The sequence below is a fragment of the Gordonia aichiensis NBRC 108223 genome, assembly GCF_000332975.1.
Lineage (GTDB): Bacteria > Actinomycetota > Actinomycetes > Mycobacteriales > Mycobacteriaceae > Gordonia > Gordonia aichiensis.
In genome coordinates this window covers 1-57,671 of record NZ_BANR01000003.1, presented here as the reverse complement: position 1 = coordinate 57,671, position 57,671 = coordinate 1, and the positions used below count along the sequence as shown (strand labels likewise).

56 protein-coding genes (1 of these 56 running past the window's edge) are annotated in these 57,671 nt (G+C 64.7%); 24 read left to right on the top strand and 32 right to left on the bottom strand.

Annotated features, from left to right (window positions below; genetic code table 11):
* Both GOACH_RS01790 and GOACH_RS01785 read right to left on the bottom strand, forming a co-directional pair.
* On the bottom strand, positions 1-1,399 hold the 5' portion of the coding sequence (locus tag GOACH_RS01790; protein WP_040517459.1) for an alpha/beta hydrolase. The gene continues 491 nt to the left of window position 1, outside the view; the window shows 1,399 of its 1,890 coding nt (coding positions 1-1,399); its start codon is at positions 1,397-1,399; the stop codon falls past the left edge of the window.
* Positions 1,400-1,495: 96 nt separating this feature from the next.
* Positions 1,496-2,536, bottom strand: coding sequence for a glycosyltransferase family 4 protein (locus tag GOACH_RS01785; RefSeq protein WP_169330845.1), 1,041 nt, complete (start codon positions 2,534-2,536; stop codon positions 1,496-1,498).
* A gap of 196 nt (positions 2,537-2,732) precedes the next feature.
* Between GOACH_RS01785 and GOACH_RS23080 the strand changes: the two genes are divergently transcribed.
* Complete coding sequence (locus GOACH_RS23080; protein WP_005169549.1) at positions 2,733-3,926, top strand: WecB/TagA/CpsF family glycosyltransferase; 1,194 nt, start codon at positions 2,733-2,735, stop codon at positions 3,924-3,926.
* A 91-nt stretch (positions 3,927-4,017) separates the two neighbouring features.
* On the opposite strand, the gene GOACH_RS01775 is transcribed toward GOACH_RS23080, so the two are convergent.
* On the bottom strand, positions 4,018-4,620 hold the full coding sequence (locus GOACH_RS01775) for a serine O-acetyltransferase (RefSeq protein WP_005169546.1): 603 nt from the start codon (positions 4,618-4,620) through the stop codon (positions 4,018-4,020).
* 525 nt (positions 4,621-5,145) lie between these two features.
* Here GOACH_RS01775 and GOACH_RS01770 point away from each other — a divergent pair.
* Positions 5,146-5,970 carry a lipase family protein gene (locus GOACH_RS01770; protein ID WP_217999507.1) on the top strand — a complete coding sequence of 275 codons (825 nt, stop codon included), beginning with the start codon at positions 5,146-5,148 and terminating at the stop codon, positions 5,968-5,970.
* Between the two features lie 91 nt (positions 5,971-6,061).
* On the opposite strand, the gene GOACH_RS01765 is transcribed toward GOACH_RS01770, so the two are convergent.
* The 3 genes from GOACH_RS01765 to GOACH_RS23245 all read right to left on the bottom strand — a co-directional run bounded on the left by GOACH_RS01765 (position 6,062) and on the right by GOACH_RS23245 (position 10,029).
* Positions 6,062-7,036: an amino acid--[acyl-carrier-protein] ligase gene (locus GOACH_RS01765; RefSeq protein ID WP_005169541.1), complete on the bottom strand. Its 975-nt coding sequence runs from the start codon at positions 7,034-7,036 to the stop codon at positions 6,062-6,064.
* Positions 7,037-7,042: 6 nt separating this feature from the next.
* Entirely contained in the window at positions 7,043-8,185 is a 1,143-nt protein-coding gene (locus GOACH_RS01760; protein ID WP_005169537.1) for an acyl-CoA dehydrogenase family protein, read from the bottom strand.
* 242 nt (positions 8,186-8,427) lie between these two features.
* Positions 8,428-10,029 carry a carbohydrate-binding domain-containing protein gene (locus GOACH_RS23245; RefSeq protein ID WP_373279069.1) on the bottom strand — a complete coding sequence of 534 codons (1,602 nt, stop codon included), beginning with the start codon at positions 10,027-10,029 and terminating at the stop codon, positions 8,428-8,430.
* 1,005 nt (positions 10,030-11,034) lie between these two features.
* On the opposite strand from GOACH_RS23245, the gene GOACH_RS01745 reads away from it, so the two are divergent.
* Positions 11,035-11,409, top strand: a complete 375-nt coding sequence (locus GOACH_RS01745; RefSeq protein ID WP_005169533.1) for a histone-like nucleoid-structuring protein Lsr2 — start codon at positions 11,035-11,037, stop codon at positions 11,407-11,409.
* 22 nt (positions 11,410-11,431) lie between these two features.
* Here GOACH_RS01745 and GOACH_RS01740 read toward each other — a convergent pair whose 3' ends face one another.
* A complete protein-coding gene (locus GOACH_RS01740; RefSeq protein WP_083859001.1) occupies positions 11,432-11,827 on the bottom strand; it encodes a hypothetical protein in 396 nt (131 codons plus the stop codon).
* Positions 11,828-12,011: 184 nt separating this feature from the next.
* Entirely contained in the window at positions 12,012-12,674 is a 663-nt protein-coding gene (locus GOACH_RS01735; RefSeq protein ID WP_245551790.1) for a hypothetical protein, read from the bottom strand.
* Positions 12,675-12,858: 184 nt separating this feature from the next.
* On the opposite strand from GOACH_RS01735, the gene GOACH_RS23925 reads away from it, so the two are divergent.
* The 12 genes from GOACH_RS23925 (at position 12,859) to GOACH_RS01685 (ending at position 23,468) form a co-directional block, all read left to right on the top strand.
* A complete protein-coding gene (locus GOACH_RS23925; RefSeq protein WP_169330844.1) occupies positions 12,859-13,002 on the top strand; it encodes a hypothetical protein in 144 nt (47 codons plus the stop codon).
* Entirely contained in the window at positions 12,999-13,133 is a 135-nt protein-coding gene (locus GOACH_RS24465) for a hypothetical protein (RefSeq protein WP_281168870.1), read from the top strand. The genes GOACH_RS23925 and GOACH_RS24465 overlap by 4 nt, the downstream gene beginning before the upstream one ends.
* 34 nt (positions 13,134-13,167) lie before the next feature.
* Positions 13,168-13,896 (top strand): isopenicillin N synthase family dioxygenase, encoded by a 729-nt coding sequence (locus tag GOACH_RS01730; RefSeq protein WP_005169523.1) that lies wholly within the window; start codon positions 13,168-13,170, stop codon positions 13,894-13,896.
* 730 nt (positions 13,897-14,626) lie between these two features.
* Positions 14,627-15,757: an HNH endonuclease signature motif containing protein gene (locus GOACH_RS01725; RefSeq protein WP_245551789.1), complete on the top strand. Its 1,131-nt coding sequence runs from the start codon at positions 14,627-14,629 to the stop codon at positions 15,755-15,757.
* A gap of 351 nt (positions 15,758-16,108) precedes the next feature.
* On the top strand, positions 16,109-16,891 hold the full coding sequence (locus GOACH_RS01720; RefSeq protein ID WP_005169518.1) for a hypothetical protein: 783 nt from the start codon (positions 16,109-16,111) through the stop codon (positions 16,889-16,891).
* A gap of 174 nt (positions 16,892-17,065) precedes the next feature.
* The gene (locus GOACH_RS01715; RefSeq protein ID WP_245551788.1) at positions 17,066-17,665 is read left to right on the top strand and encodes a thymidine kinase; all 600 of its coding nucleotides are present in this window, start codon (positions 17,066-17,068) and stop codon (positions 17,663-17,665) included.
* A 103-nt stretch (positions 17,666-17,768) separates the two neighbouring features.
* Complete coding sequence (locus tag GOACH_RS01710; RefSeq protein ID WP_005169516.1) at positions 17,769-18,425, top strand: response regulator; 657 nt, start codon at positions 17,769-17,771, stop codon at positions 18,423-18,425.
* On the top strand, positions 18,392-19,597 hold the full coding sequence (locus tag GOACH_RS01705; RefSeq protein ID WP_005169512.1) for a sensor histidine kinase: 1,206 nt from the start codon (positions 18,392-18,394) through the stop codon (positions 19,595-19,597). Before GOACH_RS01710 ends, GOACH_RS01705 begins: the two co-directional genes overlap by 34 nt.
* Positions 19,579-20,610: a DUF8320 family protein gene (locus GOACH_RS01700; protein WP_005169509.1), complete on the top strand. Its 1,032-nt coding sequence runs from the start codon at positions 19,579-19,581 to the stop codon at positions 20,608-20,610. Before GOACH_RS01705 ends, GOACH_RS01700 begins: the two co-directional genes overlap by 19 nt.
* 111 nt (positions 20,611-20,721) lie before the next feature.
* Positions 20,722-21,111 (top strand): DUF5313 family protein, encoded by a 390-nt coding sequence (locus GOACH_RS01695; protein ID WP_005169506.1) that lies wholly within the window; start codon positions 20,722-20,724, stop codon positions 21,109-21,111.
* Positions 21,112-21,216: 105 nt separating this feature from the next.
* Positions 21,217-22,086, top strand: coding sequence for a 1,4-dihydroxy-2-naphthoate polyprenyltransferase (locus GOACH_RS01690; protein WP_005169501.1), 870 nt, complete (start codon positions 21,217-21,219; stop codon positions 22,084-22,086).
* Positions 22,087-22,316: 230 nt separating this feature from the next.
* Entirely contained in the window at positions 22,317-23,468 is a 1,152-nt protein-coding gene (locus tag GOACH_RS01685) for an alkane 1-monooxygenase (RefSeq protein WP_005169496.1), read from the top strand.
* A 52-nt stretch (positions 23,469-23,520) separates the two neighbouring features.
* On the opposite strand, the gene GOACH_RS01680 is transcribed toward GOACH_RS01685, so the two are convergent.
* From GOACH_RS01680 to GOACH_RS01650, 7 genes are all read right to left on the bottom strand, one after another.
* Positions 23,521-24,390 carry a Clp protease N-terminal domain-containing protein gene (locus GOACH_RS01680; RefSeq protein ID WP_005169493.1) on the bottom strand — a complete coding sequence of 290 codons (870 nt, stop codon included), beginning with the start codon at positions 24,388-24,390 and terminating at the stop codon, positions 23,521-23,523.
* A gap of 38 nt (positions 24,391-24,428) precedes the next feature.
* Positions 24,429-24,659, bottom strand: a complete 231-nt coding sequence (locus GOACH_RS01675) for a hypothetical protein (RefSeq protein ID WP_040517456.1) — start codon at positions 24,657-24,659, stop codon at positions 24,429-24,431.
* A gap of 61 nt (positions 24,660-24,720) precedes the next feature.
* The gene (locus GOACH_RS01670; protein WP_005169488.1) at positions 24,721-27,240 is read right to left on the bottom strand and encodes an FtsX-like permease family protein; all 2,520 of its coding nucleotides are present in this window, start codon (positions 27,238-27,240) and stop codon (positions 24,721-24,723) included.
* Positions 27,237-27,953: an ABC transporter ATP-binding protein gene (locus tag GOACH_RS01665; protein ID WP_005169485.1), complete on the bottom strand. Its 717-nt coding sequence runs from the start codon at positions 27,951-27,953 to the stop codon at positions 27,237-27,239. Before GOACH_RS01665 ends, GOACH_RS01670 begins: the two co-directional genes overlap by 4 nt.
* A 101-nt stretch (positions 27,954-28,054) precedes the next feature.
* Positions 28,055-28,429, bottom strand: a complete 375-nt coding sequence (acpS, locus tag GOACH_RS01660; protein ID WP_005169483.1) for a holo-ACP synthase — start codon at positions 28,427-28,429, stop codon at positions 28,055-28,057.
* An 81-nt stretch (positions 28,430-28,510) separates the two neighbouring features.
* Entirely contained in the window at positions 28,511-29,659 is a 1,149-nt protein-coding gene (gene cds1, locus GOACH_RS01655) for an L-cysteine desulfhydrase Cds1 (RefSeq protein WP_005169482.1), read from the bottom strand.
* Complete coding sequence (locus GOACH_RS01650; protein WP_373279067.1) at positions 29,656-30,018, bottom strand: DUF4229 domain-containing protein; 363 nt, start codon at positions 30,016-30,018, stop codon at positions 29,656-29,658. Before GOACH_RS01650 ends, cds1 begins: the two co-directional genes overlap by 4 nt.
* 160 nt (positions 30,019-30,178) lie before the next feature.
* Here GOACH_RS01650 and GOACH_RS01645 point away from each other — a divergent pair, with 160 nt between their 5' ends.
* From GOACH_RS01645 to GOACH_RS01635, 3 genes are all read left to right on the top strand, one after another.
* On the top strand, positions 30,179-30,400 hold the full coding sequence (locus tag GOACH_RS01645) for a BldC family transcriptional regulator (RefSeq protein WP_007237419.1): 222 nt from the start codon (positions 30,179-30,181) through the stop codon (positions 30,398-30,400).
* Positions 30,401-30,470: 70 nt separating this feature from the next.
* A complete protein-coding gene (locus GOACH_RS01640) occupies positions 30,471-30,680 on the top strand; it encodes a hypothetical protein (protein WP_005169473.1) in 210 nt (69 codons plus the stop codon).
* A 123-nt stretch (positions 30,681-30,803) separates the two neighbouring features.
* Positions 30,804-31,271: a helix-turn-helix domain-containing protein gene (locus GOACH_RS01635; protein WP_005169469.1), complete on the top strand. Its 468-nt coding sequence runs from the start codon at positions 30,804-30,806 to the stop codon at positions 31,269-31,271.
* Positions 31,272-31,280: 9 nt separating this feature from the next.
* On the opposite strand, the gene ccsB is transcribed toward GOACH_RS01635, so the two are convergent.
* The 9 genes from ccsB to GOACH_RS01590 form a co-directional block, all read right to left on the bottom strand.
* Positions 31,281-32,288: a c-type cytochrome biogenesis protein CcsB gene (gene ccsB / locus GOACH_RS01630; protein ID WP_005169467.1), complete on the bottom strand. Its 1,008-nt coding sequence runs from the start codon at positions 32,286-32,288 to the stop codon at positions 31,281-31,283.
* A gap of 76 nt (positions 32,289-32,364) precedes the next feature.
* A complete protein-coding gene (gene resB, locus GOACH_RS01625) occupies positions 32,365-34,023 on the bottom strand; it encodes a cytochrome c biogenesis protein ResB (RefSeq protein WP_005169465.1) in 1,659 nt (552 codons plus the stop codon).
* Positions 34,024-34,057: 34 nt separating this feature from the next.
* Positions 34,058-34,837 (bottom strand): cytochrome c biogenesis CcdA family protein, encoded by a 780-nt coding sequence (locus GOACH_RS01620; RefSeq protein WP_005169464.1) that lies wholly within the window; start codon positions 34,835-34,837, stop codon positions 34,058-34,060.
* 5 nt (positions 34,838-34,842) lie between these two features.
* Positions 34,843-35,448 carry a TlpA disulfide reductase family protein gene (locus GOACH_RS01615; protein ID WP_005169461.1) on the bottom strand — a complete coding sequence of 202 codons (606 nt, stop codon included), beginning with the start codon at positions 35,446-35,448 and terminating at the stop codon, positions 34,843-34,845.
* A 14-nt stretch (positions 35,449-35,462) separates the two neighbouring features.
* Positions 35,463-36,089 (bottom strand): histidine phosphatase family protein, encoded by a 627-nt coding sequence (locus GOACH_RS01610; RefSeq protein WP_005169459.1) that lies wholly within the window; start codon positions 36,087-36,089, stop codon positions 35,463-35,465.
* Positions 36,089-37,423 carry a glutamate-1-semialdehyde 2,1-aminomutase gene (gene hemL, locus GOACH_RS01605; RefSeq protein WP_040517603.1) on the bottom strand — a complete coding sequence of 445 codons (1,335 nt, stop codon included), beginning with the start codon at positions 37,421-37,423 and terminating at the stop codon, positions 36,089-36,091. Before hemL ends, GOACH_RS01610 begins: the two co-directional genes overlap by 1 nt.
* Before the next feature lie 350 nt (positions 37,424-37,773).
* Complete coding sequence (locus GOACH_RS01600; RefSeq protein ID WP_005169453.1) at positions 37,774-38,583, bottom strand: type IV toxin-antitoxin system AbiEi family antitoxin domain-containing protein; 810 nt, start codon at positions 38,581-38,583, stop codon at positions 37,774-37,776.
* 188 nt (positions 38,584-38,771) lie between these two features.
* Positions 38,772-39,722, bottom strand: a complete 951-nt coding sequence (locus GOACH_RS01595) for an SGNH/GDSL hydrolase family protein (protein ID WP_005169451.1) — start codon at positions 39,720-39,722, stop codon at positions 38,772-38,774.
* A complete protein-coding gene (locus tag GOACH_RS01590; RefSeq protein WP_005169449.1) occupies positions 39,719-41,221 on the bottom strand; it encodes a PucR family transcriptional regulator in 1,503 nt (500 codons plus the stop codon). The genes GOACH_RS01595 and GOACH_RS01590 overlap by 4 nt, the downstream gene beginning before the upstream one ends.
* Positions 41,222-41,325: 104 nt before the next feature.
* Between GOACH_RS01590 and gabT the strand changes: the two genes are divergently transcribed.
* Genes gabT through GOACH_RS01575 form a run of 3 tightly spaced genes read left to right on the top strand, consistent with a single transcriptional unit; the run spans position 41,326 to position 46,145 of the window.
* The gene (gabT, locus tag GOACH_RS01585) at positions 41,326-42,705 is read left to right on the top strand and encodes a 4-aminobutyrate--2-oxoglutarate transaminase (protein WP_005169446.1); all 1,380 of its coding nucleotides are present in this window, start codon (positions 41,326-41,328) and stop codon (positions 42,703-42,705) included.
* A gap of 46 nt (positions 42,706-42,751) precedes the next feature.
* Entirely contained in the window at positions 42,752-44,698 is a 1,947-nt protein-coding gene (locus GOACH_RS01580; protein ID WP_005169442.1) for a primary-amine oxidase, read from the top strand.
* The gene (locus GOACH_RS01575; RefSeq protein WP_005169438.1) at positions 44,676-46,145 is read left to right on the top strand and encodes an NAD-dependent succinate-semialdehyde dehydrogenase; all 1,470 of its coding nucleotides are present in this window, start codon (positions 44,676-44,678) and stop codon (positions 46,143-46,145) included. The genes GOACH_RS01580 and GOACH_RS01575 overlap by 23 nt, the downstream gene beginning before the upstream one ends.
* Before the next feature lie 116 nt (positions 46,146-46,261).
* Here the strand turns inward: GOACH_RS01575 and GOACH_RS01570 are convergent, their stop codons facing one another.
* Positions 46,262-46,885, bottom strand: a complete 624-nt coding sequence (locus GOACH_RS01570) for a TetR/AcrR family transcriptional regulator (RefSeq protein ID WP_005169437.1) — start codon at positions 46,883-46,885, stop codon at positions 46,262-46,264.
* 137 nt (positions 46,886-47,022) lie between these two features.
* Here GOACH_RS01570 and GOACH_RS01565 point away from each other — a divergent pair, with 137 nt between their 5' ends.
* The gene (locus tag GOACH_RS01565) at positions 47,023-48,003 is read left to right on the top strand and encodes an oxygenase MpaB family protein (protein ID WP_005169435.1); all 981 of its coding nucleotides are present in this window, start codon (positions 47,023-47,025) and stop codon (positions 48,001-48,003) included.
* Between the two features lie 96 nt (positions 48,004-48,099).
* Here GOACH_RS01565 and GOACH_RS01560 read toward each other — a convergent pair whose 3' ends face one another.
* The 3 genes from GOACH_RS01560 to GOACH_RS01550 all read right to left on the bottom strand — a co-directional run bounded on the left by GOACH_RS01560 (position 48,100) and on the right by GOACH_RS01550 (position 50,593).
* A complete protein-coding gene (locus tag GOACH_RS01560; RefSeq protein WP_005169434.1) occupies positions 48,100-49,263 on the bottom strand; it encodes an acyl-CoA dehydrogenase in 1,164 nt (387 codons plus the stop codon).
* A gap of 106 nt (positions 49,264-49,369) precedes the next feature.
* Complete coding sequence (locus GOACH_RS01555; RefSeq protein WP_005169433.1) at positions 49,370-49,897, bottom strand: DUF6328 family protein; 528 nt, start codon at positions 49,895-49,897, stop codon at positions 49,370-49,372.
* Positions 49,898-49,915: 18 nt separating this feature from the next.
* Positions 49,916-50,593 carry a TetR/AcrR family transcriptional regulator gene (locus GOACH_RS01550; RefSeq protein WP_005169432.1) on the bottom strand — a complete coding sequence of 226 codons (678 nt, stop codon included), beginning with the start codon at positions 50,591-50,593 and terminating at the stop codon, positions 49,916-49,918.
* Between the two features lie 142 nt (positions 50,594-50,735).
* Between GOACH_RS01550 and GOACH_RS01545 the strand changes: the two genes are divergently transcribed.
* A complete protein-coding gene (locus GOACH_RS01545) occupies positions 50,736-51,317 on the top strand; it encodes a hypothetical protein (RefSeq protein WP_005169431.1) in 582 nt (193 codons plus the stop codon).
* 3 nt (positions 51,318-51,320) lie between these two features.
* Here GOACH_RS01545 and GOACH_RS01540 read toward each other — a convergent pair whose 3' ends face one another.
* Positions 51,321-53,015 carry an AMP-binding protein gene (locus GOACH_RS01540; RefSeq protein ID WP_040517602.1) on the bottom strand — a complete coding sequence of 565 codons (1,695 nt, stop codon included), beginning with the start codon at positions 53,013-53,015 and terminating at the stop codon, positions 51,321-51,323.
* A gap of 156 nt (positions 53,016-53,171) precedes the next feature.
* Here GOACH_RS01540 and GOACH_RS01535 point away from each other — a divergent pair, with 156 nt between their 5' ends.
* Positions 53,172-55,229, top strand: coding sequence for an acyl-CoA dehydrogenase family protein (locus GOACH_RS01535; protein WP_005169429.1), 2,058 nt, complete (start codon positions 53,172-53,174; stop codon positions 55,227-55,229).
* 12 nt (positions 55,230-55,241) lie between these two features.
* Here GOACH_RS01535 and mce1N read toward each other — a convergent pair whose 3' ends face one another.
* Genes mce1N through GOACH_RS01520 form a run of 3 tightly spaced genes read right to left on the bottom strand, consistent with a single transcriptional unit; the run spans position 55,242 to position 57,521 of the window.
* Positions 55,242-55,955: a transport-regulating membrane protein Mce1N gene (mce1N, locus tag GOACH_RS01530; protein ID WP_005169428.1), complete on the bottom strand. Its 714-nt coding sequence runs from the start codon at positions 55,953-55,955 to the stop codon at positions 55,242-55,244.
* A complete protein-coding gene (locus tag GOACH_RS01525) occupies positions 55,952-56,563 on the bottom strand; it encodes a hypothetical protein (protein ID WP_005169427.1) in 612 nt (203 codons plus the stop codon). Before GOACH_RS01525 ends, mce1N begins: the two co-directional genes overlap by 4 nt.
* Positions 56,550-57,521, bottom strand: a complete 972-nt coding sequence (locus GOACH_RS01520; RefSeq protein ID WP_005169425.1) for a DUF998 domain-containing protein — start codon at positions 57,519-57,521, stop codon at positions 56,550-56,552. Before GOACH_RS01520 ends, GOACH_RS01525 begins: the two co-directional genes overlap by 14 nt.
* Positions 57,522-57,671: the final 150 nt, after the last annotated feature.

Sequence of the window (57,671 nt, the reverse complement as noted above, 5' to 3'; positions counted from 1 at the left end):
GCCGCAGCCGCCACATCAACGGATTGACCATCACCACAGCCGAGTGGGTCTCGGGATGTCGCGCGGCATGGCGAATAGCGGCGTGGGTCGCGACCCACGCGCCGACGCATATGCCGGTGTGCACCACCGTGCTCGACGGCGGGAGGTCATCGAGCACCGGCAGGATCGCCGCTGCACCTTCGACGAACTCGGGCGCATACAGGGCTATCTCCGCGTCATCGACCGACGGATCGCCCGATTCACCGACGCCGAGACGATCGAATCTGATTGCGCGGCCACCCACCGCTGCTACGGCTTCGGCAGCTTCCCACCACAGCCGGGATGGCCCCGAACGGACATACTGCCCCAGTGAATAGCTCACCATCACCTGGGTCGCGGTCTCGTGCCGCCCCTCGAGTGCCGTGTCCCAGTAAAGTTCTCCTGTTCCCGGCACGCTACGTACGCGCGTTTCGATTCCACGACCGTCGGCCGTGCGGGCGATCACCGCGCGCACCTCGTCGTCGGTCGAGGGTACGTCGACGGACCCCAACTGTGTTCCGCAGGATTCGTCGACCCAGTCCGTGAGGAGGTCGAGATCGACTGTCGGGAACTCGAGGTACCCCGGATGCGTGGGTTCGACGAAATAGTCCGGAGCGCGTGTCTGGACCACCTCAACCCCTGCATCAGCCATCGCCCGTCCGACACGGCCTGCAGTGTCGGTTTCCCTGAGCATCACCAGTGTTCGCCGGGGAGCCCGCGTCGCGATCAGTTTCGGGTCGATCACCATGACACCGAGCGCTGCGGCTGCGGTCGAGTGCATCGAGTGCCCTGCAACGTGGACTCGTTCCGGATCCTCGTCGTCGACGCGGTCGGGCCGGGGACCGGGCACCACACCGTTGTCTTCGGACACCATGTTGTAGAGCACGGACTTGGACCGGACCAGCGCGCGGCCCTTGGAAACCGGATCCCAGAACACCGCGAAATCCAGTTCCGACAGCGTATCCGGCAGTTGAGAAAGGAAGAGCGCGCCCGCCCGGAGGCCGATAGCGCCGACGTGTGGGGCACCGAGTACGCGAAGGTGATCGACTGCCACTTCGACGCTACGCAGCCACTCCTCCGCAGCACGGGGGTCTGTCTGACTCCCCCACGACTCCCCCGTGTGCCGGTAGTCAATGCGCAACACTGCGATGCGTCGTTCGGCGAGACGGGCGGCCGCCAAACGGAGCGCACGCGTCGTCTCCGCCTGTTCCTTGCCAAGTGGCGGGCACACCAGAACTGCCGCCCGCACCCGCCGGTCAGCGGGCGCACTGAGCACCGCGAAGATCGGCTTCTCGGTCCCGATGAATACGGGCCGGTGAACTACGTTGTTCGTTCTTGGCGACGTACGCACCTCGACAATGCTCGACGAAAGCTGTTCCACCCCTGCACTCCGTTTCGATTCTCATCCCGCTGCGCTAGTTCTGCGCCGCGGTCCCCACCTGTTGTTGCTCCGCCCAGAAATCCGGATCGGCCATCCCTACCGCCCGGACCGGCTCACCAGTTCGCTCCATGTCCGCCGCAGGCTCTCCTCCCACATAGACCGCGACATTGATCGTGCGGTCGACTGAGCGCCGCTGGCAAGCTTTCGACGTTCAGCTCCGTCATCGACGAGCCGTTCGATTGCCTCTGCGAGTGCCCCCACTTTCCCCGGTTCTACCAGGATTCCGTTCTCGCCGTCGTTGATCACCTCTGGAATGGCACCGACCGGCGATGTAATCGGGGCCAGGCCTGCAGCCATGGCCTCCAAGAGTGCCATCGGAAGCCCTTCGTCGTGACTTGGAAGCAGAAAGACCGACGCCGTCGCGAGCAATGCGTCACGTTCCTCGGGGCCCAGCCAATCACGTACCTCGACGCGAGCGCCTTGCCGTGTCAGCGCATCAGCTTTCGCCCGCACCTCCGCGACGTCTCCGTCGCCCGCCAGTACGATTGCGAGACGTCCACGGACCGCGTTGGGCAGCTGCGCAACCGCATCGAGGATGTCGTAGGTCCCTTTCCGTTGACCGAGTCTGCCCAGCGCGACAGCGACCACCATCACATCCCCGGGATCTAGATCGCTTTCATTGCCGAAGGTTTCACGCACGTCCGGCGCGGGGTTGTAGAGCACCGACACACGATCAGCACTCAAGCCGAGTGACCGGGTGTATCCCTGTCCGATACCTGCACCCAGAACGAGCCAGCGGTCGGCGACCAGACTATGGCGAACCCACCACGCCATCATCGGCGAGAGTGATTCGAACCACTCCGCGAAGTTGTATGAATGCGCATGGATCACCGTCGGGATACCTCGTCGGCGAGCGACGAAGAGCGGCAGACTTTTTCGCAGCACGCTCCCGCCGTGCGAGAGGTGAACGTGCACCACGTCGACCCTTCCTCGGACGGCCAGCAGTGCCGCTCGGACCATCCCCGCAGCTCCCGACAGCCAGCGCACCGCAAGCCGACGGTCGTCGAACGTGGATACGTATCGGATCTCGGTGCGGCTTTTGTCGAACTCGAGAATCTGGGCCGACACGGTGGCCATGCCGCCGCGACTGTGCGGACTCGACGGCGCTGGTCCCACCATCAAGATGCGCAAAGGAACCTGAGAAGTCACCACGTAATCATGCCCACAATATTCAGATCTGCAAATCCTCGTATGAATCACGTACAGTGACTCTCGGCCCTCGCTGCACTCTGGGGGCTACGGAGGGGTCCGTTTCTCTACGTGGGGGGAGCACATGCCTGGGGGGCCTGATTTTTCCATGTCTGCTGTCTTCGGATTGCCATTCGACGATGCAACAATGGCCGACGTCTTGCACTACATCGATGCCTCCGTGCGCACACGGAAGCCTAGATACATCACCACCGCAAATCTCGATTTCGCGACACAGGCGGCGAGCGACGTCGAGCTGCAACGGATCATCTACGACGCCGATCTGAATCTCTGTGACGGCGTCCCACTGATGTGGGCATCAAAAGGGATGCCGAGACCGATCCAAGAACGAATCGCCGGTGCCGACCTCGTGCCCGAACTTCTCTCACACTCTTCCACAAACGGCTACCGGGTCTTCATTCTCGGCGCAGCCGAGGAGGTTCTCACGCGTGCCCTACAGCGTGCACGCCGCGATAATCCAGATCTACTGATCAGTGGCTATTCACCGCCTCCTGCCGATCTCGACAGCCTCGACAACGAGACAATTCATCGTCGTATTCTCGCTGCGCATCCGGATATCCTGCTCGTCGCAATGGGCTGCCCGAAACAGGAGAAATGGATCTCCCGCAACCATCAGGCGTTGGGTGTGCCGATCAGCATCGGCGTGGGGGCAAGCATCGACTTCCTGGCGGGCGAAACGCGTCGCGCACCGGAGTGGATGCAGAGGGTTGGTGCAGAATGGGTGTTCCGCCTGACCCAGGACCCGCGGAGACTGGGCGGGCGCTATGCCCGTGATCTGCGGTTCTACGGACGGGCGATGATCAAGGCCGCGGGGACGCGCTTCGCGACGACTGCCACCGCTCGCAACGCACCACTTCGTGCCACTGTTCATCCCGCAGGCACCGATGCGGTCACACTGACCTGGTCTGGCTCGTTCGACGGCGAGCATATCGGTAACAGCAAGCTTCTAATGCCCCGATTGGACGGGGTACGTGAGGTGTTCGTCGACTGCCGTCGAGTCACCCATATGGACTCCGCTGGAGTAGGCGAGCTGATCAAGGTGCTACGCGAAAGCCGCAGGATGGGTGTGTCATTCGCCGTCAGGGAGCCGAGCGCAGCGGCCAAGCGCGCGATCACAGAGGCTGGGCTCGATCGTCTCGTGGTCCAACAGCATCCGTTCGACTCGGTCGTCTACGAGAGCTGCCGCCTTCTTTCGTCACCTGATTCTTCGCACGCTGGCGGTGGCACGAGCGCAGTTGCCGCGCACGAACGGACATGACGACGAGCATCGAACATGCGTCGGGCTCGGAAGCGCACCACCATGGTGTGCTACCGAGCCCGATTTGTCACCGGAGTGTGCGCTACTCGGGTCAGTCCTGCACCCTGTCGGCTAGCCCACGACGGAGCTCAACAGCCTTGGGTCCCACCACGATCGACCCAGGCGCCACATCGGTCACGACGGTCGCGTTGGCACCGACCACGGCGTCGTCCCCAATGGTGACTGGTCCGAGGACCATCGCTCCGGCACCAACGACAACACGATTACCGATGGTGGGTTTACCTTTCGGCGTATTGCCAATGGTGACCTGCTGGTTGATCCAGCAGTCATCGCCGATTCGCTCGGCGTCAACTCCAGTGGCGAATCCGTGTTGGATGAACAGACCATCGCCAATCTGCTCAGCGACCAAGAATAAGTTCACTCTCCCTGGCCAGAATCGGCGACACATCAGCCGAGCTGGAAACGACAGGAATCTGAGTCGATAGTGCACCAGCGTTCTGAATTCTGGGAATCGTGCGATCAGGTGCGCGAACGACTCGAACGTGGACGCATTCTCGAGGTGACCGAGCGCCGAGCAAGTCACCCACCGACGCGTCTCACGAGAGATCTTCTCTTCCATGCCACATTTCTTCACTATCAGCCACAAGGGAAGAGCGTAGATCGCACAAAGCCACTTAGGAGGTCCATAATCCACACGTCATGGTTACCACACTCGCCACCAGAACACATCCGTGACTCCCTAGGCTTCTCGCGGCCGAGAAGTAGGCGGGATCACTGATGAAAAAATACACCGTTCGAATGACAATCTGTATCGTGGATAGACGTGCGCTTACCTAGTTTTTCACGCTCATTACTGTCTGCTACGACAGGACTTCTGACCATCGGCCTCCTGTTGTGCGCGTGTTCGTTTGGGACGACGAGGCCCGAAGAATCTGCACCACTGGCCACTCCGGTCCAGAAAGCACACCAAGCACCAGGCAGTATCGTCAACGTTCGACATGCTGTTGCGGGAAGCCTTGGCGAGACAGAACTGACCACGTATCGCTCGACCGACGGGGCCACTGGCGCACAGACAGAGGTGTCTGCGGCCCTGTTCGTGCCCAAGGGCTCACCGCCCCAGGGTGGGTGGCCTGTGGTCGCCGTCGCTCACGGCACCACCGGTGTTGTCCCCAATTGCGGACCCACCTACGCCCCTTCCTCACTAGGGACTGCCGGACCCGTGGCCGAACTCCTCGCGCGTGGTTACGCGGTCACGGTGACCGACTACCAAGGCCTCGGCATTGCCGCGGAGAACAGCGGCGCGACGATCGAGCATCCCGCGCACCCATATCTCGAACCACGCTCGGCGGCATATGATCTTGCCGACTCGGTACGCGCGCTCCGAAATCTGCATCCCGGTCAGATCAGCACCAGGTGGGCGGCCGCGGGGCACTCACAAGGTGGTCAGGCGTCGTGGGCGGCAACGGAACTGGCTGCAAGCTATGCGCCGGAACTGCAGCTCGTCGCAGCTCTGGCGATGGCACCCGCGGTCAATCTGACTCAGATCGCCGGTATCGGGAACGGGACGAGCGTTCCCGCCGACCGTGCGTGGATCATGCCCGATCTGATCACCGGTTTGTCGGTGTCCAATCCCAAGCTCGACCGGTGGGACTTCCTCCGTGGACAGGTCCGCGAACAGCTCGACACCCTGCTCACCTGCGATCCTGCTCAGGCGCAACGACAAGAACAGGCCGAGAAGGCGATCAATCCCGCCGATGTCGCACCTGCGGACTCGGCTGCGATGGCAGCGCTCACACAGACTCTGACTGCATACACTCTGCCGCAACGCGGCTCGCGCGTCCCCTTGTACGTGATGCAGGGAACCAGCGACAAGGTCGTGCCGGAGTCGTCGACCACTGCCGCAGTCAAAGGTGCGTGCAAATTGGGGGCACCGGTGAGCTTCCACAAGTTGCCGGGCCGTGACCACAACATCGGCGACGACATGAGCGGGTACCTCTGGCTGGACAAGATGATGCATGGTGGCAGCCCAGACTCGACGTGCTGAGGCCGTGACCTGCTGATGTGAAAACGCGCCGACCCATGAGCGGGGTCGGCGCGTTTGTCTAACGGCAGAGCTAGCGAATCAGCGAAGACCGTCAGAGTGCAAGGCGCGCACGTACTTCCGACGGCCACTCAGACACATCGAGGCCGTGCGTCGACAGCAGTGCCAAAGCAATTCGTTCCATTCCGAAGCCGACGCACGCACTGTGCGCGTATTCGCCGTCCGGCGTCGTGATCGCGAAGTTCTCACCGAAGTGTTCGCGGTGGCAATTACACGACACCACAGCTGTACCGTCGTCAAGGTCGCCGTAGATGCGTACCACCAGCTCGGTCTTCAGATTCTCCTGGAGTTGGTTGCTGGCCAACATCTTTCCGGCCCTGCCGAAGAACGGGTCGTTGGCGGGCACCGCCTCTGCGTCGAGACCAATGGATTCGAGCACCGACATCGCGCGGCCAATCCATCCGTCCCGATGAGCTTCGGCCCCCTCCGCGTTACCGACGTAGACGAACTCGTGCATCCGGAACGCTTGCATGCGAGCGGGATCGATGGCGGGTTCGTGCCGGAAGCAGTAGCCGTACACGTCGGCTCGAATCCCGTTGTCCGGAACGGTGTCTCCCAGAGTGGAGTAGAGAGGATGACAGGCAGCCGATACCAGCATGGTGCCTGCAGAAGCGAGGTGCCCGTCCCAGGGATGCCCGGCCTCGCGGTCGGCGAGGAGCGCGCGATGTTCCTTGTTTCCGCCGGTAAATGTGGAGATCGCACCGGTCAGATTGGGAAATGACGCAATGTAGTCTGTCTTCTCGAAGGACGCCCGCGGGAACACCGGTGGGAAGCGGAATCGTTGGAGTCCGTCCGCGGCGTGGGCTGCACCACCTGCCGAACGGGCGAGACTGTCGATCCCCTCAATGATGTCCTCGAAAACTCCGCCCCTGCCGTAGAGTCCGTCGATCCCGGTGGGGACAAGAAGACCACCGTCGATGAGACGATCACGGAAATCTGCTCGAGCCACATCGAGCTCCGACGGCTCCACGGTGTCGCTGACGTTGCGAAGTTCCACGATGTTGTTCATCTGCGATCAACCCCTGTAGGCGGGAACAAGTTGTGCGTTGTTGGCACGGATACGTTCGTTGGACACCATCAGCTGCGGTCCGAAACAGTCACGCACGAGTCGCCCCATCGACGCCTTGTGGTCCTCACGGTAGGCATTGATACCGATCAATGCGAGGACACCGGTGACCACCTCGACTACCAGCGTCGATGCGCGCAGCTTTACGTTGTTCATCGCGATGGCGAATCCGACGGTCGGTTCCTCCTGGTCGCTCGAGAGGAAGTCCTCGTAACGGCTCAACGCGTCGGATACGAGCGCCTCGAATTCTTGATGGACTACCAGCAGATCCGCCAGACGCGCGGCCAGCGGAGTCGTCCCCGGCGACTTGCGCGCCGACGCCCTGACCTGCGCGCGAGCCTTGGCGAGCGCGGCATCGGCCATACCCAGCCACACCGACGCCCAGAGAATGTGCGACGACGGAAGCATCGTGTGCGCTGAGATCATCGCGTAGTCGACCGGCAGGATGTTGGCCACCGAGGTCTCGGTACGCAACATGTAGCCGGGGCTGCAGGTTCCTCGGAACCCGAGCGTGTCCCAGGTCGACGTCTGTTCGAGAACCGTGGTGCTCGCCGGGCACACGACAAGCACCTGATCGCTCGGCGGGCTGTCGGGAGTGCGACGTGCTGTAGTGAAGATGTAGTCGGCGTTCGCGCCATACGAGATCACCGGGGCGTTCTTCTCGAGGCGAACGGTGTCGCCGTCGACCTCGACAGCACAGGTCGACGAGCGCACGTCGCCGCCGGTGGTGATCTCGGTCGTTGCCGACGCCAGGAGCGCCTCGGACGAGGCGATCTCGCGGGCGAGGTCTGCCGTCTGTCCAGTCGCTCCGTGGAAGGTCAGGCTCAGTGCCTGAATGTGGTGCATTGCGAACACCATTCCCGCGGAGCTGCACGCCGCACCGATCGCCCGGGCCATCGCGGAGAGGTCGGTGATCGAGGCTCCGCCGCCGCCCACTTCCAACGGCAATGAGACGGACAGAAGTTTGTTTGCTCGCATCATGTCCACCGCCTCGCCCGGGAACCGAGCTTCGCGGTCCACCTCGTCAGCAGCGCCTGCCGCGGCTTTCACCACTGCGGATACAGCCGAATCGTCGCCAAAACCGGATACCATGATCCCCCTCGTGTGAAGTCGTAGGGCGGAACCCTCCCAGAACCGCCCAGGACGCGCCGACTCGCGAAAGAACCGACACGACCCGATCAGTATCGCAGCATTCCGAATCGCTTTCAAATTCCCGGTTCGAGAAACTGAACACTGCAGGCGGTCAGGGCGCCGGCGTCTCTCACTGTTGTGATCTAGTCAGACGACATGACGAGGTAGTCGGCGTCGCAGGTGAAGACCACCTTCGAGCTGAGTTATTGCTGCTGCGCGCAGGTGGTGTCCGACGAGCGATCAAGCTGGACGTCGACCGAGCTCATGGTCGGCTCGAGAAACTGCATTTTGGAAATCAACGCTTTCGGCAGACCAGACAACTGCGTCGGATACGTGCTGCCGTCGATCGGATTCTCTGCGTACAAAGAAAAAGAGTCCGAACTATCCGCATTGAATGCACCGTAAGTTTGCAGCGCCCTGGCCACCATGGTCTGGAACGGCGTCAGGCCGAGGGTACTGACGTCGAGGGTCGGATCGAGCCGAATCCGCACGCCCTGCGGTGGTCCACCTCTCCGTGTCCCATCGGTTCTGGTACCCGGATACTCGAAGCGATCGCCCCCGTCTGGGATCGCGAAACGCAACGCGTGGTTGATCTCGCCTCGCTGGACATCTCGTGGCGTGATCAGCCCCGCGGCACGCGAAAACTCCCCGCCGGCATGCGACGGCCCCGCGGTGTGCCCGCCCGAGCCTGTGTACGCGTGATACGACGCCGACGCTATGGCAGTCATCGATGCGGGGTTGAAGGCTTGGAAGTCATACATACATCCGTTCGACTGGTCGATCACCATGAAAGACGAGTCACTATCCGGGCTAGGGCGGTACGTAGGCAGATAAGGCACGGAGATCGTTTTGTTGGAGTTCGTGATTCGGATAGGGATAGAACGCACAGAAGCATCGGCCTTGTAAATCGGGAATGACCACACCGACGAGTTCATGGAGATCTCGGAGATGGCTCCATTGTTGACAAGCGAGGACACCCATGCCGAGCTGTTCGAATCGACGGTTGCTCCGCTGGGAATCACGTTGTTCCAAAACGAATTCTGCGCAAAGTACCTCCCGTCGGCGGTCTGGGCGTTCAGCGCCGTCTGCGCCACGGAGAAAAACTCACGTGCTACACCGCCGGCATCCACGATCCGCACGCGGACAACATGCTCACCCGCAGACACTTGCCGCACCTGCTCGAATCGCCCCCACGTGCTGGCGTTCGGCTCGTCGATCACCTTCGCGCCGTCGAGCCACACCTGGACGCCAACATCCCCTGTGTCTGCTGCGAACACGTAATCGCCGGTCACGGGGAAGGACAGAACACCGTAGTAGTCGATTCCGAAGTTGTCGGGGTTGACGCCGGGCACAGGCGATCCCGTCCAGCTGCCGCCCACACTGGCCTCGCATCTCGTGACAATGGGCGCCCCGGTGAAGCTGGTGTTGTTGAAGTAACTAGCGCTGTACTCGTTACGCGTGCAGCCCGTTGCCGACGGCGGCGTGGTGGGCGTCGTTGGCGTGGTGGGCGTCGTTGGCGTGGTGGGCGTCGTCGGCGTCGTCGGCGTCGTCGGCGTCGTCGGCGTCGTCGGCGTCGTCGGCGTCGTCGGCGTCGTCGGCGTGGTGGATGGTGGCGATCCGGCTTGGACCGCGGTGATCGTGTCCACCCCGAGATTGCGGTCGCAGACGAATTGGAAGTCGTTGATGAACTCAACCGCGATCACGTGTTGTCCTGCTGGCAGGTTTCCCGAGACGGTGTAGTTGGTCCACGCCGTAGCGGTCACGTTCGCACTCCAGACTGGTACGCCATCGACAAGGACTCGCATTCCGGGACTACCGAAGCATTGAGATCCTTTCGCGCGCAACACTATTCCCGACAACGCAGGCGTTGCACCACGGAATGTCACCCGACTGCCAGCAGTGGCGAGCACGACAGCCCGTCCAGCTGATGCCGTCGAGTCGGCGACGGTGTACGCGGTTCCTGAAGTGGACAGCGATTCGGCTTCCACACCGGCCGCGTGGGCCTGCGGGGCGCGCGCAACACTACAGGCGATGACGGCCACCACGACAGTAAGGGTCGTGAAGAGTATTCGAAAGCGCACGTACGAGCTTCTTCTCGAGACCGGCCGCGTCGACCACGGCGTGTGCCTGAATGCCACGCTAGTCCTTTCACTTCAGTCCCACCCTTAACTTAGAACACTATGGCCACATCGCTTCCTACGAAGAGTCGCGCGGTAACAGGCTGATGACAATTAAGGCTCCGCTAAGCCATACCGTCGGTACTGACGTACCAATCCGTGGATCTGAGATGCGCAGTCAGCGGTCGCGTCACTCGATGCCGACGCCCACCGGCTGGCGACGAACCAACCGTCTCCATCGACGACCTTGGGGGCCGAATGAGGTCGATCACGCCACTGGTCTGGTCGAATGGCCGGCACATCGACTCCCACTGACCAAGAATTTTCGATTTGGTGTCAGGCTTCTTCGCTCCGCCGTGATGGCGTCGAGATCGCACGTGAACGCGATTCAGCGCGTCCGATGACGCAAAGTCCTCTCCACCGAGCGGGCGGCGTGGCTGTTACGCCACACGGTGTTCGTGGGTCGGACACAACACCGGATCGGCGGGCGCCAGAATAGGCGGCATCAAATAGTATGCTGTGGAACCTATTATGTCGCAGCTACTCTCACCGAGAACACCGACCACTAACGGGTGCACATCATGTCGGTCGAGCGCCTCACGCCTGTTCCATATACGACGGGAATCGCTCACCATAGATCGAGAAGCGCGTGCATCGTCCGTTCGGATAGATGTCATACGTTAACCTCGACACATGGCAACCATCCGCTCAGTCGCTTTTGTTGATGATCTAGACGGTCGGGAGATTGATCTCGACGACGTCCACACCGTTTTGTGGTCCTGGCTTGGCGTGGAATATCAGCTCGATATTTCGAGCGCCAACTTGGACAAGGTCGAGAACGGTCGCGTTACTGTGGCAAAGCTTCTCGAAGCGTCGACACGAGTGGGGGGCCGCAAACAGTCGACCGCTCCACGCGTTTCTAAACGCGCTGCGGCTGCGGCGTCACCCAAGGGCGGCACCGCCAGCACCGGCGATATTCGTGAGTGGGCGATCGAAGAGGGGTACGAGGTGGGTCCCCGCGGTCGCCTTCCAAAAGAAATCATCGAAGCATACGAAGCCGCTCACTGATCTCGCGCAGCTCGAGACGTCTTCAGATTCCTGAACACGAGCTCCCGAGGTCCAGACGTCGTCCGACGTCGGCGTCGTGCAGCTTCCACGGAGAATCTCCTTGCCTTGCTGCAAGCACGAATCGCCCCTCGACGACCGGGCTCCAATGGAAAATCGCAACATGCCTGCGCGGCATCACGTCGAACGTGAATCGCAGCAGTTTCCCGTCGACAAGTCGTGTCGGTTGACGCACGGAGAAGGTCACGAGGTCGTCGTTGGTGACGCGCGCAGTGAGCGTGTACGTGCATCCCGCACCGTACTTCCCGGTACCCCCTGGCCGCGCGATGCTCAGGGCGCGTACGCTGGCGTCGGCCTTTCCGGGTACGACGCCGAGCCCGCAACCGATCGCAACCGCCGAGATCAAGGCGCCTCGAGCCATTCTTCGTGCATGCAGTGGCATGCGCTCCCCCGTCTGATCGGTTGATCTGCCGCGGCCAGAATATCGATGGCCACCGACAACATGCGACACGACACGCAGCGGCCGACATGACCGCAAACTGGCCAACTCTGAGGGTGAGCGAGATATGGGCCGACGAACGACGTCCGAGGTGTCGCGGGTGACGTCAGACGTCGTTACCCGCCGACCATCCTGGGCTTGGTGGCATCGGCGCCCAGGGATGTGCTCCCCGAGTGGCCGCGCGGTTCGGCACGGATGTAGGGCCCTGCGCCGCGCACGCCCGCTGGTCTGCGGTTGGCGTCGGATATACGGCGGCGAAGTCGTAGCGGGAGGCATACCAGCCGCCGAAGACGTTGCCGTCCGGCGTGCGTTCAGACCCGCGTGCCTTGATCGGCGGCGTGTCAGACTGCCGGCGGAAGTCGATCTCGATTGGTCGGGGCGCATCGACCCGCGAGTTCCACGCAGACGTTCCCTCACCGTCACGGACGGATGAATAGGCGTAGCGGCACAGGATGACTCGCGTTCCGAAGGGGTGGTCCTCACGACGCAATGCCGAGAAGAACACCGTGCCTACCGAGGGCTTGGCCTCCGACACCTTCGACGGATACACCGTGAGCATCTGCGCGATGTTTGACGGCGCAGCGGCGGCGAATCCCGGGTAACCCCAACTCGTCGATTGCGCGGCATTCGCGATCTCGAAGGATTCGACGAAGGCCCGGACAAAGGTCCCCTCAGGCGCGGAGAGGTCGAGGGTGTCGTTGGGAATCCAACGGAACGTCGTATTGAAGTCGGCGGGAATGTGATCGCTGGCCTGGGCGGCTTCAGGCACTGCCTGGCCTGATTCGCGTGGCATTTGACATGCCGCAAGCGCCAGCACCGCGCAGACGACTGCCGAGAGAGTTGCGATCTGTACGCGACGTTGAAGGTTCACGACGACCACCCCTTCGGCTTCCGCACGGCCCGGGTTATCGGCTTTGTTGCAGCGTATGCACCACTCGCGGTCGCAGGGGGCAATGCCGCGCACCAGAATGGCGAAGAAGATGCAACGAAACGGCATCGCGCTCGGCCTGACCACGTCCAATCCCCTCACCTACGCACACCCGCGCCACAGGCGTCGCGACGGGTGGCTCATCACATCCCAGGAGTTCAACGCATGACCAACACGGTCCCCATGATCGACCTCGCCCGCGCAGGTTCCCGCGACATCGAATTCGACGCCAACGCGCGGCAGATCGACGGAGCCAAGCAGCGCCCTCGCACGCACCCGTGGCATCGAGACTCCTGCTGATCTCGTCGAGCTGTTCTCCATCGGGCTGCCGGAGGTGCCCGACGACCCCTGGTTCCGACGAGCCCAAGACCTCGGGTACTTCGCCGCCAACCAATGGCCGGGGCGTCCAGCCCGATTCCGTGAGATCTGGGAGGCCTACTACCGCGAGATGAGTTCGTTGGCATTCGAACTCATGCAACTGTTCGCCGTGGCACTCGGACTGGACAAGCACTGGTTCGACGACAAGGTCGACCGCCCGATCAGCAACCTCTTCGCCAACCACTATCCGCCCTTGACCGCCACACCGGAGCCGGGACAGCTCCGCGTCGGCGAGCACACCGACTACGGCAGCCTCACCCTCCTCTACCAGTCCGACGCCGTCGGCGGGCTCGAGGTGTTCCTCGACGACGTGTGGTGCCCGATCGAACCGATCGCCGGATCATTCGTGGTCAACATCGGCGACCTCATGGCCCGCTGGACCAACGACCGCTGGATCTCCACGCTGCACCGCGTGCAGAACCCCACCATCAGCGGACCGGCGAGTCGTCGGATCTCGTTTCCGTTCTTCTGCCAGCCCAACTACGACGCCGTCATCGAAACCCTGCCGACGTGCCGCCAACCGGGCGGAACGTCCAGGTACGCAACCATCACCGCCGGGATGAACGTCTCAAGGTCTGTGCGCCAGCCCTGTTCACACGAACAGGGCTGGCGCACCGTCGTTCGGGTACTACACGTCGAAACTCACATCGGTCTTGCCCGTTCTGACGTGTGCTCGGCTACTTGATGGTCACGGTTTTACAGCCGACCTGTGGGTTGGTCCAGCCTTCACCGACGTTGATGCCGTCGGTGTTCGGCGCGCCGGCCTGACCGCCGACGTACGCATGCACCTGAATCGAGTCTCCGGCACTGTCCCGATCGAGGGCCCAGCGCCGAATCCGCACTACTCCGGCTCGCGGCGACGACACCTCGTCGATCGACCCGATGGGATCATTCGCGGCAGGCGTCAGATTCTTCGGTCGAATGCGTCGACGGATGTCAGCGCCTCCGCATGAGGCGCTGTGGCGAGCAGGCCCATGATCGTTGCCGCACAGGCGACCAGCGCCACCATGACACGACGTATCAACCGAGAACAATTCACGACGGTCGACGCTACGGCGACGACCGCCAACGGGAAAGGGGCCGAACACACGAATCCACAGGCCCCACGCGTCCGTCGAAAACGTATCCGTTGGATCTCGTTTCCGCGCCGCTTGTGGATAACGCGATTCGACGACGCGATCGTGTCAGAGACCCCCGATATACTTCAGCTAGCACAGTTATGCTCTTCTAATAACGTTGTGACACAGTAGGTTTCGCCCCATCAATTCTTCGATTATTCTTGACTCGAACACGCGTTCTCCGCATAATGGACACATGCCCCCGCTCCCCCAGTCCTCGACGAACTCCGCGACATTCGTCTCGACGACGACGTGACCGGCCGTGAGATCCACGTTGCGACACAGACACTGATGACGATGCGTAACGTCATCGAGTTTCATCTCGCGACGCATGCCGCCGCGATGGACCGACTCAAAGTCGCCGGACCGGGCGGCAAGACGCGCGGGCTGCTGATGGAGATGGGAGCTGCGCCTGCAGCCGCGACGCGCTGGTTACAGCTAGGCATGGCCATGGCAACATTGCAGCGGCTACCCGGTTACATCGAAGACGGCGTGTTCTCCAGTGAGCACACTTCTGCCATCGTGTCCGGACTCGCACACATCGAGAAGCGTTCAGCTGAAAGACTTTCCGACGACGAGCGCCTCGATCATGAGCGCGCACTGATCGCCCAGGGGCTCTCCGGGGCCAAACCCCGAGAGATCGCGCTTGTGGCGCGTGGTCGTGCCAACGAGCATGTGCGAGAAAGCGGGGGCGTACCCGCAGCAGAAGACCGCACCATCAACTCACTCTCCATCACACAGAACGGCGACGGACGCACCGAGATCCGTGGCGACGTCGATCTGGTCATCGCCGAAAAGCTGACCACCGCAATCGATTCACTGTCCGCTGAACGTCCCGAGCCCGACGGTTCACCCGACCGTCGTTCGATCGGACAACGGCGCACCGAGGCTCTCGAGCAGATCCTCGACCTCGCCGCCGCGATCGACACACCATTCGTCACAGCACCGAAAACCAATCTCGCGCTGCTGGTTCACGCCGACACCCCGGAACCGGCACGCCTGCCGTGGGTCGGCCCGGTCACCGAACTGACGGCGCGCTCACTCGCGTGCGACGCATCCCTCACCGAGGTCGTCATCGACGGCGAGACCGTACCGCTGGCGATGGGACACACCAAGCGACTGTTCCCGCCACGCCTGCGTAAAGCTGTCACGATCCGCGACGAATGCTGCGTCAAGTGCGGAGCGCCCGCCTCGTGGTCTCACGTACACCACATCCAGCACTGGATCGACGGCGGCACAACCGATCTCGACAATGGATGCCTACTCTGCCCGTCATGCCATGCACAGATTCACGCCAGCGACTGGGACGTCGTAATGGGTCACGACCGCCACCCCTGGCTCATCCCACCGTCCGGTGTCGACCAGCAACGCACCCCGTTACCTGCCTACAACCGGAGAACCATGCGCCTCGACGACGTCGCCGCCTAGAAGCTCAGCCATAGCCCACAGTCAACTACTCCGCTCGACGCCTCGGCGTCGGGTGCAGGACCCTTGAGAACTCCATACGTCGCGCCTAGGAGCCGTGGATACGACGGCATCCGAAGCTCGCCCGAGCACTTGCAATGATGCCGCAATTTGTCGATCGACCGTACCAAAACGATCTTGATTCTGTTGTGCATCAGTGTGTTTCTCCTATGCTGGTGAACCTTGGCATTACGGAGGGATTCGTGGAAGATGCTGGAACGGGAGCCACAAAAGCTCGGGTCAAAGGGCTCACGCACGGCACGGCGACGTGACCGACGCAACCGCACCAAGCCACGACGTTTACAACCGAGATCTGTGTGCGCTTGGTGTACTCGTTCCGGACGAACGAAGCGCGAGTTCGAGCAGCTGGCGCTTCAGATCAAGCTCCGCAACGATGTCCTCAAGAAGTCGCAGGCCAACCTGAAAAATGTCGTGCCGACCGACACCTCGTCCACCGACACCTCGTCCACTGACGCCTCGTCCACCGAGGCCGTGTTCCGGCTCGCCGCAGTTGACCTGTTCGTCGAGAAGGCGCAGGACGTACTCACCCACCGCGCCCGCAACATGGTCCGTGCGGGGATCGCCACTTCGGTGGGCGCGGTTGCTGCACTCATCACGCTCAGCGTGTTCATCGCGCGGCACGCGGGTGACGTGCCGTACGACCACACTCTCAACATCAATGTCCTGGTACTGCGAGTGGTCAGCGCCATCTCCCTAGGAGCGATCGTGCTCGTCGGCGTGAAGTATTTCGTCGCGCTCGCTCGGTCGTTCCTGCACGAGAGCGTGACCCTCCTCGGCCGACGACACGCCCTCCGGTTCGGACGCATGTACGTCTACCTCAATGCGGGAAACAAGGAGATGAAGCTCGAGGACCTGCGCGAGGCATTCCAGTGGAACATCGGAGGCGACTCCTCCTTCCTCGACATCAAACCCGAGGAGATCGGCAAAACCCCCTGGGGCACACTCGCACAAAGCCTCGGACCCGCTCTGGAGAAGGGCGTGGAGAAAGGCATTGAGAAGGGGTTCAGGAACGCTCAGCCGAACAAGAAGGAAGACGAAGATTCGGACAACAGCAAGGACGCCAACAGCGGTTCGTGATCGGGGTCTGCAGTCCGCTCGCATCTCTTCGCGCGTTGCGCCAAGTGCGTCTCGACGACGCAGACCCGGGCGGTAGAACCCGCGACCGAGCACCCACTGCTGCGCGGCTCCACAGTTCTGCACATCGGAGGCGCATGCAGCATCATGTGACGAGCATCGTCGAGGAGGTACGTGGTGTCCGAGCCCGGTCGTCTCGTGTTCTACTACGGGCCGATGGGTGCAGGGAAAACCACACTCGCGCTGCAGACGCACTTCAACCAGAGCCAGCAGGGACGAGTCGGCCTGTTGCTCACCCAATGCGACCGATCCGGCCTGCCACTGGTCACCAGCCGCATCGGCCTCGTCGCAGACGCGATCCTCGTCGACGACACCACCGCCCTCCACGACCTCGTCGACGGATTCACGTCGCACCGGATCGACTACGTCGTATGCGACGAAGCGCAGTTCCTCACCCGCGCCCAAGTGGACGAGCTCGCACTCTTGGTCGACAAACGCGCCATCGACGTGTTCGCCTACGGACTACTCACCGACTTCCGCACACGGCTGTTCGACGGCTCGGCACGTCTCATCGAGATCGCCGACGAAGCCCACCGGATGCAGGCGGTGGTCCTCTGTTGGTGCGGCCGACCCGCTTTCATGAACGCACGGATCGTCGACGGAGAGGTGGTCAGGTCCGGAGACGTCGTTGCGGTAGGCGACACCATCGACGGCCCTGTGCAGTATCGGGCGCTGTGTCGACGGCATCATCGTGCGGGGCAGTCCTTTCCTGCGTGAATCGCCGAGGGTGTAGTCCGAACGGACGAAATGATGCCGCAGCAGTCAGGAATCCCCGGTCACAGCTACCCGCATGGCGGGCCCGATCAGGCAAAGTACTGACATGACGCACCCCCCTCGACGTGCGCGTATCGGCGTCGTCGACGATCACGCGCAGATCGTCCGCGGCCTGCGAGCCACCTTCGCCGAGCACGATGCACTCGAACTGACCGCCGGAGCCGACACCGTCGCCGACCTACTCGCCATCACCACCGACCTCGACCTCGTACTCCTCGACCTTCGCCTCGACGACGGGACCTCGCCACTCACCAACATCGCTGTCCTCACCGAGGCAGGCATACCGGTGCTCGTCTACACGTCAGGCGACGAGATGTATCTCGTCCGCCAAGCCGCGAGCGCAGGCGTGCTCGGCGTGATCCGCAAGAACGCGCGCGACACCGAACTGCTCGACGGCATCAGACAGGCACTCGAGGGCAAGGTGGTCGCGAGTATCGACTGGGCAGCCGCGATCGACTCCGACGACGAGTTCGTCGACCTCCCACCTCAACTCCGACGTGTGCTCGAGCTGTACGCAGCGGGCGAGTCGACCGCGCGCGTCGCACGAGAGCTCCACCTCTCCCACGAGACTGTCGCCGATTACGTGAGCCGTATCCGACTGCGATACCAGGGCGCCGGACGCCCCGCACCCACCAAAACGGACCTCTACAAACGAGCGATCGAGGACGGATGGCTACCCATACCGCGTCGTCTCCGACGGTAAGCGAGACCGCGCGCGACGCGCTCGCGGGTCGCCGGATTCTGCGCCAGTTCACTCTCTTCGCCGCCGCCGGCTACCTGCTCTACGGCGCACAACTCGCGGTACCGATCGCCGCGGCATCTGAAATCACCGCGCCTTGGTATACCCCGACGGCAGTGCTGTTGACCTTCGGCACCGGACTGGCCATGGCCCCGCTGGCGTATCGCGCCGGCTACCGCCGACTTCAGGCCATCACCGGCATCAGCGCAATCGGCTATCTGATCACGCTCGCCCTCTGGTGGGTTGCCTGGGACGGCGGACAGATTCACACCGTGCAGGGGCTGTGGCTCTCGATGTTTCCTGGCCTCGCCGCCATCTGCGCAGCCCTCGCTTTCCGACCGGCCTGGGCGTTCGTGGTACTCGTGGTGGCCGTGAGCGGGTCCATCGTCGCAGACAGGTTGGTACGGCAAGCACAAGTAATCGGACCCATCGTGGGCCAGTTGGGCTGGGCCAACGCGTTCTCCATGGTCTTTGTCATTGCCACCGTCATGGGCCGACGCACCGCCCGACTACTCGACCACTCGCGGGCCGAAGCCTATGCGACCACCGCCGCGGCCGCTGCCGCACAGGCACGTTCGGCAGAGCGGGCACGGTTCGACGCATTGACACACGACAGCGTCATGTCGACGCTCCTACTGGCCGCACGCCGCGGAACGTCATCTGAACTGGTTCAGGATGCGCGCAATGCGTTGGCTTCCATCGACCGAGCGGGCTCCGACGACATCGACGACGACGTCGACCCCTCCCAGGCTCTGAGTCATATCCGTGCGGCGGTGGCCCTCGTCGCGCCGCAGCAGACGGTCTCGGCCTTTGTCGATGACGACGCCGTCCGCTATCCGGGAGCAGTGGTCACGGCCATTGCCTCGTCCACCGCCGAGGCTGTCCGCAACTCCCTTCGCCATGCCGGGCCTGAGGCACGCACACGCGTGCAGGCATCGTCGACTTCCGACAGGCTGAGCGTCGACATCATCGACACCGGAACAGGATTCGACCCCGATGCGGTTCCGGCCTCACGTCTTGGCATCTCAGTGAGCATCGTCGGCCGGATGTCCAAGCTAGACGGAGCCTCGGCGACCATCGAGTCGCAGCCGGGGCGCGGAACAACAGTGAGGTTGTCGTGGACCCGCACGAGTTGAGCGATGCCCGACACCTCCTCGGCATGCGTGAGCGCGGGGTGTGGCTGGTGGCAGGCGCATTCATCTGCGGGTGCTGGCTCGCCGCTCTGACATCCGCGGGCACCGTCACCAACGTAGCGGGCCCCATCGCCGCGGCCATCATCTATTCGGCTGCCACCATCGCTCTCATCGCTGCAGAGGGTGACCCACTTCCTGTGGTGCCGACCGTGCTCCTCGCTGCGACCGGTCCGGTGTGCAGCACGCTCGTCTTGTCGGTGTCGTCGGCTGCGGCGATCACCTCCGTTGCCGTTGCGATGAGTCACGGAGCGTCTGCTGCGATCTACGCATTCATGGTGGTGCGCGGACGACGACTCACACCGTGGATCGGATTTCTCGCCACCGTCGTGGTATTCGCCACCTGGGGTGCGATGAGCGGTGCCGGAGCCGTCGCCTCCGTAGTTCAGGTGGCCGCCGACGTCGCACCTCTCCTCATGGCAATGCTGTTCTCCTACACACTGAACCCCACAGCGCAACAAGTCTTCTCACTACGACAGCAGACCACTGTGAGAGTCGCGCAGCTCGCTGCCTCGCGAGCCGCCGCCGACGAACGAACACGGCAGGTACGACATCTCGATTCGCTTGCCCGACCGCTTCTCGAACTGATCGCTTCGGGTGCCGAACTCTCAGCACAACAACGACTGGACTGCGAAATCCTCGAGGCTCATCTCCGCGACCGACTGCGCGCACCGCTGATGAGTGAACTCGATCTCGACGACCCCGCCTACCAAGCCCGGCTCCGCGGCGTCGACGTGGTGCTGATCGACGACTCGACCACCGAGATCGCCCGCGAGCTGCGGGAGCGGATCGCACAGGTGGCGACCAACATGCTCGACGCCGCTCACGACGGCGAAGTGTTCGTCCGGGTCTCCCCGTCGAACCGGTCCACCGCGGCCTCGGTACTGCACCGACCAGCACAGGGCCCAAGCGCCCGCGTGGAGGTCGACGCCGCAGGCGGGATTCGTTCGGTGGTGTGACACCCAGCTCGCCCCAGGTCACAGCTGTTCAGACGGCTCCCCGGTTCCGACATTCTGGGCATCGCGTAGAATTCAGTAGCACGCGATTGAATTTCGAGAAGGGCGCAAACCATGGCAGACACCGCGGCTCGACCAAGGGGCTGGCAGTATGTCCGCTACTGCTATGGAGCAGTGCTGCCCGATTCTATGCGCGACTGGGTGGCCAACGACCTCGCAGGCAAAGGCGCCCCGTTTCGCATGGTGGTCCGCTGGGCGATCCCCTGCATCATCCTGATGCTTCCCATGCTCTTCGTCCCCGCCGACTGGGGCGTGCGATTCATCATGTTCTCGCCCATCCCGATCGCGTACGTATTCTTCTCGATCGCGCTCAACGTGATCTACCGCAGGCACCGGCTGGAGCAGCACGGACTAAACCCCGACCTCGTCAAGCGCAACGAGCGCGTCCGCAACGCCGATCTGTACGACGAGTACCACCGCAAGTACCGGGGCAGCGCGCGGTAGGCCACTCCTCCATCGTCCGGTTCGAGATGTCACCGCTCTCGCTGCGCAGATTCCTCCGGACCGCCGATCGTCGACCCGTCCTAGGCTAGGAATAGTCTCTTCAGCGTGGCAACCCCAACGCAGTGGATAGCCGGGGCCCGACCCCGTACGCTCCCGAACGCGATCGCTCCCGTCGTCGCCGGCATCGGCGCCGGGCTACACATCGGCGACGTGAACTGGTGGAAGGCCGCGCTGGCAGCCGTCGTGGCGATCGCGTTCATCGTCGGCGTGAACTTCTCCAACGACTACTCCGACGGTATTCGCGGCACCGACGACGAGCGCGTCGGTCCGATGCGACTCGTCGGGTCGGGTGCGGCGTCGCCCGAGGCCGTCAAGCACGCAGCGTTCTTGTGTTTCGGCATCGGAGCCGTGTGCGGTCTCGTGCTGGCCGCGACCACCGCCTGGTGGCTCATCGTCGTCGGCGCCATCTGCATCGCGGGCGCGTGGTTCTACACCGGCGGGTCGAAGCCCTACGGCTACCTCGGACTCGGCGAGGTCGCGGTGTTCGTGTTCTTCGGACTCGTCGCCGTCCTCGGCACCGAGTACGTGACCGTAGGGAAGGTCGACTGGGTCGGGCTGGCGTGCGCGGTCGGCGTCGGGTCGCTGTCGACGGCAGTGCTCGTGGTGAACAACCTGCGCGACATCCCCACCGACCGCGAGTCGGGCAAGAACACCCTGGCCGTGCGCATGGGCGACGCCGCAACTCGACGGTTCTTCGGGGTGCTGCTCCTCGTGCCGCTGGTGATGAGCGTGGTGCTCGTCGCGGCCACGCCGTGGTCGCTGCTCGGGTTGCTCGCTGCTCCCCTGCTGTGGAAGGCCTACCAACCAGTGCGCACCGGTGCCGTCGGGCCGGGGCTCATCGCCTCACTCGGCGCCACCGGCATGGCGATGCTCGCCTGGGCCGTGCTGACCGCCGTGGGGCTGGCCGTCGGGTAGGTGCGGACGACGTCAGTCGCCGCGTCTGCGTTCGGGACCAGCTCGGCCGCGGAATCAACCCCATCAATGCAGAGACGCTCAGCTGAGTCGTCAGTTACATGTAAAGACGGACGTCACGCACTAAGTCTGTACACAAGCGGACACCAACTAGCGGCTCTGCAAGAGCAGGCCATATAGTTTTCGCCAGCAAAGATTATTGTGTCGGCCGTCAGGGGAGGGCGAGACCGAAGATGATGACTGCTGCGTATAACTGGACGGACCGTCGACGCTATCTGTGGCTGTGCGGTCTGATAGTTCCGCTGAGCCCGTTTCTCGGCTACGCGATGGTGGATCGGCTAGGACCCGGGATGTTTTGGGCCTTCGGTTCAATGGTCATGGCTGTGGTCCTTCCGGTAATCGACGTACTCCGCGGCTCTGACTCGACTAGCCCACCTGCTGAGGTCTACCGAAAACTCGATGCCGACCGCTACTACCGCTGGTGTGTTTATCTGTACCTTCCGTTGCAATACACGGGATTGGTGTTCGCCTGCTGGTGTTGGACGTATGCGCCAATGGGCACCGCGGAACGACTCGCTCTCGCCTCGACCGTCGCGGTGGTCGGCGGGGTGGGCATCAACGCAGCCCACGAGCTGGGCCACCGCCGCACCGACCGCGAGCGTTTTCTATCGAAGATTGCTCTCGCACAGTCGGCTTACGGCCATTTCTACGTCGAGCACAACCATGGGCATCACATCCGGGTTGCGACCCACGATGACCCGGCAAGCGCGCGCTTCGGCGAGTCGTACTGGCGTTTCGTGCCACGTTCGATCGTCGGTGGATTCCTTTCGGGTTGGCGATATGAAACTGGACGGCTACACCGATCCGGGCACAGGACACTGGGCTGGCGCAACAACATACTCAACGCATGGGCCATCACCGTGGTGCTCTGGGCTGGACTCACCACGGCATTCGGACTGCATGTTCTTCCGTGGCTGGTACTGCAGGCAATAGGTGGAGTGATGATCCTGGAATGCGCGAACTATATCGAGCACTACGGTCTGCTCCGCGAGAAAAGCCCCGGTGGAAACTACCGCCGCGTCACCCCCCGTGACAGCTGGAATAGCGACCATGTGTGGAGCAACTTGTTCCTCTACCATTTGCAGCGCCACAGTGACCACCACGCCAATCCGGCACGCCGGTACCAGACCCTGCGCTCTGCGCCCGATGCCCCCCAGTTACCCGCTGGTTACGCCACGATGTGCCTGCTCGCGACCATACCGCCGCTATGGCGTCGAGTTATGGACAAGCGGGTGCTCGCCTTCCAGGACGATGATTTCGACCGGATCAATCTCGCACCGCGCGACATCCGGTTGCGTCGGGCAGTTTCGTCAGACCTGTCCTGACGCCCTTGTGTGAAGGTGACGTGATCACGCCCCGAAACTGCTCCGCCAAACATCAGACCTCCGCGTCGACCTCCAGGCTCGCCAGCACGGCAGCTGTGAGATCTTCTGCACTCGTGGCGGATTCGACGACGGCGCGTGACGCTGGGTCGTTCACCTCGAGGATGCCGAGTAGTAGGTGCTCGGCGCTGAGCTGATCGTCGCCACGCTCGCGGGCGATATGGACCGCCGCACGGAAGGCGTCGCGGGCCTCTGAAGCGAAGCGAGGACGACCTCCGCGGCCGCGTGGACCACGACGTCCGCGGCCCGGCTCCCACGGCCCCTGCCGGTCGTCCTCGTCACCGAAGGGCCCGCCGGGGAATCCGCCCGGGCCGAAACCCTGCCGCGGATCGAAGCCCGGCCCGAATCCGCCGCGTGGACCGAAGTCTCCGCGGTCGTAATCGCCCCGACCCCTGCCGTGGCCACGCCCGTGACCCCTACCGTGTCCACGCCCCCTGCCGCGGGGACCACCTTCGCGCGGACCGCACTCGCGGCCGCGCGGGCCTCGTCCACGCTCAGGTCGCTCGGCCCAGCCCTCGGAGAGATCGTCCCCGAAGCGGTCGCGTACTGCTGCCCGAACCTTGTCGAGGTCGATCCCGATACTCTTGAGCGCCTCGCGATCCTCCTCATAGCGGGCAGCCGCGCCCTGTTCGGCGGCCTCGGCGGCGTCGGAATCGTGTTCTTCGTGATATGCCCGCACGGCCTCGCGCGCCGTGGCAAGCGTCAGACCCCGCTCACCGAGCAGCCCGAACAACGGCGAACGCGCGTTGCACAGCATGCCCAGGATGAGGTGGTCGTTGCCGAGCTGGTGATGTCCCAGGTCTGCGGCTTCTTGTGTGGCAAATGCCAGCATCATCTTGTCGTCTCGACTGAATCGACCAAACATGATGGTTCTCCTTTCGGCCTCAGTGCCCGTCGGGCACGTCATGCCTCACGTTGTGAATGCTTCTGGTGCACGGCCTGGCGGCTGATCTGCAGAATCTCCGCAATCGCCTGCCAGCTCCACCCCTTGGATCGAGCGTTGGAAACCTGTACTTCCTCGAGCCGATCGGCCAGGGTCCGTAATGCGCGGACCGCGGCGAGGCCGGTGGCCGGATCGTCACTGGCAGCGGCCCCGGCCAGATCCTGCTCTGAAGTCTCCGGTTCGTCGTGCATGTATGTCAGGTTATGTTGACACTTTGGTTCTGTCAACATTTATTGACACCTGAGCCCTCCGCTATTCGTCCGCGATGGCCTCGGTGATGTTCATCCGGGCAGCGCGAGCGGCGGGCACGAAGGCGCCAACCAGGCACAGCACGATCGACACCCCGACGAACAGCAGAGTCGACGGCCGCGGCGAGTAGGTGATGTCCAGCGACGTAGTCGCCGAGAGGATCTTGTCGGCCAGAAAATGCAGCCCTGTCCCCATGACGAGTCCGGTGATCGTGCCGACGACCGCGATCGCTCCCGCCTCGGCTACCACCATCCGCGAGATGAACCGGCGCGAGGCACCCATGGCGCGCAGTACACCGAGTTCGCGGCGCCGTTCCAACACAGACAGCAGCAGCGTGTTGAGCAACGCGATCGCCGCGGCCAATGACACGATCCACTGAATCGCCACCGTGAACGATCCGGCCTGCTGCGCCTGCTGCTGTGTGGCTTCGAGCGCCTGTGCCCCCGTGTAGAGGTACGCGGTACCCGACCGCGGCGTCGGATGAGAGTCGACGATGCGCTGCAACTGCTGCTGCACCGCAGCACGATCCGCATCCTGCCCGACGTCGATCTGCAGGTAGGAGTCCCCGGATCTGTTGAACCATTGCGCCAGCAGAGTATTCGACATCGCGGCGGTGCCGGAGTCGATGGAGATGTAGTCGACGACGTCCCGCACGACGAGCTCGTGGTAACCCGTCGGCGACGCCATGCGCAGTGTGGAGCCCACCTGTGCGTCGAGTGACCGTGCCAGCACGCTCGACAGGATGATGCCGCGCCCCTCGATGACGTCGTGGAGTGCTTGCGGGGCGGCCTTTTTGGTGAACGGGGCCGTCGAGCCTGGTTCGAGGCCCTGGACGAGAATCCTGGCCTCGCCGACGTTGACATTCGCCCACTGTGCCCCGACGACCCGGGACACACCGGGTACGTCACGCACCTCGTCGGCTATGGCGGCGGGTAGCGCTGTGCCGGCCGGGATCTCGTCGCGCGGGGTCGACGAGATGTAGAAGTCCGGATCGCCGAGGCCGTCGAGTGAATGGGAGATCGACGCGACGAGATTATCGAGCGCACCGGATGTCCCCATGCCGACCGCGATCGCGACCGCAACGGTCATCAGCGTGGCCCAGGCCCGTCGAGGTGCGCGTTCGGTGTTGACCGCGGCGAGTTGTCCCGGGCCCCAGAATCGTCTGGCCACCGCAACGACGAACCGCACCAGCGGCCGGGTCAGGGCGTAACAGATCAGCAGAGCCCCGACCGCGTACACGGCTCCGGCAATGATCGCAGGACGTCCCGGGACGTCGACCGCGATGAACCATGATCCGACGAGCAGCACCACGCCGCCGAGCGCCGCCAGCCACGTCAGCGGTCCGCGCTGGGGCTCGGCATCGGCGACCTCGCCCGACACCATCGCCTCCACCGGGGACACCGCGAACACCGACCTGGCTGCAAGCGATGTCGCGGCCACACACGCGAGCACGCAGGCGACAACGGCGACCACCGGAGCATACGAGGGCAGGTGGTAGTCGATGGCGATGGAGACCGAATCGCGGGTCGTCGCCGGTACGCGTGATATCGCCCAGCGTCCGGCGAGGATCCCGATCGGGACGCCGATCACACCTCCGACGAAGCCGAACACCGCCGACTCGGCGAGTAGATCGCCGACCAGGTGAGAACGCTTGGCGCCCAACGCCCGGATCATCGCCAGCGACTGCCGTCGCGATGCCACCGCCATGTTCATGGTGTTGAACACGAGGAACGCGGCGATGACGAGAGAGATCAACGACACGAGGAGCGTCGAATCGCGAGTCACCGAACCGGCGACCTCCGCCTGCTTGGCGCGGAATCCCGGATCGACGACCACCGCGCGACCGTCGACGACGCGTGCGACCTCTGCGTCGAGTCGGCCGTGATCGGCCCCCGGCCTCGCAACGACGAGAATCGACGACACCTTGCCATCGAGCCCGGTCAACCGTTGCGCCAGAACGAGATAGGCGAACATGAAGTCGCCGTTGTTGAGTCCACCACCGCCGCCACTGTCGACAACACGGACCACACGCACATCGACGCCGTTGACCGAGAGGCGTTCCCCCAGGCGAAGTCCGGTACCGGCGCCGACCACGACACCGTCATCGAGATCTTCTGGCGTGAGTCCCGTCTCCGCTGCGAGTTGCACCCCTGAGCCGAGTGCGGTTGCACGAAAGTCGGAACCCACCAGCGCAATTCGTCGATCGCCCACCACGGCAGTCCCGCGGATCACGGGAACGACGGCCTTCGCGTCCGACGCCCGCGCGCGTATCTCGCCCGACAGTGACTCGTCGATGCCCGAATCGGCGATCGAGGCGACCTCGAGCTGGGCTGCCCCGTTGATGGCGGAGTCGAAGTCGCGGATCGACTCCGTGAGCGAGCCATACGTGCCGAGCACGGCGATGAGTAGCGCCGACGACACCGCCACCACGATCAACGACGTGAGCACTCGCAGCTTGTGATCGCGCAGTTCGCGCAGATTCAGCACGCGCACCCGGGTGAGCGCCGCGAGCAGCGTCGTCATAGCGACGCATCTCCGGCTGCGACCCTGCCGTCGCGCACGACGATCGTGGTGTCCGCGACGTCGGCCGCATGCGGATCGTGGGTCACCATGATCACCAGTCGGTCCTGCGCGTCGTGGGCGACCTCGGAGAGCAACTCCAGCACCGAATCGCCGGTGCGCGAGTCGAGGTTTCCGGTCGGCTCGTCGGCGAGCAGGATCGACGGCTCCATCATCAGCGAGCGCGCGATGGCCACGCGCTGCATCTGTCCGCCCGACAACTCCGACGGCCGATGGTCGATTCTGTTGCCGAGACCCACACGGTCGAGGAGTTCGACGGCGCGCGGTTTGGCCCGGCGCAGCGATTGACTGTCGAGAAGCCTTGGCAGCGCAACGTTCTCCCACGCCGACATCGTGGGCACGAGGTTGAAGAACTGGAAGACGAACCCGACGCGGTGCCGTCGAAAAGCGGATGCGGCGTTGTCGTCGAGCGACGCGAGGTCGACGCCGTCGACCTCGATGGAGCCGGACGTCGGGGTGTCGAGCGCACCGATGATGTGCAGCAGCGTGCTCTTACCGGCACCCGACGGCCCGACGATGGAGACGAACTGTCCGCCGTCAAGCGTCAGGTTCACCCCGTCGAGCGCACGGACACGCTCATCACCGAGTCGATACTCGCGAACCAGATCCTCTGCCCTCACCACACAGTCGGCCACCTTGCCGATGGTAGGCGACACTGGGTGTGCCGCGTCACACCTGTACTGCCACACCCCGACCGACCATCACGCCCCGACTGTCACATCCCGACTGTCACATCCCGACTGTCACATCCCGACTGTCACATCCCGACTTGGACGACGACGGTCGCCATGGCGTGTGTTGACGTATGCGACAGCGACAGCGACGGATTCCGCCACTGCCTTTCCTCCGCGCGCGCGGCCATCGCGCCCCACAGCGCGACCCCCGGCACCGGACCGTTCATCACCACTTCGATCTCGCGCAACGGCGTCGACTCGTCGACGATGCCGAGCGTCTTGATCACCGACTCCTTCGCAGCGAAGCGCGCTGCGAGACGTTGTGAGCGAGTCGGCCCCGCGCAGTGAGCGAGCTCGGCGTCGGTGAACACCCGCGTCAGATAGCGATCACCGAAGCGGTCGATCGACTCCTCGATGTCGGCCACGTCGACGAGATCGCAGCCGACGATGACCGTCACACGGCCACCGCGCTTGTCTCGATCGTCTCAACCATCAACCCTCGCAGTACTCGTCGGTCCCGCTGACACCGCTGCACTCACTCAACCCGTCCACTCCCCCGTGCGGTAGAACTCGTCGAGCACGGCGGTCGGTTCGGCGAGGTCGAAGCCCTGCGCAGCGACCCAGTCGTCGTCGAAATAGGTTGTGGCGTAACGGTCCCCGGAGTCGCACAGGAGTGTGACGACGCTGCCTGCCCGGCGTTGGGCAACCATCTCGGAGACCACCTGCGCGACGCCCCACATGTTGGTGCCGGTCGAACCCCCGACCCGGCGTCCCAACCGATCCGAGAGGTGACGGGCAGCGGCGATCGACGCGGCGTCGGGAACACCGATCATGCGGTCGATGACCTGGGAGACAAACGACGGTTCGACGCGCGGCCGACCGATGCCCTCGATGCGCGAACCGGTCTCTGACCGCAGCGACCCGTCACCGCTCTCGTAGGCCGGGAGAAACACCGAGTTCTCCGGATCGACGACGGCCAGCCACGTGGGGTGCCTGCGGTAGCGCAGGTAACGGCCGAGGGTCGCCGACGTTCCGCCGGTGCCCGCACCGACCACGATCCAGGTCGGCACCGGGTGATCCTCGGTGGCCATCTGCGCGAAGATCGACTCCGCGATGTTGTTGTTGCCCCGCCAGTCTGTTGCGCGTTCGGCCATCGTGAACTGGTCGATGAAGTGCCCGCCCAGCTCACGCTCGAGCCGCAGCGCCTCGTCGTAGACGTCCGACGCGCGCTCGACGAAGTGGCATCGTCCGCCCTCGCGTTCGATGAGAGCCGTTTTGGCCGGCGACGTGCCCGAGGTCATCACCGCGATGAACGGGACCCCGATCAAATGCGCGAAGTAGGCCTCACTCACCGCCGTCGACCCCGACGAGGCCTCGATGACGGTGGTTCCCTCGGTGATCCACCCATTGCAGATCGCATACAGGAACAGCGATCTCGCCAACCGATGCTTCAGCGACCCGGTGGGATGCGTGCTCTCGTCCTTCAGATACAGGTCGACGCCGACCTCGGTTCCCGCGGCCCCGTTGCTCCCGTCGTCGATCCAGCGCGACCACTCCGGTAGCTCACAGCGCAGCAGGTGCGTGTCGGCACTGCGGCGTGCGTCGGCCTCGATCAGCCGTACCGCGTTGTCGGCCCAGCGTCGGTCGCTGCGGTGGTCGACCGTCCACGTCGTGGCAGAGTGGCTCATTTCCTGTCGGCACCGCGCAGACGCGTCTGGAGATCGTCGTGCTTACGACGCCGCTCGGCGTCGACCGCAGCGATCTGGGTGTTGACCCGCACGCGCAGCTTCTTGAACAAGACCATGCCGAGGGGTAGCGCGATGAGGACACCGAACACCGCCGCTACCAATAGCGGCACGGTGACTCCTGCGAGTGCGCCGATTCCCATGATGACCGCGGCCACGATCACCACCAGCAGGAGGCGTGCAACCGTGTAGAGGAGGATCGAGACAAGCAGTGCGCCCATGCCCACGTGGCCCTGACCTGCGTTGTCTGTGTTGTCTGATTTGTGCGTACCCACTCGGGTGGGCTCCTGCTCATCACTCACAGCCTCAGGATACTTGGACGAGAATCGGTGTTCGCAGGTCACGGCCACCTTTTGACTCTCTTTACCTCGATATGACGGTTCGAGTACCTGGGCGTTTTGCGTGTATTCATGTGAGGACGCGCAATCTCCGCGCGTCTACGAGAACCCGAAGGGGAGAACAATGACCGCTCTCAACCCTGGTGCCGCCACCGTCATCACCCCTGGCCTCGCAAGCCAGCACACGCTGACCCCCGGCCAGGTCGCCGCGATGTTCAACGTCAACCCCAAGACCGTCGCCCGGTGGGCCAGCTCGGGCATTCTCGGGTCCATTCGCACCCCCGGTGGCCATCGTCGCTTCCGCGAAGAGGACGTCGTCGCACTCCTGAACCGTCGCGTCGGCTAGTAGGCGTCGCCGACGAGGGCCGGCCGTTGGCCAACATCGGGTCGCGTACCCTGGTTGACGGGAGGTTGCCATGACGTTTCTGCTGGCCATCGTCGGCTTGGCCGCAATCGGTTTTCTGTTGTGGCGCGCCTTCGGGCCCGCTGTGGCGCAACGACGTGACTCGGCGACAGATGCGAGACGAACAGGGACACGCAGTCACGGGCCGGTCGGGCCCGACGACGATGCGGATTTCCTGCGCGATCTCGATCGTCGCACTCGAGGACCCAACGACGAATTGTGACGCATCGTGCATCGAGATGCGCGACGCACCCTCGAACCGTCCGGGTACGATTACGACTCCGTAACTGACACTGCGTCAAGGGAGATCGACATCGATACCGACACGGCGGGCGGTTTTTGATTCATGACCACCCGCCCGGGCACGTCACCCGACGGCGACGACAGTTTCGCCGCCAAATTGGCAGAACTCTTCGAGCACTCTCGCGACGAGAATGGCCGACGGTACACCGGTAAGCGGATCGCCGAGAAGGCCAACCAGCACGGTCACTCGCTGAGCGATGCCTACATCTCTCAGTTGCGAACGGGGAAGGCGCGGACGCCGTCGTTCAAGACTGTCGAGGCGATCGCCAGCGCCTTCGAGGTCAGCGTGACCTACTTTCTCTCGAATCCGGCAGAGGATCTCGACCGGGTGCAGCGGCAACGCGACTACGTGGAGATACTGGCGACCACCGAAACGCATCTGTCCGGGATCGATCTGGCCGGGTTGTGCCCAGACACCATCGACATCGTCATCGATGTGCTCAAAGTGGTTCGCGCACAGGCGCTTGCAGAGCGCAGCCTGAGGCCCCCCGGAGGGCCCGGCCCCGTGTGAACGCCGCCCTCACAGTCCCGCGTAGGAGTGCAGGCCGGAGACCACGAGGTTGATGATGAACAGGTTGAACAGCAGCGCGACGAATCCCGCGACGTTGATCCATGCCGCGGTGCTGTTGCGCCACCCGGCGGTGGCACGAGCGTGCAGGTATGCCGCGTAGATGATCCAGGCGATGAACGACACGGTCTCCTTGGGATCCCACCCCCAGAAGCGGCCCCACGCGGACTCCGCCCAGATGGCGCCGAACACGATTCCCAATCCGAAGAGCGGGAATCCGAACACGACGCACTTGTAGGCGAGACGGTCGAGAGCCTCGGCAGACGGGATGTGCGCGACGAGCCGCCGCAGTCCACCGACGACGCCGCCGCCGGTCTCGGAGACGGTGTCGCTCGACGCCGCCCACCGCATCTTGACCAGGTACAGGATGCTCGCCACACCGGACACGAGCAGCACGCCGGAACTGATCGAGATGATCGAGACGTGGATGGCCAACCAGTACGACTTGAGCGCGGGCACGACGGGCGCGGCCTGGGTGTAGAGCCAGCGGCCCGCGATGAACATCAGCAGCGTGACCGGCAGCAGCACGAATGCGATGAGCGGACGGTTGATCTGTTTGCGCAGGATGACCAGCCCGGCGACCACACAGGCAGCGCACGTCAACGAGATGAACTCGTACATGTTGCCCCAGGGCGCGCGATCGGTGGCCATTCCGCGGGTCACGATCGACGCAATGTGTGCAGCGAGGCCGACGAACACGACCGGGTAGGCCATGTTGCCGATCTTCTCCGACAGCGTGCGGGGCGCAGGGCCTTCGATCTTGCCGGGTGCGCGCTCCGTCGTCGAACCGCCTCCCGCGGTGACCAGCTCCTTGGCCACGGAGAGCTTTCGGGATCGGGCACCGGCGAGTGCCGCGAGGAACATGAGCATCGCGAGGACGTAGATGGTGATCGCGGTACCGAACAGAAGGTCGGAGTAGCGCGCCAACGTCTGGTCGATCTGATCTGTTCCGTTACCCATCACTGGCCCTATCTCTACTGCTTCATCTGCTACAGGTTGTGCTGCACGCGAGCGACCGATACAGGCGTCTGCATCCCTACAAACGTCTGGATGTTCCCTCGTCGGTGAGCAGGTTGTGTGCCTGCTCGTCGAAGCCCTCGCCCCAGCCGGCCTGGTCGGTTCGGGCCAGCCCGGCGATCTCTACTACCGTACGTCGTCGGTCGCCATTGTCCGAGTCGGGCACCAGACGTGCCCAGATCCGGCGTCGTCGAACAACCAGCGACACCACCAGTCCGACGAGCATCACGATCGCCGACACCAGCACCCAGACCTGTGCCGGGTCGTGGGATACCTGCACGGAGATCCAGCGCTTATACCCGTCGAAACTGACCTTGGTGCCGTCGGGCAGGCTGGCACTCTGGCCCACCTTGAGGTTCGCCTGCGCCTCACGATTGAGCCTGCCCTGGTGGATCATGTTGGTGTCGAGCGAGTAGGCATTCTGCGCGCGTCCGGTGTCGAGACCGGTATCGCCGCGATAGATGCGGATCGCGACCTGCGGATCGCTCGGCTCCGGCGACGACGAACTGAGCAGTGTGCCGTCGTAGCTGGCTGTCGGGGCGAAGAGCCCCTCGAGTGCGATCTGGTTCTTGCGTCGGGTGTCCTCATCGGGATAAAGCCCGGCGGGGGTGTCGAAACGGGCAGCGCCCGACGACAGCATGGTCTGCATCACCTCGGGGATGAACAGCGTGGTCTGCGTACGCTTCTCACCGTTGGGGAAGGTCACGGTGAACGTGGGCGCGAACCCGTTGCCCAGCACGTACACGCGGTCGCCCGAGACGCGCAGCGGGTCGTTGACACGCACCGACCGCTCCTCCCACTGCGACGACGGTGTGCGCGGGTCGGTGGTGTACCGGATCTTCGCGTCGTACATCGACGGCTGGCCGTCGGGCAGGAAGGTCGCGGAGAAGTCGTCGACGCGGATACAGAACGGTGAGAGATTGGTGCCGTCCACCAGCGCGCCGGCCCTGAACGAGTCATAGACCGCCGTCGACGTGTTGCACAGTCCCTGCTCGCCGTCGGCGACCAGACTGCGCGTGCCCTCATAGCCGTAGACCTTGCCCACCGCGATGGACACGAGCAGTGCCAGGAGTGCGAAATGGAAGACAAGGTTGCCGAATTCGCGCAGGTAACCTTTCTCGGCCGAGACCTCGACACAGCCGTCCGGATACGCCTTCGACGGTTCACGCACGGTGACCTCGCGACGCCACCCCCGCAGATTGCCCGAGATCCGCTCGGCGAGTTCGGCGGGCTCACCGTCGACCGTCTCGGTGATGTGCCGCGGCATGCGCGACAGATTGCGCGGTGCGGCAACGGGTTTGGTGCGCAGACTCTTGGCGTGCTCGATGATGCGCGGGGTGAGGCAGCCGACGAGCGAGACGAACAGCAGGACGTAGATGGCCGTGAACCACGCGCTCTTGAAGACGTCGAAGAACTGCAGCTTGTCCATCCACTCGCCGAGCCAGCCGTGGTCGGAGATGTACTGGAGCGTCTTCTGCTCGTTGAGTTCCCGCTGCGGCAACAGTGCGCCAGGGATGGCGGCCAGTGCGAGCAGGAACAGCAGGACCAGTGCGGTGCGCATCGACGTGAGACTGCGCCAGAGGTTGCGCAGCGGCCACAGCACCCGACGCTTGATCCAGTGCGGGCGCTGCGGGGTCTGCGGCGCCGGGGCGGACGGTCGGTCGATGGTCTGTGTCATAGCTCGCCTGCGCTCGGGGTCATATCGCGTGCGTTCATACCGGAAGCTCGGTGTCGGAGATGAAAGCGTCGCGCACCCACACGATGAACTGATCCCACCAGCCGGTGACAAGCGCGACGCCGACAGCGATCAGCATGATGCCGCCGATGATCTGGATGAGCCGGGCATGGGTGCGTAGCCACGTCAGGCTGCGGAGCGCCCACGCGGAGGAGAACGCGAGGATCACGAAGGGAATACCCAGACCCGCGCAATACGCGATGATCAGCGCGACTCCCTTGGCCGCTGTCGCACCCTGAGTCCCGCTAGCGGTGGCGATGACCGCGGCGAGTGTCGGGCCGAGACACGGGGTCCAGCCGAGCGCGAACACCGCACCGAGCAGCGGTGCGCCGACGATGTTGGAGACGTTGCGCGGTGCGAAGCGGAATTCGCGCTGCATCATCGGGATGAGACCGATGAAGACCAGACCCATCACGATGGTGACGACTCCGCCGATACGTTGCAGCACATCGTGATTGACGATCACCGTGCTCGTGATTCCGAGCACGGTGGCCGTCGCGGCGACGAAGACGACGGTGAATCCGAGCACGAACAGGGCTGCGGCGATCGCCACCCGCGAACGTCCACGCTTGGGTGATTCGCCGACCGTGACAGCCGGGGCCTCCGCCCCGACGAGACCCGCCAGATAGGACAGGTATCCGGGTACAAGCGGCACCACGCAGGGAGAGGCAAAGGAGACGAGACCGGCGATCATGCATGCGACCAGCGCCAGCAGCAGCGGGCCGCTGGTCACGGTGTCGGCGAAGGTCTGTCCCATTCCGCTCAGGGCTGCTTTCCGTGGTCCTCGGCTGCGATCTTCGTGACCATCGCACCGAGTTCCTCCGCGCTGACCGTGCGCAGGTAGACCGCGGCCGGACGATGCTTGCTGTCGAGCACGACGGTCGTCGGGACCACGGAGGTCGGGGTGGTCATCGAGGCGAGCGTCGCACCGTCGAAGTCATAGATGGAGGGATACCCGACCTTGCGGTCGGCGACGAAGTCCTTCGCCGACTGGCGGTCGTCGCGCAGATTGATGCCGACGAAAGCGACGCCCTTGTCTTTGTTCTGCTCGTAGACGGTCTCGAGATCGTCGGCCTCCGCACGGCACGGACCGCACCACGAACCCCACACGTTGATCACGGTCACCTTGCCCGCGAAATCCTTGTCGACGTCGATCTGCTGGTCGGTCACGAGGTCGGGGCCCACGAGGTCGGCGATCGGTTTGCGATCCGATTCGGGATAGGTGATCGTCGTCTGTCCGCCCGGTGACACGAACTGGAAGGTGTCGCCCTGGGCTACGGCGTCGTTGCCCGAACTGCAGCCGGCCACCAGCACGCCGAGCGTGGCGAGCATGGCGAACAGGGCTGCGGTGACGGTCTTACTGCGCATGTCTCGGGTCCGGCTCATGCCCCGGTCGCAAGCGGGTCGGAATGCCCTGCGGGTTCGGAGTAGATGATGTCGACGAGCGCGTCGTCGTCGTAGACGAGGCTGGTCAGCGAGGCCAACGAGCACTGCCGACGCCGCGGGTCGTGCCAGAGCCGCTGCCCCTCGAGGAATCGTCGGAGCGTGTAGACGGGCAGCTGGTGGCTGACGCAGACGGCCTCGTGACCACGTGCGGCGTCACGGGCCTTGTTGGCTGCGGCGAGCATACGGTGCGCGAGTTGGATGTAGGGCTCGCCCCAGGACGGGGTGAACGGGTCGCGCAGTTTGAACCAGTGGCGGGGCTTGCTCAACGCGCCGTCGCCGACGGAGACCTTCAGGCCCTCGAAGACATTGTCGGCCTCGATGAGCTGGTCGTTGGTGAAGATCGGCAGTCCGTGTGCGCCGGCGATCGGGGTTGCGGTCTCCTGCGCGCGCTGCAACGGCGAGGCGAAAACGGCGGTGATGTCGTGGTCGGCGAGCGTGCCCGCAACCTTCTCTGCCTGCGCACGGCCCGTCGTCGACAGACGGAACCCGGGCAGGCGGCCGTACAGGATGCCGTCCGGGTTGTGCACCTCTCCGTGGCGCATCATGTGGACGATCGTGTGCATCAGTCGGACTCCCCCGATTGCGTGGCGTGCGCTGCAGCGCGCGCAGCGGCCGGCAGCGCGTCAGCGATTCGACCAAAAGCATCCTCGTCCAACGCCGCTGAGACAAACCAGGCTTCGAATGCGCTGGGCGGTGCGTACACGCCCGCGTCGAGCAGAGCGTGGAAGAAGGGTGCGAAACGCCAGGTCTCGGTGTTTTTGACCGCCGCGTAGTCGGTGATCGCCGTCTCGGGCTCGGAGGTGAAGAACACACTGAGCAGGTTGCCCGCCAATTGCACCCGGTGCCCGACCCCCGCGTCGGTGAGCGCCTCGGTGAACAGCGCTGCGAGGCGATGGGCATTGGCGTCGAGCGCGGTGTAGACGTCGGCATCGGCGTTGCGTAGTGTCGCGAGCCCGGCCGCGACGGCAACGGGGTTACCGCTGAGCGTGCCCGCCTGGTAGACGGGCCCGGTGGGTGCGAGGTTCTCCATGATGTCGGTGCGCCCGCCGAACGCCGCGGCGGGCAATCCACCGCTCATCACCTTGCCGAAGGTGTAGAGGTCCGCGGCGACGCCCTCCAGGCCGTACCAGCCCGCGGGGCTGACGCGGAAACCCGTCATGACCTCGTCGATGATGAAGAGCGATCCGTGGCGTCGGGTCAGGTCGCGCAGGCCTGCGTTGAATCCATCGACGGGGGCGACCGCGCCCATGTTCCCGGCGGCCGCCTCGGTGATCACGGCTGCGATCTCATCACCGAAGGCGTCGAAGGCCTTGGCGACGGCGTCGAGATCGTTGTAGGGAAGCACGATGGTGTCGTGGGCTGCCGCGCCGGTCACACCGGGGGTCGTCGGCAGGCCGAGTGTCGCGATACCCGAGCCCGCGTCGGCCAGCAGAGCGTCGACGTGCCCGTGGTAGCAGCCGGAGAACTTGATGATCTTGGAGCGTCCGGTGGCGCCACGCGCGAGACGGATCGCCGACATCGTCGCCTCGGTGCCGGAGTTGACCAGGCGCACCCGCTCGACCGGATCGACGCGGTCGATGATCTCCTCCGCGAGTTCGATCTCACCCTCGGTGGGCGCCCCGAAGGAGAGGCCGTGCGTCGCCGCCTTCTGCACAGCTTCGACGACCGCCGGGTGGGCGTGACCGAGGATCATCGGCCCCCAGGAGGAGACCAGGTCGACGTAATCATTGCCGTCGACATCGGTCAGATGACAGCCCTGCGCCGACGCGATGAAGCGCGGAGTCCCACCGACCGCGGAGAACGCGCGGACCGGCGAGTTGACCCCACCGGGGGTCGCGTCCTGGGCCTGACGGAACAATTCGGCGGAACGGGATGCGACGTCAGCAGAACTACTCACGGCCACCAGTGTTCCAAACCGCAACGATCAACGAAAATTCGCCCTGGTCAGGGCGTCCCGAGGGTGAACAGGAACGCCTTGGCCGCCAACGCGGCCGTCGGGGCCGGATGCGTACACAAACCGCCCCTCAGCGGCACGCCACGACAATAATTGTCGTGGCGTGCCGCAGACGTCGCAGTTGTGTACGCATTCCCGGGGCCTCGGAGCGTGCGCTGCGCAGCCGGGTGGGTGTTTCGGTGGTGACGAGTTCGGAGTGCGGCACACGTGACCGCACGGAGAACTGCTCAGGGAGCTCGGAGTGTGGCGACCTGCGACAAGCTCGTGCGACGCGCATGGGGCAGGCGTGTGGGTCAGCAACCGACAAAGTCCGGGTCGTCCCAGTAGCCGAGTGCGTGATCCCCTCCGGTCTCTGCGGCGACACGTGCCAGTTCGGGCGGTTCCGCCAACGCTTTGAGGTGATCGCGCCGTCGGATCACCGCCAGGAGCGTCTCGAGCACCTCGTCCCAGCTGAACATCAGCCGCTTGCCGATCAGGAAATCCACCCTGCCGATGCCGGGAATCTCCACCTGCCTCTCGAACGCGACACCCAGGCTGTTCAGCCGGAAGGCGAAGATCGATTCGGACCCGGAGTCTGCGCAGTCCTCGCACCTGTCGAGGAGCTGTCGAATCCGGACGGGCATCGACGAGAACAACGCCTGTAGGTCGGTCAACTCGAGCAACCCCAAGTGCAGGATGGACTCGCAGGCGGCCACGAGCGCCTCGCTCTCGAGGCATCGCACCGCGTACCCAAGCGCGGTCGCCACGTCGTCGAGTGGATAGATCTCCGGTTGTGCCCGTCCGTAGCGCGTGCACAGGTGATGTGTACCCACCGATCCGTTCGAAGCGACGTTCCGTCCGCGCACGTGCACCAGGTGACCGAATGGCGCAACCCACACACCATGAAGGTCGAGCGCACTCACACACGTGCAGACGCCGCCGGCGCTGACAGCCGAGGCGACCGTCGGATCCGCGTACGGCGCGGCGTACCACCCTCGACGCAGCTGGCGCAGGTCGCCGACGACGACCATCCGCCGGGTCTGTGCCTGGCTGAATCCGCGGCGCTTCAGCTCCGCCCAGGAGAAAACTCCGCGCCAGAGGTCGTCATGTTCGAGTTCGGTCACAACCCGCAGCGTCGCCGAGCGGGTGCCGCCCGGCGCGGCGGATGCCGCGGACGCGTGCGATGCTGTGCACTGACGCCAGATTGTGGAGTACCCGGGGCGCCTGTGGGAGCTGGCGCCGAGTACAAGAAGTCACCGTTGCCGGGCTCGCGACCGTCTCCCAGGTGTGGTCGCTCCCCCACCGTCGCAGTTCACCGGCCGAGCGCCGCGCCCACCTGATCGGCGATGGCCTGGTGTCCCGCAGCGTTGGGGTGCACCGTGATTGGCGCCGACGACCCGACCTGAGGTTCGATCCACCGAACGCTCGCGGACTCGCACGCATCGTGCCCCTCGGAGACCGCCGACATGTCGACATATGTCCCGCCCGTGGCACGCGCGGCTCTGGCGATCACGTCGTTGAGCGTCGCCTGCAGGTCGCGGACGTATCCGACATCTCCGGCAGCCACGCGCATCGTCGGGTAGCAGCCCGTCGTGGCGGGCAGAATCCACGGATACCCGACGACCAGCACGCGCGCACGCGGCGCACGTTGCGTCACGGCGCGTACTGCCTTGACCACATCGGGATAGGTGCGCTCGCGAACCCGATCGACGAACGAGCTGCCGTAGCGCGCTCGGCACGGTGAACCCGTCGGATCGTCGGCCGCGACCTCTCCGCAGTCACGGATGGTTCCCGAGAAGATGTCGCCGTCGTTGCCGCCGATCATGAGAGTCACGATCCGCGTCCCGCTGCCGAGAGCATCGAGTTGGGGTCCGACGCCGAAGTATTGTGCGGCAAAGAAATCCGACGTCGTCGCGCCGGCGCAACTGACGTCGTCGAGCGCGAGCCCACGACGCTGAGCCAGCACATGGGCGAAGTTCGACGACGACCGCTGACACTGCAGCGGTGAATCCTCGACCAGGGGCCGCACTCCGGTTCCGGCACTGTAGCTGTCGCCGAGATTGACATAGGCGGTGCCGCTACGGTTCGCGGGGCTGTCGGCAGTTGCGTCGGGGCTCTCGGCGGGCATTTCGGAACTGTCGGCGACTGTGCCGGAGCCCTCGACGCGATCGCCAGTGCCGTCGGTGCACGCGGTCGCCGCGACTGCCAGCGCGACGAGCAAGGCCACGAGGACAACGACTTTCGACAATCGGGCGTCTGTCATGTGCTCTCACTCAGCAGGGTCAGCAGTAGTTCGGCGCGGGTGCGGGCGTCGGCGAGGTCGACGGCGAGCATGTCCTCGATCCGCTCGATGCGGCCGCGCAGGGTGTGCCGGTGCACTCCGAGCGCGCTGGCGGCCACGCCCCAGTTGCCGTTGGCCTCGAGGTAGGCGAGCAGGCTTTCCTGCAGATGCCCCGCATTGGCCGCGTCGAACGCGACGAGTGGTGTGATTCTTTCGGTGTAGCTGTCGCGCAATACTTCTCGCACGGTGTCGCTGGCGAGTAGCGACCGGAGATCATAGAGGTCGAGAAGCTGGCCTGCCGCGGCCGAGCGGCACGAGAGCCTGGCCTGGCGCACCGAGTCGGCGAGGTCGTCGACCACGACCGCAGGCCCCAGCCCGCCACGCACGGCGGCAGTGGAGCTGAGCATGCCGAGCAGGCCCGTGGCGAACTGCACATGATCGTCGCCGCGGATCAGCCCGACGACCTCGTCGTCGCGCCGGTGCACGAACACCGGTCGCCACCGGTGCTCGAACTCGACGGCAAGGCGTCGTGCACCGTCTCGCGCTCCATCGGCACTCTCGAAGCGGAACACCACTGCACGAACCCGGCCATGCGGATCGGCTGCGCGGAGCAGTATCTCGCGGGACCGCTCACCCATGTGTCGATCCATGGCGAGCGCGAGCACCTCACCCTGCAGCTCGCCGACATCCCGTCGAACCTGTTGCGGCTTGGCGTACTCGATGACGAGCAGTGACACAGCGTGGCCGATCAGCATGCGGCCGACGTCATCGAGGGGGCTCGACCCGATCACTCCGAGATGTCCGAACGTCGTTGTCCCGGAACCGACTCGCGCCACCGTCAGCACCGAGTCGTCGGTTACGCGAACGGCACCCGCCGAAGCCGGGTCGCGCATCACGACGCCGCGGAGCTGGTCGAGCTCCGTGGGGGTGGCGGGCCCCGGTGCGTAGGCAACCGGGGCGTGCCCGGCATCGAGTAGGGTCACCCGCTGCCCGACGGCGTCGGCGAGTTCACGCAGCAGACCCTTCGCGCCGGACGCGGTTGCAGCCCTGGTCATTCGCGGTTGCGCACGTGTTGCCGACACCAGCCGCGCCGACCGCTGCGCAGCGATCTGGTCGAGAACCGCGCGGGTGATCGCAGAGAACGGTATGGCGAGGGGCACCTCGAACAGCGGGAGACCGACCTCGTCGGCAGCGGCGAGCAGGCCCCCGGGCACCTCGTCGAATCCGAGACCGACGCCGAATCCGATCGCCGCGGCACCGACGGCGTCGAGGCTACGCACGAACTCGTGCTGGGCAGCCTCGTCGTCGGCGTCGAGCCGCAGACCGGTGGTGAGCAACACCTCGCCTCCCTGGAGCCAGTCGGCGGTGGCGACGAGTTCTGAGCTCACCGCGCAGTCGAGGTCGCGGTCGAGGCCGTCGGCCCCGGCACGCAGCGAGAGTTCGAGCCGTCGCTGGGCCATCAGCCATCGAACCGTGGTCACTGCACCACCGTAACCGCGGATTGGACATTGTGGCACCACAACGCGGCAACGATGTACAAGTTGTCAGGTCCGCAGGTGGGTGCGGCAGGCGAACACTGGTGTCCATGACCACAGCAACCGACATCGTCTACCGGCTGCCCCAGGAGCGGAAGCTGGTCAGCGAACTTCCCGGCCCACGCTCGATGGAGATCGGAGCACGCCGCCTGGCCTCCGTCGCTGCGGGCGTCGGCTCCAGTGTCCCCGTGTTCGCGGCCGACGCCGACGGCGGTGTGATCGTCGACGTCGACGGCAACTCGCTCATCGACCTCGGCTCCGGCATCGCGGTCACATCCGTGGGCGCGAGCAACGCAGCCGTTGCCGCCGCCGTCGCCGAGCAAGCCGCTCACTTCACGCACACCTGCTTCATGGTGACGCCGTACGAGGGTTACGTTGCGGTCGCCGAGAAGCTCAACGAGCTCACGCCCGGCGACTTCGAGAAGCGCACCGTGCTGTTCAATTCGGGTGCAGAAGCCGTCGAGAACGCCGTCAAGATCGCGCGACTGTCGACGCGCCGCAATGCGGTCATCACGTTCGACCACGCCTACCACGGCCGCACCAACCTGACGATGGCGATGACGGCGAAGAGCATGCCGTACAAGCGCAACTTCGGACCGTTCGCGCCCGAGGTGTACCGGATGCCGATGAGCTACCCCTACCGAGACGAACTCGGCAGCGACGGCGTCGCCGCGGCCAAGCGTGCGATCTCGATGATCGAGAAGCAGGTCGGCGCCGAGACCACCGCAGCGATTGTCATCGAGCCCATCCAGGGCGAGGGCGGATTCATCGTTCCCGCACCGGGATTCCTGTCGACGTTGGCCGAGTGGTGCACCGCGCATCGCGTGCTGTTCATCGCCGACGAGGTCCAGGCCGGATTCGCCCGTACGGGAACATGGTTCGCGTGTGAGCAGGAGGGTGTCGAACCCGACCTCATCACGATGGCGAAGGGCATTGCCGGTGGAATGCCGTTGTCGGCGGTCACCGGTCGCGCCGACATCATGGACACGGTGCACGGCGGCGGACTCGGTGGCACGTACGGCGGCAATCCCGTCGCGTGTGCGGCGGCGTTGGCAGCCATCGAGCAGATGGAATCGCTCGATCTGTGTGCCCGCGCCCGGCACATCGAGACCATCGTCACCGAAGCACTGTCCGTCACCAAGGACGAGCTCGACGGTGCCGGTCTGCCGGTCATCGGCGACATTCGCGGCCGCGGCGCGATGATCGCCGTCGAACTGGTCACGCCTGCCGAGGACGGAACAGCAACGCGCGACCCCAACCCCGACCTGACTGCCGCCGTCGCGAAAACAGCTCTCGCACAGGGTGTCGTCGCGTTGACATGCGGCACCTACGGCAACGTGCTACGCCTGTTGCCACCGCTGGTCATTGGCGACGACCTGTTGCGCGATGGCCTGGCGGTGCTGTGTCAGGCGCTCAAGGACAACGCCTGAACGCTGTGCCCCAATCGGTTGTCGCCCTACGTTAAGGAGCTCTGCCATGCATCCCCTCGATCCACTCAGCGCCGAAGAATTCCGTTCCGTCACCGCGATACTCGGCGCCGAGCAGGGTGTCGGTGACGGCTGGCGCTACGCGTCGATCGAACTCGCCGAACCGAGCAAGAGTGAACTCGCCGCGTACGACGCCGACGGCACTGCACCGCCGCGTCGCGCCGTGGTTGTCTGCTTCAACAGTGGCGAGAACACCACCTACAAGTCGTTCGTGTCGATCTCGGGAGGCAGCGTCGAGTCGTTCGAGCTGATCCCCGACGTTCAGGCGAACTTCACCGTCGACGAGTTCGAGGAGTGCGACCGCGTCCTGCGCGCACATCCCGACGTCCAGGCGGCGCTGGCCAGGCGCGGGATCACCGATCTGGACTCGGTTTTCATGGACACCTGGACCTACGGCGGCGCGGTGATCCCCGAGGAGTACAAAGGTCGACGTCTCGGCTGGTCGGACACGTGGATTCGCAACAGCGAGGGTTCCAACCCGTACGCGAACCCCGTGTCGGGACTGCACTGCGTGATCGACGTGAACACGATGGAGCTGCTGCGGATCGAGGACACCGGCGGTTTCGAACAACCGAGCGTCATGGGCGAGTACGTCCCGCGACACATCCCGCAGCGTATTCGCGACACGTTCAACCGACCCGAGCTCAAGCCGCTGGAGATCACGCAGCCCGACGGCCCGTCGTTCACACTCGACGGCAATCAACTGACGTGGCAGAAGTGGTCGCTGCGTGTGGGATTCAATTATCGCGAGGGCATGACGCTGCACACCGTCACCTATGACGACGGCGGCAACGTCCGCAAGATCGCTCATCGTCTGTCCTTCGCGGAGATGGTGGTCCCCTATCGCGATCCCAGCGAGGACCATTACCGCCGAACGGCTTTCGATATCGGCGAGTGGGGCCTCGGCTTCATGACGACGTCGCTGGAGCTCGGCTGCGACTGCCTCGGTGAGATCCGGTATCTCGACGCCACCCTGCACAACAGCGCGGGTGAGCCCTACACGATCACCAACGCGATCTGCATCCACGAGGAAGACAACGCCGTCCTGTGGAAGCACGTCGATCACGACGCGGGCGCGGAGGTCCGTCGTATGCGTCGGCTGACGGTGAGTTTTCATGTGACCGTTGCCAATTACGAGTACCTGGTCTACTGGCGCTTCTATCAGGACGGCAACATCGAATGCGAGGTGCGCGCCACCGGCATCATGGTGACCACACCGATGCCAGAGGGCGTGACGTCGAATCCGCACGGCACCACGATCGACAACCGCACGTACGCGCCGTTCCACCAGCACTTCCTGGTTGCGCGGATGGACCTCGACATCGACGGCAGCGACAACACCGTATATGCCAGCGAAACCCTCGTCGAGCCGATGGGTCCCGACAATCCGCTCGGACTCGGCCTGGTGCAGCAGAACACGCCGCTGCGCACCGAGTCGGAGGGCATGCAGGATCCGAACTTCGCGACGCAGAAGTCGTGGAAGATCGCCAATCCCAACAAGACAACGGCCCTCGGCCTGAACCCGGCGTACAAGCTGGTGCCCACGGGCGCGTTCCCCGCGATGTTCGACCCGGCGTCGCCGATCTTCCAGCGCGCCACCGTCATGGGTCATACCCTCTGGGTGACACCTAATCATCCAGACGAGCGCTGGCCCGCGGGTGAATTCGTCAACCAGTCCGAACGCGACACCGGTCTCGGCGTCTGGACCAAAGCCAATCGGCCGATCGAGAACACCGACGTCGTCCTCTGGTACACGTTCGGTATCCATCACATCACGCGGCCGGAGGACTGGCCGGTGATGCCGGCCGACACCGTGTCGTTCTGGCTCAAGCCGTTCGGCTTCTTCGACCGTAACCCCTCTCTCGACGTCGAGGCTTCGCCCCCGACCCACTGCCATCACGAAGGGAATTCGCATGACCAGCACTCAGGTGCTTGACCCACAGGCCGTGCTCGACGGAGTACCCACCGGTCTCTGGATCGACGGCCGGGAGGTCGAGGCCAAGGGCGGCAAGACATTCGACGTCATCAATCCGGCCACCGAGGAATCGCTGGTGTCGGTTGCCGACGCGAGCGTCGACGATGCCGTGCACGCGCTCGACCGTGCCGTCGCCGTCGCCGACTCATGGGCCGCCACCCCGGCCCGTGAGCGCGGTGAAATCCTGCGTCGCGCTTTCGAACTGGTTGCCGATCGAGCCGACAGCCTCGCGATGCTCATGACACTCGAGCTCGGTCGGGCACTGCCCGACAGCCTCTCGGAAACGAAGTACGGCAACGAATTCCTGCGCTGGTTCGCCGAGGAGGCCGTCCGGATCGACGGCCGCTGCACACAGTCTCCCGGCGGGACAGGTCGAATCCTGGTGAGCCACGGGCCCGTCGGACCGTCGCTGGCGATCACGCCGTGGAACTTCCCACTCGCCATGGGAACCCGAAAGATCGGCCCCGCGCTGGCCGCGGGCAACGTGATGCTGGTCAAACCGGCCCACGAGACCCCGCTGACAATGCTCGCCCTGGCCGAGATCTTCGCCGAGGCAGGCCTGCCTGCAGGCGTGCTGTCCGTGCTGCCAACCATCGATGCGCGCGGTGTCGCGTCGGCGATCATCACCGACGACCGCATTCGTAAGATCAGCTTCACCGGCTCGACACCGGTCGGCCGCAACCTCATGGCCCAGGCGGCGGAACGCGTGCAGCGCACGTCGATGGAACTCGGCGGCAACGCCCCGTTCCTCGTGTTCGACGATGCGGACGTCGACAAGGCAGTCGAGGGCGCATTCCTTGCAAAGATGCGCAACGGCGGCGAGGCGTGCACCGCCGCGAACCGCTTCCTGGTGCAGTCCGGGGTTGCCGAGGAGTTCACCGACAAGCTGATCGAGAAGATGTCGGCTGTGCGGCTCGGACCAGGCTACGAGGAGGGCGTCACGCTCGGTCCGCTCGTCACCGCGGCACAGCGCGGCAAGGTCGCCGCCGCAGTGGATTCCGCTGTTGCACACGGCGGCCGCGTCCGGCTGGGCGGCAAGATCCCCGACGGTAAGGGCTACTTCTACCCGGCGACGGTCGTCGATCAGGTCGACGCATACGCACCGGTCACCCGCGACGAGATCTTCGGTCCCGTCGCGGTGGTGAGCACGTTCGAGTCGGAGGACGAGGCGATCGCAGCAGCCAACTCGACCGAGTACGGCCTGGCCGGCTACTTCTTCACCCGCGACCTCGACCGCAGCATGCGCGTGGCGTCGAAGCTCGACGTCGGGATGGTCGGGGTCAACCGTGGCGTGATCTCCGACGTCGCGGCCCCCTTCGGCGGCGTGAAGCAGTCGGGCATCGGCCGCGAGGGCGGCTCCGAGGGCATCGAGGAGTACCTGACGGTCAAGTACGTCGCGCTCAGCTGAGGTCACCTCAACATCGTGCGTGACGTCGGCATCCCTGTGCCGCGGGCGATGAAAAACTTCCGCGACGCAGCGAAGACACAGCACGCGAACCTTCAGTTCCAACCCGCCTACGCCGGTTAGGCTCCGCGCAACGCTCGGTAGACAGCAGCGCCGACGACACCGCCGAGCGACTCCGGAGTCCAGGTGTCGTCGGCCAGCAGCGTACGCACTGCCCCCTCCCCCGCAGATACCCACAACTCCACCAGTGCAGGCAGTTTGGTCTGCGCGTCGTCGATCCCCCATGCCGACAACGTGGGCTCAAGCAGGCGTGTACATCTCGCGACCATCGCAGCCCTGCCTGAACCTGCGAGGTCCGCCACGACCGGATCGGGATGACCGAACACCAGTCGCCACGCCTGCGGACGATCGACGACGACGTGCAGCATCGCACTGAATCCCTCGACGAAGACGTCCTCGCCCGCATTGACCGTGCGCTCGTGCACCGCTTCGGAAAGCCGTGCGTCGAGATATCGCTCCTCGCGCCGGAGCAAGGCGTCGACCAGGTCCGCACGACTGGCGAAGCACGAGTAGACGACCGGACGCGTGACGTCGAGCCGCTCAGCAACCGACGCGATCGTCACGCCGGCGATACCCTGTGCGGCCGCGATGTCAAGCGCTGCGTCGAGAATTTGTGGTCGACGCCGCTCGGGCCCCAAGTGCTCGGCCCGGTGCCGTCGTGACGACGAAGCGGGAGCGTTCATTCGTCCACCGTATCTGGCGACCAACGCGGTCTGACATCTTCCTACGCAACTGTAGATTCTATTCCTACACCTATGTATATTTCGGGGCGTCTGCATTCGACGGCGGACCGTCGAGCCGTCCACACACGAGGAGCACCGTGACCGCCACCGCACCGATCCATGACACCTCACCCGGGACCGCTGCGCGTCCGCCTCGGCGTGCACTCACCGACAGCGGCTGGCCGTTCGACCCCGCTCGCCGTCGTGAGAACTACGGGTTCTTCGGACCTGATTCCCCGACCTGGCGAGTCTGGTCGTCGCCCACCTCTCTGATCGCCTTCCAGCGGTCGGTGGTACTCGAGCATTTCGACCCATTCCTCACCGCTGCCGTGGCCGATCAGGCAGGCATCTACACCGATCCGCGCGGCAGGCTCGACAGCACGCTGTCGTACTTCCTGATCGTGGCGCTCGCCGACGGGCGATCGGCGGTCGAGGCGTCGGATCTGCTGACGCGAGTTCACGCACGCGCAACCGGTATCGAACCGATCAGCGGAAAGCGTTACAGCGCGAACAATCCCGATTCACAACTGTGGATTCACCTGACCGGCTGGCATTCGGTACTCAAGTGCTACGAAATGTACGGGCCGGGGCCGTTGACGCCCACCGAGGAGCGACGATACTGGGCCGAATGCGCTGTCGCCGCGCAGTTGCAGACCTTCGACCCAGCAGCCGTTCCGGCCGACCGCGACGGCATTCACGACTACTTCGCGGCAGTCCGTCCACGGCTGTGCACGTCGGAGCGTGCCCGACGCGGAATGCACTACCTTCTGCGAACACCGTTGTCGCAGAGCAATGCTCAGTTCGCAGTACTGAGCAATTTCACGGCGCCGGCCGTCATCGCCACCCTGCCACGGTGGATGCGTGAACTCGGTGACATGGACCAGCCGAGCATCGTCGACGTCGCCTATCGGCCGCTGGTGCAGCAGGCGATCCGGATTGCCGCCAGACCACACGTCACGCTCGCGGCCCTGCGCTCTCTCCCGATGACACGCGCGGTGTACGCACAGCATTTCCGCGGCATGCCGCCGCTGACGGAGTCCACGGTCACCCCGCAGGAGGCACGCGCGCGGCTGACGTGAGCACACCTGCTTCGCGACGACGACGCCCCCGCTCGGGTTCGCGGACCGAGCGGGGGCGTCGTCGTGAATTATGTTGTGCCTACGAGTGATCGGGCGTCAGCGCAGCAGAGCGCGGCTCATCACGACGCGCTGGATCTGATTGGTGCCCTCATAGATCTGGGTGATCTTGGCGTCGCGCATCATGCGCTCGACCGGGAAGTCGCGCGTGTAGCCCGCGCCGCCGAACAGTTGCACGGCGTCGGTGGTCACCTGCATCGCGACGTCGGACGCGAAGCACTTCGACGCCGAGCTGATGAAGCCGAGGTTCTTCTCGCCCCGCTCGGCGCGCGCCGCCGAGGTGTAGACCATGAGGCGTGCGGCCTCGAGGTTCATCGCCATGTCGGCGATCATGAACTCGACACCCTGGAACGAGCTGATCGGCTTACCGAACTGCTTGCGCTCCTTGACATATGCGATTGCAGCGTCGAGTGCGCCCTGCGCGATACCGACGGCCTGCGCGCCGATTGTCGGGCGGGTGTGGTCGAGGGTCTGCAGCGCGGTCTTGAAGCCGGTGCCCTCCTCGCCGATGATGCGGTCGGCCGGGATGGTGCAGTCCTCGAAGTACAGTTCCGCCGTCGGCGACCCCTTGATGCCCAGCTTCTTCTCGAGCGGACCGACGGTGAAGCCGGGATCGTCCTTGTGCACCATGAACGCCGAGATTCCGTTGGCGCCCTTCTCCGGGTCGGTCACAGCCATCACGGTGTACCAGGTGGACTTGCCGCCGTTGGTGATCCAACACTTGGTGCCGTTGATGACCCAGTTGTCGCCCTCCTTGCGGGCGCGGGTCTTCATCGACGCGGCGTCGGAGCCCGCCTCACGCTCGGAGAGCGCATACGACGCCATCGCCTCGCCGGAGGCAATAGACGGCAGCACCTGCTTCTTGAGGTCCTCGGACCCGTTGAGGATGAGGCCCATCGTGCCGAGCTTGTTGACCGCCGGGATCAGCGACGCCGACGCGTCGACGCGCGCCACCTCTTCGATGACGATGCACGCGGCGATCGAATCGGCACCCTGGCCGTCGTACTCCTCCGGCACGTGAATGGCGTTGAAGCCGGACGCGACGAGCGCGTCGAGGGCCTCGTGCGGGAAGCGTGCGTTCTCGTCGACGTCTTTGGCGTGCGGCTCGATCTCCTTCTCGGCGAGGGCGCGGATCGCCTCACGCAGGGCGATGTGCTCCTCCGGCAGTTCGAAGACGTGGAAATCGGGATTTCCGTAACCCATGGTGGCTCCTCAGAATCTCAAGGTGAACATGCGACACTGAGTGCCAGGATACGCTCATGCGCCGATCGCTGTCGACACTCGGTGCCACGTCGGTTCGCTGTCGCGGTCACGTGTCGTGCTCCCCGCCCCCAACCTCAGCGCCGATACTAGTGCGCAGTGCGAGGGGCACGACCAGCCAGAGGATCGTGAAGAGCACGGCAACTGCGCCTCCCGCGCACACCGCCAGGATGAGCGATGACGTCGCGGCATCGAAAACGACGAGAGTCGCTCCCGAGAGCGCGATGCCGAGCAACACCAGCCCCACGTACGACAGTCGGTGCGCGGCGCCGACGATGAGACCGAGTTGGTGGCGACGGAACAACATCCGGTGCAGTGCAACCGGAGCCGCCAGCAGTATCGCCGCAGCCATCGCCGCTGAGACTGTCACCAGATACACCGCCTTCATACCGCTGTCGAGCGCCGCGAAGCCGCTCTGGAAGGGCAGCGTGAGCAGGAATCCCGTCAGGATCTGCACTCCCGTCTGCACCACGCGCAACTCCTGCAGCAGTCCTGACCAGTTGCGGTCGAGACGTTGCGTCGTGGTCTCCGCACGCGCGTGCTCATTCCACGCGGCGTCGTCGTTCGGGTCGACCATCAGCCCATCGTCGCACCACTAGGCCCGGTGCGCGTCCACCTCTCTCTCGACAGCGCGCGCGATCTCGTCGGCCGACGTACCCGCGCGGAACGTGATGACGGCTACCTCGGGCCGACCGGTGGCACCGAGAGCCACACGAATGCGGGTGAGGTCGCGGCGCAGGCGGTCCAGCGTCGCGCCCTCCTCCCCGCGGATCATCGATCGCAGCAGGTAGTTGTGCGCAGACGTGATCGCAGCGGCGAACGCGACGATGTCGACCGGGCGTTCGTCAGGCATTCGATCGCGGAGGAACTCCTCGAAAACCCGTTGATATCGATACGTCGTCACCAACTCCCGCTCGCGTAGCGCCGGCACCTTCGACACCACCTCCATGCGTCGAACCGCCAGGTCACGGCCAGCGTGAAAGTGCATGAACACCAGCTCCGCGGCGGCGCACACCGCGGTCGGGGCGTCGACCTCGTCGCTGTCGGCGAGTTGCCGAGCCACCTCGGTCAACAACTCCTCGTGATCGGCGAAGATCATGTCTTCTTTGGATCTGAACTGCCGGAACAGGGTTCGCCGCGAGACACCGGCTGCGGCCGCGATCTGATCGACCGTCGTCGACTCGTATCCGTTCTCGCTGAAAAGCCTGATCGACGCAGCGACGACCTGGGTTCTGAGATCGGCCGATCCGCCCTCTGTGTCACTCCGTGCCATGTTTCCAGTATCGCCGCAGCGCGGGACGTGTCGCAATCGCGTCGCCGTCGGTCATCAGAATGAGCCCGCAGCGCGGCGTCCGTCCACGAGTGCCGGTGTCCGCTACGGTGTCGACGTCGACCCAGCCCACCGAGGAGCCCCTGTGACCGTGCCAACTCCGTCAGAACCCGACACGTTCGCGCCGACGGCCGCCTTCGGTGCCACACCGCGACCTCAACCCACGGGCGTGGTCCGCACGGAGATGATCGCAGGACCGGACCTGTCCTCGCGCGTGGCCAAGTCCGTGGTGATCGGTATGAAGAGGCAGATCATCCGTCAGATTGCGGTGATCGGCGGCCTGGGCATCGTGTTTGGCGTGCTCGGCGCGGTGTTCATGGTGATCGATCCCGATTCGACGTCGAGTGCGCTGTTGAGCGTAGGACTCTTCATCACACTGATGGCCGTCCTCATTCCCTTCACGACGTACCGTCGTGTTCACGCGGTCTGGGCACGCTGCGCACCGGCGGGAACCCCGATGTCGGCCGAGTTCTCGATCGATCGCATCACCGTCGTCACCGGTGGCGTCACCACATCGATCCACGCGTCGGTGATCACCAACGTCACCCATGACGGTTGCATATTGTCAGTCAGGACAAGGCAATTCGCCGCGACGACGCTGGCCGTCGTCGACGACCTCGTACCGCCTGCCGTCAGAGCAGATCTGCTGGCCCGGTTTGCGGCCTGAGTCTCAGTCCTGGGCCTGCTTGCGTAGCTCGAACTTGAGCACCTTGCCCGTCGAGGTCCGCGGCAACTCGTCGGCGAAGACGATGTCGCGCGGAATCTTGTAGCCCGCGAGCAGCGTCCTTGCGTAGTCGATCAACTCGTCGGAGCTCAGCGACCGCCCATCCTTCAGGAGCACGTACGCGCGCGCCCGCTCTCCCCACTTCTCGTCCGGTACCCCCACCACGGCGACATCAAGCACCGCATCGTGACTCACCAGGGCCTGTTCGACCTCGATCGTCGAGATGTTCTCTCCGCCGGAGATGATGATGTCCTTCGCCCGATCGCGTAATTGGATGTAGCCGTCACTGTGCATCACACCGAGGTCGCCGGTATGAAACCATCCCCCTTCGAACGCTTCTCGTGTCGCGTCAGGGTCCTTGAAGTAGCCGGCCATGATGTTGTTGCCGCGCAACACGATTTCACCGATGGTCGTTCCATCGGCGGGAACGTCGACAAGCGGGACCACGCCCCGTTCGACGACACGCGCGGGCTCCGCCTGCACCATCCCCACACCCTGCAGCGACAGCTTCGCCGCTCGGTCGGCGGGATCGAGGTCGTCCCAGGCCTCCTGGTACTCGCAGATCGTGTACGGCCCATAGCTTTCGGTGAGCCCGTAGACGTGGACAACAGCGATGTCGAGGGCGCCGAGTGCCGCGATCACCGTCGGCGACGGCGGTGCGCCTGCTGTCGTGATGCGCAGCGGGGTGTCGAGCCGATGTGCGCGTGGTGATCCCGCAATCGTGATGAGAACCGTTGGGGCACCGCAGAGATTGGTGACGCCCAGGTCGTCGATCGCGTCCCACACCGCGTCGGCACGCACCTGCCGAAGACATACGTGCATCGCCGACGCCGCGGTAACCGCCCAGGGAGTGCACCAGCCGTTGCAGTGGAACATCGGCAGTGTCCACAGATATCTGGTGCTGCCGGTGAACTGGTTGTGATGCATTTCGCCGAGCGCGTTGAGATAGGCGCCCCGATGCGTGTACATCACCCCCTTGGGCTTGCCCGTCGTCCCCGAGGTGTAGTTGAGGCTGATCACGCGATCCTCGTCGTCGACGGTCCACGGCAGCGGCGTCGGATCGAGGTGGTCTGCACCCGCGAGAAACTCGGCGTACGAGCGCAGTCCGCCGATCCCTGATGCGTCGACGTCGCCCGGCAGCGGGCCGAACTCGGCATCGGTGATCTCGACATAGGTCGCAACCTCGGGGACCTCGTCGGCGATGGAGGCGACGGTGTGTCGGAACTCGGCGTCGAAGAACAGAGTGGTGACTCCGGCGTGATTCAGGATGTACACGAGTTCGGGCCCTGCCAGGCGTGAGTTGAGTGCGACCAGCACGCCGCCGGCGAGCGGTACCGCGAAATGCGCGACGAGCAACTCGGGCACGTTGGGTGCAAGGTAGGCGATCCGTTCGCCCGGCGCGATCGTCGACGTGAGCACGCGCGCGAGGCGCTGCACCTCGTCTCCGAGTTCTGCATACGTCATCGACCGTGCGCCATACCGGACGGCAGTGCGCTGACCGAACACCTCCACCGACCGTTGCAGGAAACGCAACGGCGTCATCTCCGAGCGGTTGGCGGTGCCGCAGTCGATACGCCCGAATTCGGCGTCGAGTTCTGCGGTAACGGCGGCGGCATCGGTGGTCGGTGACGACACAGTGATCTCCCAGGTGAGCTTCGATGGCACGCGGGTGAGGCCCGCGACATTGGCGTGCTCCTACGATATGAATCACACCACGAACCTCGCCACCCGTCACGCGAAGATCGCTTCCTCTGCGGTAATCGACACGCACGGCGTATCGGTCCGTAACGTGGAGGCATGTCGACAACCGAGAGTCCCCTGCCGCAGACATCCGACGACGCGCCCGTCGACGAGACGCGGCCCGCATCGGCAGACGACGCAGGCGCACTGTCAGACGACGAACGCGAACTGCTCGTCGACAATCTCCGTTACGTCCTCGACGGGCGCTGGCGGGCGACCCGTGACGACGTTCGACGCCGCGCCAACCGCGCCGACCTACTGCCCGACCCGTCCCGAACCCTTGAGCAGGCGCGTGCGCGCGTTCTCGACGAGATGCGCGAACTGTCCGAGGAAGGCTTTGCGGCCGCCGGTTTCGGCGCCGACCACGGCGGCACAGGCGACGTCGGAGCGTCGATCACAGCCATCGAGATGTTGGGTTACGCCGACCTCTCGCTGATGGTCAAAGCAGGCGTGCAGTGGGGACTGTGGGGAGGAGCCGTCGAAAACCTCGGCACCGCACGCCATCACGAGAAGTACGTGGCCGACACCATCAGTCTCGACCTCCTCGGCTGCTTCGCCATGACCGAGACCGGCCACGGCTCGAACGTGCAGGAGCTCGAGACAACCGCGACCTACGACGCGGCCACCAAGGAGTTCGTCATCCACTCCCCGACCCCTTCTGCGCGCAAGGACTACATCGGCGGCGCCGCCGAGCACGCCCGGATGGCGTCGGTGTTCGCTCAGCTGATCACCGCCGGCCCCGGCCAGGAACCCGAAAGCTATGGCGTGCACTGCTTCGTGGTCCCGATCCGCGACGCCGACGGCAACGACCTCCCAGGCGTGACGACGAGCGACTGCGGTTACAAAGGCGGCCTCCCGGGCGTCGACAACGGGCGCATCATGTTCGACGAGGTGCGCATCCCGAAGGACAATCTGCTCAACAGGTATGCCGATGTCGCCGACGACGGCACATACTCGTCACCGATCGAGAACCCGAACCGACGGTTCTTCACCATGCTCGGCACGCTCATCCGCGGTCGGATCACGGTTGCGGCCACAGCGGGCGCGGCGTCGCGTAAAGCACTGGCGATCGCGACACGTTACGGCCTGGTGCGCAGGCAATTCGACGCTCCCGGCGGAGACGACGAGATCGTCGTCCTCGACTATCTGGGCCACCAGCGCAAGCTGCTACCGCTGATCGCGAAGTCGTACGCGATCGCGTTCGCGCAGAACGAACTCACCGAGGAACTGCACGAGGTGCAGTCCGACACGCCTGCCGAATCGCCCGACGGCTCGGCCGATGACTCCAAGGCGGGACGCCAGCGCGAACTCGAGGCCAACGCCGCAGGACTCAAGGCATACGCCACCTGGCATGCCTCCCACGCGATCAACGTTTCTCGCGAAGCGTGCGGCGGCGCAGGCTATCTCGACGAGAACCAGATCTCCATCATCCGCGGCGACATCGACGTGTTCACCACCTTCGAGGGCGATAACACCGTCCTCACCCAGCTCATCGCCAAGGAAGTGCTGTCGGCGTACGCCGATGACGTCCAGGGCCTCTCGGCAGGCGGTTGGGTGCGGTTCATCGCGTCGATGGCTCGCGACGTCGTCGTCGAGAAAACCGCTGCGCGACAGGTGGTTCAGACCCTGCTGGAAAGCTCCGACGAAGACACCGAGAAATCGGCGCTGACCAATCGCGGAACACAGCTACGACTGTTCCGCAATCGCGAGGACCATCTGGTGCGCACCTGTGCGCAACGTCTGCGTCGGGCCACCGACGACGACAACGACGCCTTCGAGGTGTTCAACAACGCGCAGGACCACCTGCTCAAGGTCGGGCAGGCACGCACCGAACGGATCGTGTTGGAGGCCTTCGTCCAAGCCATCAACGACTGCGACTCCCGCGCTGCGGCCGAGGTCCTCGGCAAGGTGTGCGACCTGTTCGTCTACTCGGCACTCGAGGCCGACCTCGGTTGGTTCATGATGCACCGACACATCTCGGTGGAGCGCGCCAAGGCGATTCGACGTGGTGTCAACGAGCTCTGCAGCGACCTACGCCCCTACGCGGCCACGCTCGTCGACGCGTTCGGAATCCCCGACGAACTCATGCGTGCACCGATGATCGAGAACCACTGACTGGTCGTCTGGTCACTTCCCCGTTTCCCGAGGACGAACACCGAGGCGCGCCGCGAGGTGCGCCTCGGTGAGTTCCTGACGGAATCGGTCGACGTCGCGCGCCCACGCCTGGGCGAGCTTGCCGTCGACAAGCTTCACGCCGACACCCTTGCGTCGTCGCGGAACACCCGCGAGTTCGCCGAGTGCGGGAGCGCTCTCCCACTTCTCGTGCTCGCTACCGTTGTTGGCCGGATAAACGGTCGCGATGTCGGAGAGCGGCAGCAGCGACGTGCCCTGCTGCAGTGTGGCCTCGGTCAGTTCGACGCCCACGTGTCGTCGTGCTGCATACACCTGCACGACCGAGAACAGCGTGACGATCGCGCCGAGAATCGAGATCCACAGCCAGTGCACGCGTCCTGGGCCGACGATGTCCATTGCCAGCACAGCGCCCGCGAGCACCGGCCCGATCGCCACGACCCACCAGCTTCCACCCTGCTCGACGAACAGTGTCTCGCCCCGTTTCTCGGGCGGCGGGATCCGCGCCGCGGCGCTGTCGGCGGCTTCGGTGGACTCGTCGGTGGCTTCCGCGGATTCGTCAGGGCCGTCAGTGGCTTCCGCGGATTCGTCGGGGGCTTCGGTGGGCTCGTCGGTGGCTTCCGCGGTGCTCTCGGCAGGTTCCGCAGAGCTGTCGGTGGCTTCTACGGCACTGTCGGTGCGATCGGCGGGATCGTCAGCGGCTGGTGTCACGCAATGCCCCGCTTGTGGTTCTGCTTGTTCCGGGCGGTCGTGGAGCCTTTGGCCGTGGAGCCCTTGGCCGTGGAGCCCTTGGTCGTCGACCCTTTGTCACCCGACCGCTTCTCCGACGGCCGGGCGTTCCCGCCGGGGCGGCTCTTGCCCGCAGTGCGGCCGCTGACCCCGGCCCTCGACTTGCCCGACGTCGACTTCTCGGGGCATTCGGGAGGGCTGCCCGCGTTGAACCAGGTATCGGCCTCGGGGCGATAAGCGAGCAGCGATCCGAACAATCCGATGACGGCGGCGAGCAGCGTGAATGCGAGTGCCGGATAGCCGAAGCTCAAGAAGACCAGCATGATCACCACGACGAGCGTGAGAGCCGCCAGCGACGAGCGCCAGCGCGCATCCCCGACGTACGCCTTGCTACCGAGGAGCACGTAGGCCACACCGACGGCGATCACGATGATCCCGATGCCGATGGGCAACAGCGTCGGTCCGGTGCCGAAGATGCCCGCCACGATGTCGACAGCTCCGAGCACTCCCAACAACACGCCGGATGCGATCCAGCACCGATACGCCCAGGTCACCATTTTCGGGCGTGTGCTTGCGTCAGGAAGGGTCACTGCTTTGCTTTCTGTCTGTCGATGGCACGCCCTGCGGCGTCGGCTCGTTCTGGTGGCTGTCGGGAGCCGCACCGTCGGATCGGCTCTCTTGTCCGGAAGGGTAGTCGCCATCGCGTGATCCCGACGGCATGCTGGCAGGATTGGCGCCCTCGTGAGGAGATGTCTGGCCGCCCCCGGACGGAGGCTGCCAGCCACGACGACGCGCCTCCTCTTCCCACGACGTCGACGACGCCGGATTCTGCGGATACGCGGTGGGCTCCGCCGGCCGCTGTGTGGATGGTTGACCGTGGGGAGGCTGGCCATAAGGGTTCTGCGTGCCGTCGTACGGAGAGGGGTACGACTGGGGCGGATACTGCTGGCTCGAATAGGGCTGGCTCGGGTACGGCTGGGGCGGATACTGCTGGGGCGGCCACGGTTGGGCAGCGGGGCGGGGTCGGCGGTATTCCGCCATAGCGCGGCAGTAGGCGTCGGACTCACGCCGCAGCAGCAGGATGGTCGCACCGAGTGCGGCGATCCCGCCGACGATCAACGGGATTCCGACCCACCACGGGTCGACTCCCGCGATCAGCGAGAAGACCATGTCGATGAGGACGAAGACGCCCATCGCGCCCAAGAGGATCCGCGCCCAGTTGTATCCCTTGCGGACGAAGAACACGAAGGTGAGGGTGATCGCGGCCAGCACGACCGCGGTGATGGCCGTCGCGGTGACGAGAAAGCCCGTCGAGGTCAGCATGTCGACCTCGCTGCGCGGTGTGTCGGCGGGGAGGTCGGCGACCCGGTGCTCCATGGCCTTGCGCAGGGTCGGGTACTGCGCGATGGCTGTCACCGTCCTGGCGATGACCACCACGATCCACAGTTCGCATGCGATGGCCACCGAGTCGGCCAGCTTCGGACGCTCGTGGGTTCCATCGGCCTGCGATGACCCGGGGTCGCGACGCGGATCAAGAAATTGCGACATACCCCAAGCGTAATGAACGCAGCTGGGTGGACGGTGAGTGCACCGGCCGCCGCGCTGAGTGAAACGAACCTATGCCAACGCGGCAGCAACCTCGGCGGCCCACCAACCCACCGCGAGAGGCCTATGCCAACGCGGCAGCGACCTCTGCTG

Coding starts and splice junctions, on each gene's coding strand:
- GOACH_RS01785 (WP_169330845.1), bottom strand. CDS start 2,536: ATGGCCACCGTGTCGGCCCAGATTCTCGAGTTCGACAAAAGCCGCACC.
- GOACH_RS23925 (WP_169330844.1), top strand. CDS start 12,859: ATGCCGCGCACCAGAATGGCGAAGAAGATGCAACGAAACGGCATCGCG.
- GOACH_RS23080 (WP_005169549.1), top strand. CDS start 2,733: ATGCCTGGGGGGCCTGATTTTTCCATGTCTGCTGTCTTCGGATTGCCA.
- GOACH_RS01570 (WP_005169437.1), bottom strand. CDS start 46,885: ATGAACGCTCCCGCTTCGTCGTCACGACGGCACCGGGCCGAGCACTTG.
- gabT (WP_005169446.1), top strand. CDS start 41,326: ATGACCACAGCAACCGACATCGTCTACCGGCTGCCCCAGGAGCGGAAG.
- GOACH_RS01685 (WP_005169496.1), top strand. CDS start 22,317: ATGATGACTGCTGCGTATAACTGGACGGACCGTCGACGCTATCTGTGG.
- GOACH_RS01740 (WP_083859001.1), bottom strand. CDS start 11,827: ATGGCTCGAGGCGCCTTGATCTCGGCGGTTGCGATCGGTTGCGGGCTC.
- GOACH_RS01555 (WP_005169433.1), bottom strand. CDS start 49,897: ATGGTCGACCCGAACGACGACGCCGCGTGGAATGAGCACGCGCGTGCG.
- GOACH_RS01680 (WP_005169493.1), bottom strand. CDS start 24,390: ATGTTTGGTCGATTCAGTCGAGACGACAAGATGATGCTGGCATTTGCC.
- GOACH_RS01615 (WP_005169461.1), bottom strand. CDS start 35,448: ATGCGCAGTAAGACCGTCACCGCAGCCCTGTTCGCCATGCTCGCCACG.
- GOACH_RS01610 (WP_005169459.1), bottom strand. CDS start 36,089: ATGCACACGATCGTCCACATGATGCGCCACGGAGAGGTGCACAACCCG.
- GOACH_RS01595 (WP_005169451.1), bottom strand. CDS start 39,722: ATGACAGACGCCCGATTGTCGAAAGTCGTTGTCCTCGTGGCCTTGCTC.
- GOACH_RS01675 (WP_040517456.1), bottom strand. CDS start 24,659: ATGCACGACGAACCGGAGACTTCAGAGCAGGATCTGGCCGGGGCCGCT.
- ccsB (WP_005169467.1), bottom strand. CDS start 32,288: ATGGGTAACGGAACAGATCAGATCGACCAGACGTTGGCGCGCTACTCC.
- GOACH_RS01670 (WP_005169488.1), bottom strand. CDS start 27,240: ATGACGACGCTGCTCGCGGCGCTCACCCGGGTGCGCGTGCTGAATCTG.
- GOACH_RS01575 (WP_005169438.1), top strand. CDS start 44,676: ATGACCAGCACTCAGGTGCTTGACCCACAGGCCGTGCTCGACGGAGTA.
- GOACH_RS23245 (WP_373279069.1), bottom strand. CDS start 10,029: ATGCGAGTCCTTGTCGATGGCGTACCAGTCTGGAGTGCGAACGTGACC.
- GOACH_RS01760 (WP_005169537.1), bottom strand. CDS start 8,185: ATGGTATCCGGTTTTGGCGACGATTCGGCTGTATCCGCAGTGGTGAAA.
- GOACH_RS01560 (WP_005169434.1), bottom strand. CDS start 49,263: ATGGGTTACGGAAATCCCGATTTCCACGTCTTCGAACTGCCGGAGGAG.
- GOACH_RS01725 (WP_245551789.1), top strand. CDS start 14,627: ATGCGTAACGTCATCGAGTTTCATCTCGCGACGCATGCCGCCGCGATG.
- resB (WP_005169465.1), bottom strand. CDS start 34,023: ATGACACAGACCATCGACCGACCGTCCGCCCCGGCGCCGCAGACCCCG.
- GOACH_RS24465 (WP_281168870.1), top strand. CDS start 12,999: ATGACCAACACGGTCCCCATGATCGACCTCGCCCGCGCAGGTTCCCGC.
- GOACH_RS01550 (WP_005169432.1), bottom strand. CDS start 50,593: ATGGCACGGAGTGACACAGAGGGCGGATCGGCCGATCTCAGAACCCAG.
- GOACH_RS01710 (WP_005169516.1), top strand. CDS start 17,769: ATGACGCACCCCCCTCGACGTGCGCGTATCGGCGTCGTCGACGATCAC.
- GOACH_RS01745 (WP_005169533.1), top strand. CDS start 11,035: ATGGCAACCATCCGCTCAGTCGCTTTTGTTGATGATCTAGACGGTCGG.
- GOACH_RS01645 (WP_007237419.1), top strand. CDS start 30,179: ATGACCGCTCTCAACCCTGGTGCCGCCACCGTCATCACCCCTGGCCTC.
- GOACH_RS01635 (WP_005169469.1), top strand. CDS start 30,804: ATGACCACCCGCCCGGGCACGTCACCCGACGGCGACGACAGTTTCGCC.
- GOACH_RS01535 (WP_005169429.1), top strand. CDS start 53,172: ATGTCGACAACCGAGAGTCCCCTGCCGCAGACATCCGACGACGCGCCC.
- GOACH_RS01520 (WP_005169425.1), bottom strand. CDS start 57,521: ATGTCGCAATTTCTTGATCCGCGTCGCGACCCCGGGTCATCGCAGGCC.
- GOACH_RS01695 (WP_005169506.1), top strand. CDS start 20,722: ATGGCAGACACCGCGGCTCGACCAAGGGGCTGGCAGTATGTCCGCTAC.
- GOACH_RS01580 (WP_005169442.1), top strand. CDS start 42,752: ATGCATCCCCTCGATCCACTCAGCGCCGAAGAATTCCGTTCCGTCACC.
- GOACH_RS01705 (WP_005169512.1), top strand. CDS start 18,392: ATGGCTACCCATACCGCGTCGTCTCCGACGGTAAGCGAGACCGCGCGC.
- cds1 (WP_005169482.1), bottom strand. CDS start 29,659: ATGAGCCACTCTGCCACGACGTGGACGGTCGACCACCGCAGCGACCGA.
- GOACH_RS01620 (WP_005169464.1), bottom strand. CDS start 34,837: ATGGGACAGACCTTCGCCGACACCGTGACCAGCGGCCCGCTGCTGCTG.
- GOACH_RS01640 (WP_005169473.1), top strand. CDS start 30,471: ATGACGTTTCTGCTGGCCATCGTCGGCTTGGCCGCAATCGGTTTTCTG.
- GOACH_RS01765 (WP_005169541.1), bottom strand. CDS start 7,036: ATGAACAACATCGTGGAACTTCGCAACGTCAGCGACACCGTGGAGCCG.